The organism is Pseudomonas syringae, from assembly GCF_001698815.1.
GTDB classification, from domain to species: Bacteria; Pseudomonadota; Gammaproteobacteria; order Pseudomonadales; family Pseudomonadaceae; genus Aquipseudomonas; species Aquipseudomonas syringae_A.
In genome coordinates this window covers 1-50508 of sequence record NZ_LGSI01000007.1, presented here as the reverse complement: position 1 = coordinate 50508, position 50508 = coordinate 1, and the positions used below count along the sequence as shown (strand labels likewise).

Sequence of the window (50508 nt, the reverse complement as noted above, 5' to 3'; positions counted from 1 at the left end):
GTAGGACCGGACTTGTCCGGGAAGACGTCGGGTCTGTCGAGGAAGATCCTCGGCGTTCACACCGGCCTTTTCGGGGACAAGTCTTCTCCTACCGGGTTGAGTGTTGCTCGGTAGGAGCGAACTTGTTCGCGAGGCAATGTTCCTGATGACACAGGTCTATGGCTTCGCCAACAAGTTGGCTCCTACAAAGGCCAGTTCGGCTTGAGTTATCCTCCCGGCACCAACCGCAACGTCCCTTCGGTATGCCCCGCCACATCCCCTTCGCTCAAATACTGCTGCACATAGCCGCCGTTGATGTAGGTCTGTGCCTGATCCGAATAATGCTTGTCGAACGGCACGCCGCTCTGCCCGACCGGGTTGATACCCACGCTGTGCGCCGGGTCGGCGAAGTCGATGATGCGTCGGGTCGAAGGGCCATAAGTCACCGGCCATGGCGCCGGGCCGATGCGGGCTGACAAGTTATTGGGCACCTCATGAGTGCCGGGCGCAGCAAACGGGCCGACATTCAGCAGTTGCCCCAACAGCGGTTGCGAACCCAGCGGATGTGCATGCGTCAGGGTATGCGCCTTGCCCCACAGCCATTCATCCGGGTTCACGCCATAAGTGGATTTCAGGTGTGAAACGCTGGCGTGCCAGGCGACCTTCACGGTGTTGGCGCGGCTCTCCGGCGCTGGGGAATTGCGATTGTTCCACCATGGCGAGTGGGCGTCAGCGGCTACACGTGGCAAAGCGGCATCGATGACCCGCGTCGACAGCAAGGTTTCGAACAACCCATCGCCCAGTTCGTCATGAAAGATTTCTTCGGTGAGATCAAACAGGAACTGGTTGAACAACGTTGCGCCTACCGAATCCAGGGAATAGTCGCCTTTCCAGCTGGCCAGCCGTTCCACCAAGGCCTTTTCTTCCGGATCGCTGATGATGCTGCGCAATACCGGAATCAATGGCGTGAGAATGCGCGAGGCGTACTCGGTCTGCGTGCCCAATTGCAGCTTCTTGCTGCTGTCCACATCCCACTTCACCGCCGAATCGCTCAGCTGCCGATTGAGCTGCTGACCACGGTCGGCGAGATTGTAGTAGCCGGGGATCGACATACCCGTGGGTGAAGTCGGCTGGAAGTTGGCGGACACGATGTAGCCGCGAGCCGGGTTCTCTTCCTGCGGGTTGGCGCTGAACGGGTAAAAGCCCAGTTTGTCGGCCTGCTCAGTGCTGCCATCCAGAATGTAGTTGGGGTTGACGCCTTCCGGGCGAATCGGCAATTGCGCCGCCGCCCACCAGCCGATATCGCCCTTGGCGTTGGCCCAGACGATGTTCAGCCCCGGCGACTGGATCTTCTCGGCAGCGGCACGCATTTTTTCCAGGGTGTCGGCGCGATTGGCTTCATAAAAGCCTTCGAGGATCGGGTTCTCCGATTCAAGGAATGACCACCACATGGCAATCGGCGTCTTGCCCGCCGTCGCACCCAGCACGTCATTGACGATCGGGCCGTGGGGCGAGCTGCGCAGCGTGATCGTCACCGGCTGTTCGCCCTTGACCGCAATCTGCTGCTGGCTGCTGGTCATCTCGATCCATTGGCCGTGGTACCAGACTTGATTGGGGTTTTCGGGATTGGTCTTTTCGGCGATCAAATCCAGGTCGTCGTTCTGGAACATGGTCAGGCTCCAGCCGAAATCCATGTTGTTGCCCAGCGATGCGAACGGGTTGAGCGCCTGATGGTGGCCGTACAGCTCAAAACCCGGCGCGGAGAGCTGCGCTTCGTACCACACCGCCGGAGCGGAGAAACGAATATGCGGATCGCCAGCCAAGAGCGGCTTGCCGCTTTGGGTGCGACTGCCGGAAACCGCCCAGGCATTGCTGCCTTCGAATTGCGGCAGACCGGCTTGTTCCAGCGCCTGATTGCTGAGGAATGCCAATTGGTTGAGGGAATTCCAGTCACTGTCAGCCAGTACCGGTGCCTGACCGAGTGCGCCTTGCGGCTGCCAGTCGAGGTCGAAGGCTTTCAGGTATTCAGGGCCGAGCTGATCGCGCACGTAAGTCAGCAAGGGTTCGGTACGAAACGCCGCCGCGAAGCTGTAGGCCATATAACCGCCGACGCTCAGCGTGTCTTCAGCCGTGAACGGTCGCTTGGGAATACCGAGTAAATCGAATTCCAGCGGTTTGGCGTGGCCGTCCTGATATTGATTGATGCCGTCCAGATAGGCTTGCAGGGCTTTCCAGGCGGGCGTGTTCTGGTCGTGGCGCGCTACATATTCATCGGCATGCTCGCGGATGCGCAGGCTGCGGAACAGTTTGTCGGTGTCCACCAGTTTCGGCCCAAGCACCTCGGCCAGCTCGCCACGGGCCAGGCGGCGCATCATTTCCATCTGGAACAACCGGTCCTGGGCATGTACATAACCCAGGGCGCGATACAGGTCGGCCTCGTTTTCGGCGCGGATATGCGGCACACCGCGCTCGTCATATCGCACGCTGACCGGTGCTTGCAGATGGGCGAGCGCGATTTCGCCGTCGCGCACTGGCTGTTTGAGGTGGATGAACCAGGCACCGCCGCCTGCAACGATGGCAATGATGAAAACAAGAATAGTCAGACTGCGTTTCATCCAGCTTCTCTATGAATAATTGGGCGGGTGCGAGCTCGGTGGGAGCAAGCTTGCTTGCGAAGACCGTATGTCAGACAACAGAAATGTGCCTAATGTACTGACCTCTTCGCGAGCAAGCTCGCTCCCACAGGTTTTTTCATGGCAACCACGGGCAATAACACCCCACCGCCATGGTGTGTGTGGCATCCACCGGGCGACCGGCGCTCAGGGCTTGCAGGATCGGCTCGATAAAACTGTTGCTGGAATTGCAGGTCAGCCCTTCGCTGTACGGCCCGAAATAGGCGAGCTTGCCGTCCCGATCCCAGATGGCAACCGCCGGGCTGGCGGTGATTTGCTCGGCACCGGGCAAAGTGCTCAATGGCTTGATCGCGCTCAGGTTTTCCGGCAATTGGCCGTGGCTGCCGGGTCTTTGCACTGAATAGAAATCCACGCCGTGGTCGCCGCCGAAGCGCTCGATCAATTCCCCAAGATGTTGCTGATTGCCGACATTGCACGGGCATGCCGGGTCCCAGAAGTGCACCAGCCTGATTCGCCCCGTCCCGGCTAGCTCGGCGGGCAGGCGTAGCGCGTCGCCGGCGAACAGCGCGGTCTGATCGCTGAAGGGGCGCAAGTAACGTCCCTGAAACCAGTCGTACGCCGCCCACAGCCCGGCTACGCAAACCAGCGCGAGCAACCAGCTGAACAACGTGTTGCGGCGGATAAGTTTCATGTCAGACGCTTCTGTTTGAGGTGGCGTAGCTTGCCACGCCAAGGGATACAGATGAATATCGGTGCAGCGCATTTCGCCATGCTTTTTGTTCTGGGATTTTCATGACCGCCGCGTTCGACCCCAATTCCCTGCGTGCCAGCCTGCAACCGTTGAGCGCGATGCAGCCGCTGTCAGTCGAGGGCCTCGCCTACCAGCGCTTTTACAGCCTTGCCGAACTCGGCCCGAAAGGCCCGACGCGCAGTTGGTTGGGGCGGATGGACGTGGCAGGTTATGAAATCGTCGGTCAGGTCTGGCTTCCCGAGCAGCCGGTGGCGACGCTGTTCCTGCTGCACGGTTTTTATGACCACATGGGCCTGTTCTCGCATGTGATCGAGTGGGCGCTGAGCATGAACTTCGCAGTAATCGCCTGCGATCTGCCGGGCCATGGTTTGTCCGGCGGCCCGCGCGCCAGCATCAAGGATTTCGCGGAGTATCAGTTGGTGTTGCAACGCTTGTTCGCAGAAGCCTCCAGCTTGCAGTTGCCCCAGCCCTGGCATTTGTTCGGGCAAAGTACTGGCGGGGCGATTGTGATCGATCACTTGCTCAATCAGGGCGAGAAAAGCCCGGCCCAAGGCCAGGTGATCCTCCTCGCACCGCTGGTTCGCCCGCGCGCCTGGGGCTGGTCGAAACTCAGCTATTACCTGCTCAAACCCTTCGTCAAAGGCATCGCCCGACGCTTCAGCGAAAACTCCAATGCCCCGGCGTTCCTGCCATTTCTGCTGGCTGATCCGCTGCAACCTCAGCGCCTGCCCACCGCATGGGTCGGCGCCCTGGCGCGCTGGATCAAGCGCATCGAATCAGCACCGCGCAGCACCCGCAGCCCGATCATCATCCAGGGCGAAGCGGACATGACCGTTGACTGGAGTCACAACCTCGACGTGCTCAACAAAAAATTCAACCACCCGCAGATTCTGATGCTCAGCGAAGCCCGCCATCATCTGGCCAATGAGCTGCCGGAATTGCGTGCGCGGTATTTTGCTTCGATAGAGCAGAAGATGGGTCTGGCGGCTTCAAGCAGTCAGGTTTACTGACCCGGCGCCAGGCTCGAAGCGCTTTGCCCGACCGCCAGTCCCGCACGTATCGCGGCCAGTGCGGCCTGGTAATAGGCTTTGCCTTCGGGGGATTCGGCGAAGTTGGAGAATTCTTCCAGTTCCGGGTCGGACAGGTCGCGGTAGACGTACAGCAGGGTGTTGTTCATGTCTGCGGCGATTTGTGTCATCAGGCGTTCGCGCTGACCATCGAGCATGCTTTGGCCCTGGCCCTGCGCGCCGCCCATCAAGCCGGGAATCATCTGGCTCAGGCTGTCGGCCGCGACACCGGCAATCGCAAGACTGATTTCGGCGCCTGCTTCCTTGGCGGGCAAAGCCTGCGCAAGATGGCCGATCAACAGTTGGCGGGTAGCGTCGGCTTCGATATGCGGCAGGCCCTGGGCGTTTTTCGCCAGTTGATCGGCGCGGGTTGCGGTCAGCTCGGCGTTGACGATTTTCATGCCCAGTGGCGATTGAAAGAACTGCAGGGCAGGGTTGGGATCGCGCAGGGTTTCGCGCAAGCGCTTTTCGGCGCGCTGATCCATGGCCTGCGGGCCGAAGCGCTGATTGCTGTTATTGACCAGCGCCTGATAGACCGCTGGCGGCAGGCTATTGCGATATCGCTGTTGGGCTGCTTTGAGGGCATCGTTGAAATGTGCGCGTTGTTCTGGCCAACCGGCGACCTTGTATAACTGGTCATAGCTGTCTGCCCAAGCGGGCAATGTGCAGAACATCAACAGCAAAACAAACAAACGGCGCATAGGGACTCCTGTCGGCAGGTCGCTATTCTCCGGGTGCTGGCGGGGATTTGTCGAGTTATGACTTCCCTTGCCACGTGAAAATTAATTGAGTTGGCAATCCCTTCATCGCCGGTACTGTTGGATTTGCGGGCATATGGATACTATGCGCGATGCGAATTGCCCCTGATCACCCGTTGCTGCTGCGAATCGTTGACGACCTGGCTGCCCACGGCTGGTCGCAGCAGAATATTTTCCTGCCCGAAACATTGACCCGCGAGCTGGCCGGCGAGTGCCGCAAGCGCGCCGCCGAGGGCGAACTGGCTCCGGCTGGCGTGGGTCGCGGACCCTTCCAGGAGGTGCGCGAAGGTATTCGTGGTGATCATATCCAGTGGCTCGAAGCCGGGCAGGTCGACGTCTGCGACCGCTATCTGGAACTGATGGACAGCCTGCGTCTGGCGCTCAATCGCGGCCTGTTTCTCGGCCTCGAAGACTACGAAAGTCATTTCGCGCTGTACCCGCCCGGCGCTTTCTATCGCAAGCACGTCGACCGTTTTCGCGACGATGACCGGCGCATGGTTTCAGCTGTTCTTTATCTGAATCAGGCCTGGTTGCCCGAACATGGCGGCCAGCTGCGCATGTATCTCAAAAATGAGGTGCAAGATGAAATGCAATACGACGTGCAGCCAACCGGCGGATGTCTGGTGGTCTTCCTGTCCGGTGAAATCCCTCACGAAGTCATGCCTTCGACCCGCGAGCGGCTATCGTTGACCGGATGGTTCCGGCGCCGGGGCAACGAGCCGTTCTGACCGGCGCCGAGACGAATGGCGTGGCTTTGCCTTGGTCATACCGGCTGATCGGGCTAGAATGCTCGCCCCTAAAATGATGGCTGCACTCGCGCATGCACATTCAGTTGAACGGCGAACCCCTTGAACTGCCGGATGGCGAAACCGTCCTGGCACTGCTGACCCGCCTTGACCTTGCCGGGCGTCGCGTCGCAGTCGAGCTGAACCTGGATATCGTGCCGCGCAGCCAGCATGTGTCCACGGTCTTGAGCGACGGCGATCAGGTCGAAGTGGTCCACGCCATCGGCGGCGGCTAGCCCCCGGCACGCAGTGATTTCAATCTGCTAGAAACCTTCCAAGAGGATTTCCCATGAGCAACGTTCGCAGCGACAAGCCGTTCACCCTGGCCGGTCGGACTTTCGAGTCGCGCCTGCTGGTCGGTACCGGCAAGTACGTCGATATGGAACAAACCCGTCTGGCTATCGAAGCTTCGGGCGCCGAGATCGTCACGGTCGCGGTGCGCCGGACCAATCTGGGCCAGAATCCGGGCGAGCCGAACCTGCTGGATATCCTGCCGCCGGACCGCTACACCATCCTGCCGAACACCGCCGGCTGCTTCGACGCCATCGAGGCCGTGCGCACCTGCCGCCTGGCCCGTGAGCTGCTCGACGGCAAGAATCTGGTCAAGCTCGAAGTGCTGGCCGACCAGAAAACCCTGTTCCCTAACGTGATCGAAACCCTCAAGGCCGCCGAAGTGCTGGTCAAGGAAGGCTTCGACGTGATGGTCTACACCAGCGATGACCCGATCATTGCCCGGCAACTGGCGGAAATCGGCTGCATCGCGATCATGCCTCTGGCGGGTTTGATCGGCAGCGGCCTGGGGATCTGCAATCCGTACAACCTGCAGATCATCCTCGAAGAAACCAAAGTGCCGGTGCTGGTCGATGCTGGTGTCGGCACCGCATCCGATGCCACCATCGCCATGGAACTGGGCTGCGAAGCGGTGCTGATGAACTCGGCCATCGCTCACGCGCAGGACCCGATCCTGATGGGCGCCGCCATGAAACACGCCGTCATTGCTGGCCGTATGGCCTACCTTGCCGGGCGCATGCCGAAAAAACTCTATGCCAGCGCTTCCTCGCCGCTGGATGGTTTGATCCGGTAGGACTCCTACCGTAGGACCGGCTCTAGCCGGGAGGGCGTCATTCTGATCAAGGAATTTCGTCGGATGTATTGGCCCTCTCCCGGCTAAAGCCGGTCCTACGGTCAAATAGATAATGTGTCGTTTGATATAGAGCTCGTTGATGACTGATTCGCACGTTCCACCCGAGTCGCCTGTTGCAGAAGAGGGCGCAGAACGCCAACACCGGCGCATCAAGAGTTTCGTGATGCGCGCCGGACGCATGACTGAAGGCCAGCAACGTGGCCTGGATCAAGGTCGCCCGTTGTTCGTTCTGCCGCTGACCGATGCGCCGGTCGACTACAATCAGGTGTTTGGCCGCTCTGCGCCGCGCACCCTGGAAATCGGCTTCGGCATGGGCCATTCCCTGCTGGAGATGGCGGCGGCTGCGCCGGACCAGGATTTCATCGGCGTCGAAGTGCACAATCCGGGCGTCGGCGCGCTGCTCAATGGCGTGCTGACTCAAGGCCTGACCAACGTGCGGGTCTACGATTGCGACGCGATCGAAGTGCTCAACCGCTGCATCGCCGACAACAGCCTCGATCGGCTGATGCTGTTTTTCCCCGATCCATGGCACAAGAGCCGTCACCACAAGCGCCGCATCGTGCAGCCTGAATTTGCCGAACTGGTGCGCAGCAAGCTCAAGGTTGGCGGTGTGCTGCACATGGCCACCGATTGGGAACCCTATGCCGAGTTCATGCTGGAAGTGATGAACGTCGCACCGGGCTATCGCAACCTCGCCGAAGACGGCAAATGCGTCCCGCGCCCAACCGAACGCCCGATCACCAAGTTCGAACGCCGTGGCGAACGTCTGGGGCATGGGGTTTGGGATTTGAAGTTTGAGAAGCTGAATTAAGGCCCGTCGCCTGACCTGTAGGACCGGCTTCAGCCGGGAGGGCGTCATTTCGGATAATGAAATGCCGCGACTGTGCTGGCCTCCTCCCGGCTGAAGCCGGTCCTACGGGAGCGGTAACTCTTGCTTCACTTCCTGTCCGCAACAACCCCGATCAACACCAGCACCACCACCAACACCGGCGCCAGGCTGTAGTTGTTGAACTGGCTTAGCCCGCGAATCACCCACGGCGTGGCATAGATCAGCGCGGCGCCGCTACCGAGGGTGACCAGCAATGCCATGAGCGGGATGCGCAATGCGCCTGCGAAGCTGCTGATGCGTTGTTCGACCCAGCCCTTGAAGTCAGCGCCAAACAACACCAGCAAACAGCCCACCAGCGCCAGCGCGATTTCCGAAAGGTTGCTGCGGCTCCAGCGGGAGGCAGTGGCGAGCAGGTCGAAGATGAAATCCATGCAGGGTCCTTAGATTAAAAAGTATTGCAGCAAGTCATTGAGAAACAGCTGGCCTTGGGGCGTGGCGACCAGTCGTGTCGGATCAGCCAGCAGCAGGCCACGTTGTTCGGCTTGCTGACGGGCGCTGGCCAGTGAATCGAGGCTTAGACCGGTGCGCTGGCGAAATAACGCAGCGTCGACACCATTTGTCAGGCGCAGCGCATTCATCAGGAATTCGAACGGCAATTCTTCGACGCTGAGCAGCTTTTCTCCGGCCTTGAATGGCTTGGCCGGGTTGAGGTAATCCTTTGGCAGTCGGGTTTTCCAGGTACGCACGATGCGCCCGTCCGGATGGCTGAGCTTGCCGTGAGCGCCGGCGCCAATGCCGATGAAGTCGCCAAAACTCCAGTAATTGAGGTTATGCCGCGCCGGTCTGCCAGGTTGTGCGTAGGCCGAGACTTCGTATTGCGCGTAACCGTTTTCGGCGAGCAGCAGTTGCCCGGCTTCCTGGATGTCCCAAAGAATGTCGTCTTCGGGCAGCACGGGCGGCTGGTTCCAGAACACGGTGTTCGGCTCCAGCGTCAGTTGATACCAGGACAAATGCGTCGGGCCCAGATCAATGGCCTGTTGCAGATCGCCCAAGGCATCGCTTTGCGACTGATCCGGCAGGCCGTGCATCAAGTCCATGTTGAAGTTATCGAAACCAGCCTGACGCGCCATGTCGGCGGCGCGAATTGCTTCGTCGCCGTTGTGAATCCGCCCCAGCGCTTTTAGTTTGGCTTCCTGAAAGCTCTGGATGCCGATGGACAGCCGATTGATCCCCAGCCCGCGATAGGCGCTGAACTTGACCTGCTCGAACGTGCCTGGATTGGCTTCCAGAGTGATTTCGATGTCGCTGGCGAAGCGAATGCGCTGTTCGACGCCCTTGAGCAAGCGGCCCAGTGCCTCGGCGCTGAACAGGCTCGGCGTGCCGCCGCCGAAGAAAATCGAGCTCAATTCCCTGCCGTGCACATTGGGCAGGTCCAGATCCAGGTCGGCCAGCAGCGCGTCGATGTATTCGGCTTCCGGCAGCACCGGGCTGGCGGTGTGGGAATTGAAGTCGCAATACGGGCATTTGCGCACGCACCACGGAATATGGATATACAGCGACAACGGCGGCAGTTGCGGCAGCGCTGCTCGCGGGCCGGTCGAGGAAAAACCGGTTTCACCGAGAAACAGCGGTTGGGCGGGTGAGTCGTGGGTCATTTCAAACTCAAGCGCTGGCGCAGAATGGCCATGGCGCGGGCGCGATGGCTTAGCTGGTTTTTCTCGGCGGGACTCAGTTCGGCGCTGGAGCAATTGCGCTCCGGCACCCAGAACAGCGGATCGTAACCGAAACCATGCGCGCCACTCGCAGCAGTCAGAATGCGCCCATGCCACAGCCCTTCGCACAGAATCGGCAGCGGATCATCAGCGTGACGGACCAAGGCCAGCACACACACGAACTGCGCGCCGCGTTGCTCTTCGGGCACGTCATTGAGCACGTCCAGCAATTTGGCGTTGTTCGCCGCGTCGCCCTGGCCGTCGGCATAACGCGCCGAATAAATCCCCGGCGCGCCGCCCAGATAATCCACCGCCAGCCCCGAATCGTCCGCCAGGGCGGGCATTCCGGAAATACGCGCAGCGTTACGCGCCTTGAGGATCGCGTTCTCGACAAACGACAGGCCGGTTTCTTCCGGCTCGACCTGACTGAATTCGCCAATCGAGCGAAGTTGCACGCTGTCGCCGAGCATGGCCTGAAGTTCTTTGAGTTTGCCGGCGTTGTGGCTGGCCAATACGAGCTGCGGAAAAGTCATTTGTCGCCTGAGTAGATGTCTTGGTTGAAGCTGAACGAGTGTGCGTCGTCGTTACCGGCCTTCACGTTGACCGTGAAGGTGTAGGTTGCTGACGGACCCGGATCAAGAGCGAACTGCGCGATGTAGTAGACCGCGCCCTTGTCATTGATCTGCTTGAAGGTGAGGTTTTTTTCCCGACCGGTCAGGTCTTTCACGTTGCCGGTGACATTGGCGGGAATGGTCTTGCCGGCCTTGGCCGCAGCGATGTTCAGCACGCCCTGATCCTTGCTGCGAATCAGGCCGGTGGCTTCGGCGATGGCGGGTTGCAGGACGCTGGACCCGAACGCGTTGTAGTGCACGGTCAGCTCACCGAATTGTTCCTGGCGCTCGGGCTTGGCGTAGTCGGCGGCCATCAGCGGCAAGGCCAGGCACAAGGTGCATAAAAAGACAGCTAGGCGGCGCATGATCATTCTCCTGTCATGAAGTGACTCAAATCGCAATCTGGTGCTCTTGCAGGCCCGGACTGCTGACCCGATAGATGCCAATCTCACCTAACAGGTTAGGCCATAGCTTACTGGCCCAACCGTGTCGATGCAGTTGATCTACCGCAAGCCGATCAATGACGCGCGCGTGGCGGCCCCGGCACAGGTCTTCGAAGTCTTCGAAGGTGCAGAAGTGGATATTGGGTGTGTTGTACCAGGTGTAAGGCAGGAAGTCCGACACCGGCATGCGGCCCTTGGTCGCCAGATACCAGCGGCATCGCCAGTGACCGAAGTTGGGGAAAGTGATGATGCACTGGCGGCCGACGCGGAGCATTTCGTCGAGGATCTTGTCCGGGTAGCTCACCGCTTGCAGCGCCTGGGTCATGACCACGACGTCAAAACTGTTACTGGCGAAGTTGCCCAGGCCCTTGTCCAGATCCTGCTCGATGACATTGACGCCCTTGCCCACGCAGCGGGCGATGTTATCGGCGTCGTTTTCCAGGCCGTAGCCGGTGACTTGCTTGTTGTCTCGCAGCCAGGCCAGCAGTTCGCCGTCGCCGCAACCGAGGTCGAGCACCCGGCTGCCCGCAGGGATCCATTCTTGGATGATTTCCAGGTCAGCTCTCATGGCTTCCTCAAAGTGCAATGCGGTTCATGTAGCTGGAGAAAGCCTGCAAGTAGCGCGGGATCGGGATCAGGAAGGCGTCGTGGCCCTGGGGCGCGTCGATTTCCAGGTAGCAGACGTTCTTCTTCGCCGCCATCAGTGCGTCCACCAGTTCCCGGGAGCGGGCCGGGGAAAAGCGCCAGTCAGTGGTGAACGAAATCACGCAGAACTCGGCGGTAACGTTGGCCAGCGTCGCCGCCAGATTGTCGTTGAACGCGCCGGCCGGGTCGAAGTAGTCCAGCGCCTTGGTCATCAGCAGGTAAGTGTTGGCATCGAAACGCCCGGAGAACTCCTCACCCTGATAACGCAGATAGCTTTCGACCTTGAACTCGACGCTGTGAAAGTCGTAGTTGAGCTTCTCGCTCTTGAGACCACGGCCGAATTTCTCGCCCATGGAATCGTCGGACAGATACGTGATGTGGCCGACCATACGCGCCAGCATCAGGCCGCGCTTGGGGATCACGCCAAATTCCTGGAAGTCGCCGCCATGGAATTCCGGGTCGGAGAGGATTGCCTGCCGCGCCACTTCGTTGAAGGCGATGTTCTGCGCCGACAGCTTGGGTGCCGAAGCAATGGCCAGACAATGGCGCACGCGATTGGGGTAAGTCATGGTCCATTGCAGCGCCTGCATGCCGCCCAGGCTGCCGCCGACCACTGCCGCCCATTGCTCGACGCCGAGCAGATCAGCCAGACGCGCCTGGCTGTGAACCCAGTCCTCGACGGTCAACACCGGGAAATTCGCGCCGAACGGCTTGCCGGTTTCCGGATCGATGCTGCTCGGGCCGGTGGAGCCGTTGCAGCCGCCCAGGTTGTTCAGGCTGACCACGAAGAAGCGGTTGGTGTCGATGGGCTTGCCGGGACCGATGCAGCTGTCCCACCAGCCGGGCTTGCGCTCGTCGACGCTATTGAAACCCGCCGCGTGGTGATGACCGGACAAGGCGTGGCACACCAGCACGGCATTGCTGCGCGCGGCATTGAGTTCGCCATAGGTTTCGTAAATCAGGTCGTAGGCAGGCAAGGAACGACCACAGGCCAGGGCCAGAGGCTCGCTGAAATGCGCCAGTTGCGGCGTGACTAGACCGACAGAATCTTCGGGAAAGACCGTGGACATCGACCCTGCTCTCGCTTAAATGAGGCGTAAGTCTAAAGACCGACGGGGGGAGGGGCAACCAAGGAATAATTCGGGCATCGGCGGCTCACTCGCATTCTCCGTAGGACCGGCTTCAGCCGGGAGGGCATTATCTCAGACGATAGATGTACATCGTCTGCATTGACGCCCTCCCGGCTAAAGCCGGTCCTACGCAGTTGTGCAGGTCAGATCAACAAACGCAGCACATCCGGCATCATGCTCATGGCAGCCAGGTTGTTGATGACCAACATGTCCAGCAGCTTGAGGACCATGAACGCCAGGATCGGCGAAATATCCAGGCCGCCCAGGTTAGGCAGGATCTTGCGCAGCGGGGCCAGCATCGGTTCGCAGATCTGGTTGACCATTTCCGCGCCAGGGTTGTGGCTGGCCGGGGCGACCCAGGACAGAATCACGCTGATGATCAGGGCGAAGAAGAAAATCTTCAGGAACAACGCGGTCACGCCAATGATTGCCCAGATCAGCAAATGCACCGGATCACCGGTGGTGCCATAAGCCAGCAACAGCGTCAGGGCCATCAGGATCAGCTGCACGATGATCGCCAGCACCAGCGACGACATATCCAGGCCGAACAGGCTGGGAATGATCCGGCGCAGCGGCTTGAGCAGCGGTTGGGTGGCGCGCACCGCGAACTGGCTCAGCGGGTTGTAGAAGTCCGCCCGCACCAGTTGCAGCACGAAGCGCAGCAAAATGATCAGCAGGTACAAGCTGCCGATGGTTTGCAGGATGTAGATTGCAGCGGTGTTCAGTCCGATCATCGGTTCTGTTCCTCAAAGGCCTGGAAAATCACTTGCCCAACTGTTCGGCCATCTCTGCCGAGCGCTGTGCGGCGGCAGTGAGTGCGGTTTCGACCAGAGCTTCGAAGCCTCCGGCCTGGAATGATTTGATTGCAGCTTCTGTAGTGCCCGCAGGCGAGGTTACCCGACGACGCAGCTCGGCAGCGTCAACATCGCTGCCAGTGGCCATCAGCGCGGCGCCCAGCGCAGTTTGCAGTGTCAGTTGCGAGGCGACTTCCTGCGGCAGGCCCAGTTTCACGCCCGCCGCCGTCATGGCTTCGATCAGCAGAAAGAAGTACGCCGGGCCGCTGCCCGACACCGCCGTCACTGCATCCAGCTGCTGTTCTTCATCGAGCCACAGTGCAATGCCCACTGCCGACAGCAACTGCTCGGCCTGTTCACGTTGTGCCTGGCTCACCAAAGCCGTGGCGTACAAACCGCTGACGCCCTGACGCAACAGCGCCGGGGTGTTGGGCATGCAGCGCACGATAGGTTGCTCGCCCAGCCATTGGGCCATGCTCGCGCAGGTGATCCCGGCGGCGATGGACACCACTAGTTGATGGGGCTTGAGGCTTGGACGCAAGGCTTCGCAGACGGCTTTCATCATCTGCGGCTTGACCGCGATCAGCACCACATCCGCGCCTTCAATGGCTTCGGCGTTGTCGGCGACTACCACGATGCCATGTTCAGCTGCGATTTTGCCGCGCTGTTCGGCGCCGGGATCACTGGCGCGAATCGAGTCGGCTTCCACGCCCTGGGCGCGCAGTCCGCCGATCAGGCTGGCGGCCATGTTGCCGGCGCCGATAAAGGCAATACGAGTCTTGCTCATGTCGGATTCCTTGAGAGGGGAAGGTTATGGCTGGCCGTAATCACGGGCGCCAAAAAGGGCAGTACCGATCCGCACCCAGGTCGCGCCTTGTGCAATGGCGGCCTCCAGGTCGTGGCTCATGCCCATGGAAAGGGTGTCGAGTGGCAGATTCAACTGCTCCTGCAGCGAACGTACCGCGGCAAAGGCAGCGTTTTGTTCTGCACTGTCTTCGGTTGGTTCAGGAATGGCCATCAAACCGCGCAGCTTCAGGCGCGGCAAGGCGCTGATCGCGGCGGCCAGCGCCGGTAAATCAGCGGGCGAGCAGCCGGACTTGCTGGCTTCGCCACTGACATTGACCTGAATGCAGATATTGAGCTGCGGCAAGTCCACAGGACGTTGCTCAGACAGACGTTGTGCGATTTTCAAACGATCCACTGAATGCACCCAGGCGAAGTTCTCGGCAATAGCGCGAGTCTTGTTCGACTGAATGGGGCCGATGAAATGCCAACACAAGGGCAGGTCGGCCAATTCGAGCTGTTTGCTCAGGGCTTCCTGCAAATAGTTTTCGCCAAAGTCGCGCAACCCCGCCGCATAGGCTTCGCGCAAGGCGCTGGCCGGCTTGGTCTTGCTGACCGCGAGCAGGCCGATGGCAGCAGGATCGCGTTGGGCGGCAAGGGCGGCTGCGTTAATTCGTGCGCCGAGCGTTGAAATGTTCGCTGCTATCGTGGACATTGATTTGCGCCAGCAGGGCTAAAGTCTGCGGCATTCTATGTGATTGAGGAGCTGTATGGATATTACCGAGCTGCTGGCCTTCAGTGCCAAGCAAGGCGCATCGGACTTGCATCTCTCTGCTGGCCTGCCGCCGATGATCCGGGTCGATGGCGATGTGCGGCGGATCAACCTGCCCGCCCTGAGCGCCAAAGAGGTCCAGGAGCTGATCTACGACATCATGAACGACAAGCAACGGCAGAACTTCGAAGAGCTTCTGGAGACCGACTTTTCCTTCGAAGTGCCGGGCGTGGCGCGCTTTCGGGTCAACGCGTTCAACCATAATCGTGGCGCGGGCGCAGTGTTCCGGACCATTCCTTCGAAGATCCTGAGCATGGAAGATCTCGGGATGGGAGAAGTGTTTCGCAAGATTACCGACGTGCCGCGCGGCCTGGTTCTGGTCACCGGGCCGACCGGTTCCGGCAAGTCGACGACCCTCGCAGCGATGGTCGATTACCTGAACTGCAACAAGCATCACCACATCCTGACCATCGAAGACCCGATCGAATTCGTTCACGAGTCCAAGAAGTGTCTGGTCAACCAACGCGAAGTGCATCGCGATACGCTTGGCTTCTCGGAGGCCTTGCGCTCGGCGCTGCGTGAAGACCCGGACGTGATTCTGGTGGGCGAGCTGCGCGACCTGGAAACCATTCGCCTGGCGCTGACGGCGGCGGAAACCGGTCACCTGGTGTTCGGCACGCTGCACACCACGTCCGCTGCGAAGACCATCGACCGGATCGTCGACGTGTTTCCGGCGCAGGAAAAATCCATGATTCGTTCGATGTTGTCCGAATCGCTGCATGCCGTGGTGTCGCAAACCCTGCTGAAGAAGGTGGGCGGCGGGCGGATTGCCGCGCACGAAATCATGATGGGCACGCCGGCGATCAGGAACCTGATTCGCGAGGACAAGGTCGCGCAGATGTACTCAGCGATTCAGACTGGAGGTTCGCTGGGCATGCAGACGCTGGATATGTGCATGAAGGATCTGGTCACCCGCGGCCTGGTTACCCGCGACAGCGCGCGGGAAAAAGCCAAGGTGCCGGATAATTTCTGATCGAGCGATTGTGGCGATGGATCTGTAGGAGCGAATTCATTCGCGAGAAGGTCGACGCATCTCTGTTGTCAGACACGACGCCCTCCCGGATGAATCCGGTCCTACAAGGTCACGCTACGCCAATCAGCGCTGAACGATACGCAGCGGTTCTTTCTGCTTAGGCAGGACGCGCTTGGCGACCATGTAGTGGCTGTCCCAATACGGCTTTTTCAGCGTATCGACAGTCACGGCCTTGCCACGGCGCGGGGCGTGGACGAAGCGGTCGTTGCCCAGATAAATGGCGACGTGGTTGACCTTGCGGCTCTTGATGTTGAAGAACAGCAGGTCGCCGGGCTTCAAATCCTTGCGATCGACTTTCTGCCCGTGGCCTTCGGCCATGGCGTTGGACGTGCGCGGCAGATTGACTTCACTGACGCCGTTGAACGCGTATTTGACCAGGCCGCTGCAATCCAGACCTTTGCCGGCGGTGGTGCCGCCCCAACGGTAAGGTGTGCCGACAGCGCTGAGCGCGCGGCTGACCACCGAGTTGCTTTGTTTGGCGTTGGGCGCCATCACTGCAACACTGCTGATCTTCTTCGAATTCTTGAGGGCGGCTGAACGAATAGCTGCCTTGGTGCTGCGTTCTCTTGGAGAAATGACCGGCGCAGGCTCGGTGCGGTTGGTTGCGAGGGTTGGCGAAGAGTGACTTTTCGCCGTGTAGCCAGAGAAGCTCGCAGGTAAGGATTGCTCACGATTGGTGGCATGAGCGGCCAGGGGCAATAATAGGCAGATGGTTAGCCATGACTTGAAAAATGGACGCATTCGGCAGGGCTCTTGTGGGTAAGCGCGCAACTTTATAACAGCTTTTTGTGAATTTCTGACCCCATTTGTCGATTCAATTACGGCCCCACCGTTGCGATTTATGCGACAAACTGTCTCAAAAAGCGCTCCAATCCCTTTAGTTACAAGGGTTTGCCCGATCGACAGGAGGTTCCCGCCATACGTCGGATGGACACACAAAAGTCACAGACTTTACGAATATTTTTTTCTATCAATCCAAATGAGGGCACCAATGAACACCTATCGGCATGACCAACAACCTCAAGACACTCACAGCAAGGTAATGGGCTATTTGCTCTGGATCGTCGGCTTTACAGGCTCGCATCGCTTCTACTATGGCAAGCCGGTCACCGGTACGATCTGGTTCTTTACTCTCGGTCTGCTGGGCATCGGCTGGCTGATCGACGTGTTCCTGATTCCGGCAATGGATCGCGAAGCCGACCTGCGTTTCACTGCCGGCTCGACGGACTACAGCCTCTCCTGGATCTTGCTGACCTTCCTTGGCGTGTTCGGCGTGCATCGCATGTACATGGGCAAGTGGATAACCGGGCTTATCTACTTATGCACGGGCGGGCTGTTTCTGGTGGGCGTGCTGTATGACTTCTGGACGCTGAACGACCAGATCTCGATAAAAAACGCCCAGCGCGGGTGAGTGATTGCGGGGTCTTTGACATTCGCCGTCGTTCGGGGGGCGAACCAGGGACCGGTAGGAGGGGACTTGTCCCCGAAGACGGCAGCCCAGGCGGCGGCGTTATCTGGGATGTTTGGTTGCCTGGCAAATCGCTTTCGGGGACAAGTCCCCTCCTACATGTGAAACATGGATGGCGATATTAAACATCCAATTGGGTTTGCATCCGTATTTAAATCAGCGTAAACCGAAAATTGTGATTCCCCATGGATGAAATTGCTCTTTGGAAAAGAGCAGGGCATCACATCTCAAATTTTCGAACAAGGACGCTGTTATGGAAAACATTAATACGTATCCGCGTTATGCGGGACAACTGGACCCGGAATTTACCCAACAGCCGGAGATTCCTGGCTGGGTAGATATTTTGCGAGCGCTGGGTTGGCCGGTAGGTCGGGATCTGTTCTTTTCTTCAGTTGCCCCGACGCCTGATGGTCATCTATATGCGTGCGGCTATTTCGCCGAAACAGTCAGCCACCCGGTGGAATATTTTATCGTCCGGCTGCAAGGCGATGGCCAAAGAGATACCGCATTTGGCAGCGACGGAGTTATCAGGGGCACATTCCCGATCAACTTCAAGATGATCATCCCGACCAGACTCGTAGTGCAAGATGACGGCAAGATCCTCATGCAAGCGTTGGGTTATGCCGGCAATCCGGAGTTGCCTGATCCGGTTCTGCTGGTGGCGCGGTTCCTCGCGACCGGTGCGGCGGATGTCGAATTCGGTGAGCAAGGGTTGATGAGGAAGGACTTGCCGCCTGGCAAACCGGGTTTCCTCGCGTCCTTTGTCGGCGATCTGCAGCAGTTGCCGGATGGGCGGATTTTTGCCAGCGCAACCGGCGTGCGAGTGACTGCACAGGGCCCGATGGAAAGCGCAATTGTCTACCGGTTGACCGCTCAGGGCGAGCTGGACGGGTCGTTCAATGGTAATGGCATCAAGGATTTTGCCCCGCCAGGTGCATCGTTGCGGGTCAGCGGTTTCGTGGTCCAGCCTGATGGCAAAGTGGTGCTCGCCGGACAGGTGACCCATGAAGGCTGCAGCTCAGCCAGCGGCATGTTTGTTCGCCTGGATGAGGCGGGACAGCTGGACGAAACCTTCGGCCCGCTGGGTACGGGTTTTTTCGAGTTTTCCCTGGATGATTACCACCTGCACATCAACGCCATCGCGATGAGTCCAGATGGCTCGCTGGTGGGCGTTGGTGTCGCGTCGGCGGTTATTGCGGATCAAGGTTTGATTGATCAGGGATTTATCATCGGTATTACCGCTGAAGGTTTATCCGATGTTGGCTTTAATAATGGAACACTGTTGTTGACGCCGATCAATGAGCGTTATTCGGTAGAGTGGGTTTCGGCGGAATTTCAACGTGATGGGAAGTTGTTGGTGGCGGGACGTTCAAAATGTGTGGTTTCTATCTATGACACTTATATCTACGTGGCGCGATTTAACAGTGATGGTGCGCCGGATATAAATTTTGGTGACTCTGGAATTGGACGAGTTGAAACGCCGGTGGGTGGTTTCAATGATATTCCGCTCGAAATGCGCCAACAGGAAGATGGCAGGATACTCGTAGGCGTCAATGCCAACAGTTTTCGCAAGGGAACCTTGTTGCGTTATTTAAATGACTAAACAGTAATCCGTAACTCGTAGGAGATCGACCCTCGTTAAGGGTACTGCAATTACGTGTAGGACCGGCTTTAGCCGGGAGAGCGCGCTCCCGGCTAAAGCCGGTCCTACACGTTGTCGCATCAACCGGTATAACTAATCCGCCCATCCACCAGGGTGTACCGCACCGCGCCCGGCAGGCAATGGCCGAGGAACGGGCAGTTTTCGCCTTTGGACAACCACTTCTCGCCCGCGACTGTTGATGCCGCTGGATCGAACAGCACGATATCCGCTGCCGATCCCGCACTCAGTTGCCCAGCAGGCAGGCGCAATGCCGCCGCCGGGCCGGTGCTCAGGCGGGCTATCAGCGTTGGCAAATCCAGCAAGCCGTCTTCCACCAGCGTCAGCGCCAATGGCAGCAGCAATTCCACGCTACTGATCCCCGGTTCAGTTGCCGCGAATGGCGCCAGCTTGGCATCGCGTTCGTGGGGCTGGTGATGGCTGGAGATCGCCTGGATCACCCCGGATTTAACCGCCTCGCGCAGGCCATCGCGATCCGCGCGGCTGCGCAGCGGCGGTTGCACGTGATACAGGCTGGAGAAATCGATCAAGGCTTCGTCGGTCAGGATCAGTTGATACAACGCCACATCCGCCGTGACTTTCAGGCCGCGTGCCTGTGCCTGGGCGATCAACGCCGCACCACGGGCACTGGTCAGCTGGCTGAAATGCGCGCGTACGCCGCTTTGCTCGACCAGCAACAAGTCGCGAGCCAGGGCCACGGTTTCAGCGGTTTCCGGAATCCCGGCCAGACCGAGGAAGCTGGCCGTCGGGCCTTCGTGGGCCAGGCCGCCTTCGGCCAGGTCGCGGTCCTGGGAGTTGAAAATGACTGTCAGGTCGAACGTTGCTGCATATTCCAGCGCACGGCACAGCGTGCGCGTGTTGCGGAAGCTCTCCAGACCGTTGCCGAACGCCACGCAGCCCACGTCGCGCAAGGCGACCAGTTCCGCCAGTTGCTCGCCTTCCAGGCCTTTGCTCAGGGCGCCGATCGGGAACACCTTGGCGTGCCCGGCTTCGCGTGCGCGGTCGAGGATCAGCTCGGCTACCGCTGAAGTGTCCAGAATCGGTTTGGTGCGTGGCGGACAGCACAGGCTGGTCACGCCGCCCGCTGCTGCGGCGCGGGTTTCGCTGGCAATCGTGCCCTTGCGGCTGTAACCCGGCTCGCGCAGGGCAACGTTAAGGTCGACCAGGCCTGGCGCGGCGATCAAGCCGGTGGCGTCGATGGTGTGTACCGGTTCAAAACCGGCCGGAGCCGCGCCAATGGCGAGCACCTTGCACGCTTCGATGTGCAGGTCGGTGACTTGATCCAGGCCGCTGGTTGGGTCGATGACGCGAGCGCCGAGAATACTGAGCTTCACTGGGCGTTCTCCTGCTCGAATTGGCGTTGCGCGGTCTGGCCGCTCATGGCCATGGACAATACGGCCATGCGCACGGCAATGCCGTAGGTAACCTGGTTGAGAATGACCGAATGCGCACCGTCGGCGACGGCTGATTCGATTTCCACGCCGCGATTGATCGGGCCTGGGTGCATGACGATGGCGTCGGGTTTGGCGCCGGCCAACCGTGCAGTGGTCAGGCCGAACAGGCGATAGAACTCGCCTTCGCTGGGCAGCAAACCGCCCTGCATGCGTTCACGTTGCAGGCGCAGCATGATCACCACGTCGACATCCTTCAGGCCTTCATCCAGGTCGGTGTAAACCTTGACGCCATATTGCTCGATGCCAATCGGCAGCAGGGTTTTCGGGCCGATGACGCGGATGTCCGGGCAACCCAGCGCCTTGAGGGCGATCATGTTCGAGCGCGCCACGCGCGAGTGCAGGATGTCACCGACGATGGCCACCGAGAGGTTCTCGAAGCCGCCTTTGTGGCGGCGAATGGTCAGCATGTCGAGCATGCCCTGAGTCGGGTGCGCGTGACGGCCGTCGCCACCGTTGATGATCGCCACTTCCGGCGACACATGCTCGGCAATGAAATGCGCAGCGCCGGAGTCGCCGTGGCGCACGACAAACATGTCAGCCGCCATCGCTTCCAGGTTACGCAACGTGTCGAACAGCGTCTCGCCCTTGCTGGTGGACGAGGTTGAGACGTTCAGGGTGATAACGTCGGCAGACAAGCGCTGGGCGGCCAGTTCAAAGGTGGTGCGGGTGCGCGTGGAGTTCTCGAAGAACACGTTGCACACGGTCTTGCCGCGCAATAACGGGACTTTTTTCACCGCTCGCGCACCGACTTCCAGAAAGGAGTCCGCCGTGTCGAGGATTTCGGTGAGCAACTCGCGAGGCAAGCCGTCGAGGGAGAGGAAGTGGCGCAGCTGACCCTGATGGTTGAGCTGCAGCGGGCGCTTGGCGTGGAGAGGCGTCATCGCAAAGGACTCTTAAAAAAGGGCGGCTAAAGGGCAGCGGAGGCGGTGGAAAGGTTTTGCATTTCGAGGCCCAGCGGCTCGGGGCCGGTCAGCTTCACGCGTTCGTGATCGGCCAGCGACAGGGTTGCGCCGACTACATTCGGACGAATCGGCAACTCGCCAGCATCCAGATCCAGCAGGCAGACCAGCGTCACGCTGGCCGGGCGACCGTAATCGAACAGCTCGTTGAGTGCGGCGCGAATGGTGCGGCCACTCATCAACACGTCGTCGATCAGCACCAGATGCTGGCCTTCGATCTCAAATGGCAGCTCTGAAGGGCGCACTTGCGGGTGCAGGCCGTTCTGGCTGAAGTCGTCGCGGTAGAACGACACGTCCAGCGTGCCCAGCGCCGCTTCGCTGCCCAGCGCCTTGAGCAGCGCTTGCGCCACCCAGACGCCGCCAGTGCGGATACCGATGAAGCGCGGCTCGGCAATGCCGCGCTTGAGCAGATGAGCGTTCAGATCAGCGGCCATATGGCTGATCAGTTCGGCAGGGTTGGGCAGGTTCATGAAAGTGCTCCTTGAAGGGCCCGAGTTTCATGCGCGCGGCGCTGCTCAGGCTGAAACGGGAATTTCGGGTGTCGCGGTGCCGCACATGAAGACGTTGTACAGCCTGAACATGTCAGACATTGAACAGTTCGGAATTGGCATCGAGCCAGCCTTGCAGCAGCAGCGCAGCGGCGATGGCATCCACCGGATTGTCCTTGTAGCTGCCGCGTTGTCCGCCGCGACTCATGCGCTCGCCCTTGGCTTCAAAGGTGGTCAGGCGTTCGTCGTGGGTATACACGGGCAGGTTGAAGCGGCCGTTGAGGCGGCGGGAGAATTTTTCCGCCTTGGCGCTCATCTCGCTGGGCGTGCCGTCCATGTTCAGCGGCAAGCCGACGACGATTGCGTCCGGCTTCCATTCCTTGATCAACGCTTCGATCTGGCTCCAGTCCGGCACGCCTTGCTGTGCCTTGAGGGTGCAGAGTTCGCGGGCCTGGCCGGTAATCACCTGGCCCACGGCAACGCCGATCTGTTTGGTGCCGTAATCAAAACCCAGTAGAAGACGCAATGCGGCCATCAGGCGTGGCCCGCCTGGCTGGTCAGCAGGCTGAGGTTGACGCCCAGGCGTTTGGCAGCGGCATTGAGGCGCTGCTCGCTTTCCATTTCAAACAGGATGGCCGGGTCGAAAGGGCAGGTCAGCCAGGCATTGTCGGCGACTTCGGCTTCCAGTTGCCCGGCTTCCCAGCCGGCGTAGCCAAGGGTGATCACATTTTGATCAGGGCCGTAGCCGTCGGCGATGGAAAACAGCACGTCTTGCGAGGTGGACAGCGAAAGGCCGCCCAGCTCGACGGTGGCCTGGAAGATCGGCCCGCTGGGATGCAGGACGAAGCCCCGGTCAGTCTGCACCGGACCGCCGGTATGAATGGCGATGTCCGCGCAGCGCTTGGGTGCGGGAACGTCGGGACGCAATTGTTCAAGAATGTCTGCAAGCGTGAGGCTTTGCGGACGATTGATCACCAGACCCATGGCGCCATTGGCGTTGTGCTCGACGATGTAGGTCAGCGTCTGCGCAAAGTTCGGGTCCACCATATGGGGCATGGCGATCAGGAATTGATGCTTGAGATAACCGGCGGATACGTTTTTCATGAGCCCTAGTGTGGCGCTGCGCGGCAGGCATGACAACTGGCGTTTGCCCCAGTGCCGCGCGTGGATAAATACAGGTCAGTTACTGGAAAGCTTGTCACCCCTGGCGAATTTCCAGGTGCGGATGATCTCAAGTCGATCGATGTCGGCAAGATCGCCGGTGAACGGCGCAAATGGCGCCGCGAGCCGCACGATGCGTTGTGCGGCCTGATCCAGCAAAGGCTGCCCGGAAGACTCCAGCACCAGCACTTCGTACAGTGAACCATCACGATTGATCGAGACCATCAGGCGCAAATTGCCATAAATCTGCTGGCGTCGAGCTTCTTCGGGGTAATTCAGGTTGCCGACCCGCTCGACTTTCTTGCGCCAGTCGTCTTTGTACCAGGCGCCCTTGTCGCGCATGGTCGAGGCGGCACTCAGGCGGTGAATCTTCGGCCGTTTGGCGTACAGCTGTTGTTCGTTGGACAGTTCGGCTTCGAGGCTGGCGATTTCGCTGCTCAGCTCGGCGCTGTCGAATGTCGGGGCTTTCTTGGGTGCAGGGTCAGGCTTGACCTCTTCGCGCTTGGCGACGGTCTTCTGCGGCGTTGGCGCCTTGGTGGCAACCACGGTTTTCTGGGCTTCCTGCTTGACCACAGGCTTGCTGGCCGGTGGCGGCGTCACTTTGTTGATCTTGGTGTCCTGAAACGGCGCGATTTCCGTGGTCTTGGGGATTTCGGCCTTGTCCAGAGTGCCGCTGCCCTGCTGGTCGTCCTGAGCGAGAAAATCCGCCTGTTTCGGCTTGGTTTCGCTTTTGAAGGTCGCGAGGGTGATTTCCAGCGTCTGGCTGATCTGCTCGGGTTTGACGTAGGTGAAGCCCACGCCAAGGATCACCGCGAGGTGGATCAACGCCGCAATCATCAGGGTAAACCCCAGACGATCAGCGGGTCGCACGCCAGCTCGGGAGAGTTCGTAAGGGAGGTCGTTGTCGGCCAGGGATGTCATCAGCGGTTCAGCGTCTCTTCAGGTATCGCAAGGCGCGCATCATAACCCCGTTGGAGCGAGGCTTGCCCGCGAATCGGCCGTAGGAGCGACCGTAGGAGCGACTTTAGTCGCGAAGGCATCAATTGCCCTCCCGGCTAAAGCCGGTCCTACACCAAGCCTCGCTCCCACAAGAGTTACCGAGCCTTTAATTTCTTCTCGATCACATCCATCAACATCCCGCCAATGTCCGTGCCGAAGGCGTTGTCAATTTCCCGGATGCAGGTCGGGCTGGTGACGTTGATTTCGGTCAGATGCTCACCGATGACGTCCAGACCGACGAAGATCAAGCCTTTTTCACGCAAGGTCGGGCCGATCTGTTCAGCGATCCAGCGATCCTTGTCAGTCAACGGCCGCGCTTCGCCACGGCCGCCCGCAGCCAGGTTGCCACGGGTTTCGCCCGCTGCCGGGATGCGCGCCAGGCAATACGGCACCGGTTCGCCATCAATCATCAGGATGCGCTTGTCGCCGTCCTTGATTGCCGGCAAATAGCCTTGCGCCATGATTTGTTGGGTGCCATGGGCCGTCAGGGTTTCCAGGATCACCGACAGGTTCGGATCGCCCGCGCGATGGCGGAAGATCGAAGCGCCGCCCATGCCGTCCAGCGGCTTGAGGATCACATCGCCATGTTGCTCGGCAAAACCGCGCAGGATGTCCGCGCGACGGCTGACGAGAGTCGGCGGCGTCAGGGTCGGGAACAGCGTGGCGAAGAGTTTTTCGTTGCAGTCACGCAGGCTTTGCGGCTTGTTGACGATCAGCACGCCGGCGGTTTCCGCTTGTTCCAGCAGATACGTGGCGTAAACGAATTCCATGTCGAACGGCGGATCCTTGCGCATCAGGATCACATCCAACTCGTCCAGGCCGATATCTTCCTCGGCGTCCAGTTCGAACCACTTGGCCGGGTCGGCGAACACTTTCAGCGGCTTGACCCGTGCGCGGGCCTGACCGGCGTTCTGATACAGATCCTGCTGTTCCATATAGAACAGCGACCAACCCCGCGCCTGGGCGGCAAGCAGCATGGCCAGTGAGCTGTCCTTTTTATAGGAGATGCGCTCAATGGGGTCCATGACAATCCCTAGGCGAACGCTCATGGGCAAATATCCTCTGATCGATAACGGCCGCGACGGCCTTGAAATAGGCGTCAGGGTGGCGCTCTGCATGCTCCGGGTCAAGAGGCAGGCGCGTGGCGGCGGGCTTTATGGATTGAGGGTGAGGAGTGTGCTAAAAAGGCACGGCGCTCGGACCATCGGTCGTTTAGCAACCCCAGTGCCGGAAAGGACGCGAAAAATATTCGCCGCGGCGAGGGAAGAGCAGATATGGAACAGCATCCAGCAGCATTGAAAGTCATGGTCATTGACGATTCGAAGACCATTCGCCGCACCGCCGAGACGCTGTTGAAGAACGTCGGCTGTGAGGTCATTACCGCAATCGATGGCTTCGACGCGTTGGCCAAGATTGCTGATAACCATCCACGCATCATTTTCGTCGACATCATGATGCCGCGCCTGGATGGCTATCAGACCTGTGCCCTGATCAAGAATAACCGCGCGTTCAAGTCGACGCCGGTGATCATGCTTTCGTCCAAGGACGGTCTGTTTGACAAGGCGAAGGGTCGAATCGTGGGCTCGGACCAGTTTTTGACCAAGCCGTTTAGCAAGGAAGAACTGCTCAATGCGATCAAGGCGCATGTGCCGGGGTTCGTTGCGGTAGAACAACAGATATCGTGATGCCCGCCCCAATGGACGCGGGCATCCATCCTTATGGGGAACACCATGGCTCGAATCCTGATCGTCGATGACTCGCCGACCGAAATGTACAAACTGACCGGCATGCTGGAGAAGCATGGCCATGAAGTCCTCAAGGCTGAAAACGGCGCGGACGGCGTGGCGCTTGCCCGTCAGGAAAAACCGGATGCGGTGTTGATGGACATCGTCATGCCCGGCCTCAACGGCTTTCAGGCGACGCGCCAGCTGACCAAGGATGCCGACACCAGCATGATCCCGGTGATCATGATCACCACCAAGGATCAGGAAACCGACAAGGTCTGGGGCAAGCGCCAGGGCGCGCGGGATTACCTGACCAAGCCGGTGGATGAAGAAACCCTGATGAAAACCCTGAACGCGGTACTGGCCGGCTGATTGCCGGTTTGTCATGGCTGAGTCCCAAACTGCTTTCCAGTTGCTGTTCGATATCGACCAGCGCTGCCGTTCGCTCGCCGCCGATTTGCCTTCCCAGGAAGCCCGGCAGCAGGAATGGAGCGGCATCGGCTTTCGCATGGGCGGCCGCTGTTACGTGGCGCCCATGGGCGAAATCGGCGAAATCCTGCATGAGCCGCGCTACGCGGCATTGCCTGGTGTGAAGCCTTGGGTGCGCGGCATCGCCAATCTGCGCGGACGGCTGCTGCCCATCATGGACCTGTGTAGTTTTTTTGGTCACGAGTTGTCGCAAGTGCGCAGGCAGCGCCGGGTATTGGTGGTGGAACATCAGGACGTGTTCGCCGGTTTGATCGTCGACGAGGTGCTTGGCCTGCAGCATTTCAGCCAGCTGAGCCTGATGCCGCCGCAGCCGGGTGAGCTCGACAGCGTCATCGCGCCATACATTCGCGGCCAGTTTCTGCGCGAGCAAGCCTGGCTGGTTTTCAGCCCTTGGGCGCTGGCGCAGTCTCCAGGTTTCATGGACGTGGCTTCATAGGCATCCCGGCAGGCCGGTAATCCTGGCGTCTTGTTGTGCGGATGAACAATCGCAGTTGGTCCAGGCGGGGGCCTGATTAATGAGTAAGACAGGCAGATCATTACAAGGCGCGCGTAGCCGTTCGCAGATCATTGTGTTGTTCGTCGCGCTGATCATTTCCATCATGTTGCTGTTCGTCAATTTCGCCTATCTCAACACTCAGTCGAATTACGATAAGCAGTACATCGGGCATGCTGGCGAGCTGCGCGTGCTGTCCCAGCGGATTGCCAAGAACGCCACCGAAGCCGCCGCCGGTAAAGCTGCCGCGTTCAAATTGCTGGCCGACGCGCGCAACGATTTCGACATGCGCTGGGGTTTTCTCAGAAAGGGCGACAAAGCCACCGGCTTGCCGCCCGCGCCTCACGAAGTGCGCGACGAGCTGCAAGCAGTGCAGAACGACTGGGAAACCCTGCGCAAGAGCACGGATGTGATCCTCGCCAGCGAGCAGACCGTGCTCTCGTTGCACCAGGTCGCCGCGACCCTGGCCGAAACCATCCCGCAATTGCAGGTCGAGTACGACAAAGTCGTCGAAATCCTGCTGCAAAGCCACGCGCCGGCCAGCCAGATTGCGCTGGCCCAGCGTCAGTCGCTGCTGGCTGAACGGATTCTCGGTTCGGTCAACAAGGTCCTGTCTGGCGATGACACCGCCGTGCAGGCCGCCGACTCGTTTGGTCGCGATGCCAGCCAGTTTGGCCGGGTGCTGAGCGGCATGCTCGAAGGCAATGCGACCTTGAAGATCACCCAGGTCGAAGATCGTGACGCCCGGACAAGGCTGGCGGAGATTTCCGAGCTGTTCGAGTTCGTCTCCGGTTCCGTGGATGAGATTCTCGAAACATCGCCGGAGTTGTTCCAGGTTCGTGAGTCGTCCGGCAAGATCTTCAGCACCTCGCAGACCCTGCTGGATGAATCATCGGTGCTGGCCAACAGCCTTGAGCATCTGGCCAATATGCGTTCGGCCAACACCGTCGTCGGTTACCTGCTTGGCCTGCTGGCCTTGACCTCGATTATCCTGATCGGCCTGGTGATGGTCCGCGAAACCAACCGTCAGCTACGGGAAACCGCCGAGAAAAACGAGCGTAACCAGACCGCGATCATGCGCCTGCTCGATGAGATCGAGAATCTGGCCGATGGCGATCTGACCGTTGCCGCCACGGTGACCGAAGATTTCACCGGGGCCATTGCCGACTCCATCAATTATTCCGTCGACCAGCTGCGCGAACTGGTTGCAACCATCAACCTGACGGCCGAGCAGGTCTTCGGCGCGGTCAAGGACACGCAAACCACCGCGACCCAGCTGGCGGCCGCTTCCGAACATCAGGCGTTGCAGATCGCGGCAGCGTCCAACGCGATCAATGACATGGCGGTTTCCATCGATCAGGTTTCCGCCAACGCGCTGGAATCTTCATCGGTGGCCGAACGCTCGGTGACCATCGCCAACAAGGGCAACGAAGTGGTGCACAACACCATTTATGGCATGGACACCATTCGCGAGCAGATTCAGGACACTTCCAAGCGTATCAAGCGTCTCGGCGAGTCTTCCCAGGAGATCGGCGATATTGTCAGTCTGATCGATGATATTGCCGATCAGACCAATATCCTCGCCCTGAACGCCGCGATCCAGGCGTCCATGGCCGGTGATGCTGGCCGTGGTTTCGCGGTGGTTGCCGATGAAGTGCAGCGTCTGGCCGAGCGTTCGTCCTCGGCGACCAAACAGATCGAAACCCTGGTGCGGGCCATTCAGAACGACACCAACGAAGCAGTCATCTCCATGGAGCAGACCACCACTGAAGTGGTGCGTGGCGCGCGACTGGCGCAGGATGCCGGGGTTGCTCTGGAAGAAATCGAAGGCGTTTCGAAAATTCTCGCCGCGTTGATCGAAAGCATCACCAAGGCTGCGCAACAACAGGCCGTGCTGGGACAACAGCTGTCCCAGACCATGACAGTGATCCAGCAAACCACATCGCAAACCACTTCGGGTACGGCGGCCACGGCACGCAGCATGGGCAATCTGGCGAAAATGGCCAGCGAGATGCGTCGCTCGGTATCCGGGTTCACCTTGCCGTCCTCGAAAGACCGCGGCTAAATAAACGAACGACTTTGCTATGAGCAATGGTTGAGGGGATTGGAGTCGTCATGGCTGATCGGCACGACTATGTGGCGCTGGAGTGGGTAAAGGGCGAAATCGCCGAAACACTTAAGCAGGCCCGCCAGGCCCTGGAACTGTTTGTCGCCGACCCGGCGCAGACGGAGGCGATGGACGCTTGTCTGGATGGTGTGCATCAGGTCCACGGCAGCCTGCAGATGATCGAGTTCTACGGTGCGGCCCTGCTCGCCGAAGAAATCGAGCAGCTGGCGCTGGCTTTGCAGCAGGATCGCGTCGCCCAGCGGGCCGAAGCCGTGCAACTGCTGACGCAGGCGTTGACTCAACTGCCGGTGTATCTGGACCGCATTCATTCAGCGCGCCGCGATCTGCCGTTGGTGGTTTTGCCGCTGCTCAACGATCTGCGCAGCGCTCGTGGCGAAAGCCTGCTCTCGGAAACCAGCCTGTTCGCTCCGCAACTGGTCAGCGTGCCGCCGCTTGGCGCGCAGGCCTTGGCGCAGCGTGACAGCGCCGAGCTGCCGAGCCTGCTGCGCAAATTGCGCCAGACGTTGCAAACCGCGTTGGTCGGCCTGCTGCGTGAGCAGGATGTGCAGGTGCAGCTTGGCTACATGGGCAAGGTCTTCGCCCGCCTCGAACTGTTGTGCAACGACGCACCGCTGGGGCCGCTGTGGCAGATTGCTTCGGCGTTGGTGGAAACCATGGTCAACGGCAACTTCACCAACAGCCCGGCCTTGCGCAGCCTGCTCAAGGACGCCGACAAAGAACTCAAACGCCTGCTGGATCAAGGCATCGAAGCCATCAATCAGCCGGCGCCGGACGAACTGCTCAAAAGTTTGCTGTTTTATATCGCCAAATCCGACAGCCAGGCGCCGCGCATGCTCGATCTGAAAGACCAATACGGCCTGGATCAGGCCTTGCCCGACACGTCGCTGGCCGATCAGCAGAGCGCCAACGTTGGCGGACCGGATCGGGACGCGATGCGCTCGGTGATCATGGCGTTGTGCGAAGAACTGGTGCGGGTCAAGGAACGGCTGGATGTCTTCGTGCGCGGCGACCGCCTGCACGTCAGCGAACTCAATGCGCTGCTGCCGCCGTTGCGTCAGGTGGCCGATACCTTGGCGGTGTTGGGTTTCGGCCAACCGCGCAAGGTCATCATTGATCAGCTGAGCGTCGTGCAAGGCCTGGCTCAGGGCCAGCGCGAGCCCAGCGACGCGGCGCTGATGGATGTGGCAGGCGCACTGCTTTACGTCGAGGCAACGCTGGCGGGCATGATCGGCACCGTGGAACAAGCGCGTCGTGAAGACAGCCGCCTGCCCACCACCGACCTGACGCAGATTCATCAGCTGGTGATTCGCGAAGCCCGGGTCGGTTTGCAGCAGGCCAAGGACGTGATCATCGATTACATCGACGGCGAATGGGATCGACAGCGACTCGAACCCTTGTCCGCGCTGTTGGTGCAAGTGCGTGGCGCGCTGGCGATGATCCCGCTGGCGCGTGCCGCCAGCCTGTTGGCGGCGTGCAACGAATACATCCTGGAACACTTGCTGGTCGACGAGAATCGACCCGCCTGGACCCAGCTCGACAGCCTGGCCGATACCCTGACCGGCATCGAGTATTACCTGGAACGCATGGGCGAAGACCCCGAAGCGCCGGGCGAGCAGGTGCTCGATATGGCGCAGGAAAGCCTCGCGCTGCTGGGCTATTCACCCACGCCCGATGCCATGGAAGTACCGCTGCTGGATGAAGTCATCAGCCAGGACGAAATCCTTGAGCTGCAAGCGCGACAGGCGCTGGTCAGCCCGACGCAAACCATCGCCGACGTGCTGGCCAGCCCGGTTTCCGCAGTCAATCCGCCCGCGCGCAATATGCCCACCAGCTTGTTGCCGCCGCCCGCCGATGAAGAGGGCGTCGACGACGAGTTGCTGGAAGTCTTCCTCGAAGAAACCGAAGAAGTGCTGGCGGCCCTGCAGGAATACCTGCCGCGCTGGTTTGCCTCAATCGATAACGGCAACTCGAATGGCGATCCTGGCAATGCAAGCGCGCTGACCGAAATACGCCGCGCGTTCCACACCCTCAAGGGCAGCGGGCGCATGGTGCGGGCGTTGATTCTCGGCGAGCTGGCGTGGTCGGTGGAAAACCTGCTCAACCGGATTCTGGAAAGCAACGTCAAACCCGATCAACACGTGCAGCAACTGCTGACTGAAGTTCTGGCGCTACTGCCGCAGGTGATTCGCGACTTTGCTGACAATGCCCAACGCCAGCGTGACGATGTCGACCTGTTGGCCGCACGCGCCCACGCCTTGGCCAAGGGCAAAGGGCCGCTGAGCTTCGAAGCTGACGCCGCTGAAACGGACAATGAGGCGCTCGATCCGCAACTGCTGGAGATTTTCCGTCAGGAAGCCCGCAGCCATCTGGACAACCTGCAACGTTTTCTCGATAACGCCGCCGACGATCCATCGCCGCCCATCACCGATGAGTTGCTGCGCGCCTTGCACACGCTCAAAGGCAGCGCCTACATGGCCGGCGTGGTGCCGATTGCCGAGCTGGCCAGCCCGCTTGACCAGCTGGCCCGGGAATTCAAGGCCAACCTCATCGCGCTGGGCCAGGCTGAACTCGATCTGCTGCGCAGCGCTGAGCCGCTGTTTCACCACGGCCTGGAGCAACTGGGCAGCGAGCCGCTGAAACCGATTCCTGGCGCGGACAGCCTGATCGAAGCGGCCCTTGCGCTGCTCAATGAGCGTCTGGCCGAAGCACTCAGCGCGTCCAGCAACGGTTTGCGGATCAAACACAATCCGCAGTTGATCGCCACCTTCCTCGCCGAAGGCATGGACATCCTGCTCGACGCCGAAAGCCTGTTGCAGCGTTGGCGCCAGCACCCCGGCGAGCGGCAGGAACTCAGCGCCTTGCTCGACGAATTGACCACTCTCGGTCACGGCGCACACATGGCGGATCTGCCGCAAGTCGATGAACTGTGCGAAGCCTTGCTCGACCTCTACGGCGCTGTGGAAGAAAGCAGCCTGGCGGTCAGCGAGTTGTTTTTCGATGAGGCCGAACACGCGCACGAAGCGTTGATCAACATGCTTGATCAAGTCGCCGCCGGGCAGGAAGTCGAGGCGCGTCCCGAGCGCGTGCTGGCTTTGCGCGATCTGCTGGATCAGGCGCTGGACCCCGGTGCCATGGGTCTGATCAAAAGTCATGACGGCGGCACGTCGAGCATCACCGATCTGCACGCCGTCACTGAACAACTGAACACCGCGCTGTCGGTTGAAGAACGCAGCGATGCACGTTATGACTTCTCCGGCCTGGACGAGGAAATCGTCGAGATCTTCCTCGAAGAAGCTGTGGATATTCTCGACAGCGCCGGGCAAGCCCTGCAACGCTGGCTCGACGACCCGGAAAACGCCCTTCCGCTGTCTTCCCTGCAACGGGATCTGCACACCCTCAAGGGTGGTGCGCGGATGGCGGAAATCAGCACTGTCGGCGACCTCGCCCATGAGCTGGAAGCCTTGTACGAAGGCCTGATCGACCGCCGTTACAGTTATTCCCCGGAAATGGCCGAGCTGCTGGTCAGCAGCCACGACCAGCTGGCGCTGATGCTGGAACAACTGCAAAAGCAGCAACCCCTGGCTGATCCGGCCGCCTTGATCGAAGCAATCAGCGTCCTGCGCCTGGGCAATGTCCCGGCGCCGCTGCCAATCCATGAGGCCCCATCAGTCGCGGTCGCCGAAGAGCGCGATCCCGAGCTGCTGGAAATTTTCCTCGAAGAAGGTTTCGACATCAGCGAAAGCTCTGCCGCGTCGCTGGCGCGTTGGCAGGCTGATCCCACCAACATGCTGGAAGTGGAAAACCTGCTGCGCGATCTGCACACCCTCAAGGGCGGCGCGCGCATGGTGGAAATCGTCCCCATCGGCGATCTGGCCCATGAAATGGAATCGCTGTACGAAGGGCTGTCCGCCGGGCAACTGCGCTCTGACCCGTTGATCATGAGCCTGTTGCAAAGCGGTCACGATCTGCTGGCCGACATGCTCGATGCCGTGCGCGCCGACAAACCCTTGCCCAGTGCAGCGCTGCTGATCGACAGCATTCGCAAGCACGCCAACCCCGACACATCGCCTGAACCCTTACCCGATGCGGTGCAGGCACCGCCCGAACTGTTCGTGACCCCGCTGCCGACTTCCGGCGCGGAAACCGACACCGAGCGTTCAGCGCCGGAAATGGTCAAGGTCGCCGCCGAGGAGCTGGAAAACCTGGTGAATCTGGCGGGAGAAACCTCGATCTTTCGCGGGCGCATCGAACAGCAGGTCACAGACGCTCAAGCGGCACTGGCGGAAATGGCAACGACCATCGAACGGATGCGCGACCAGCTGCGCCGTCTGGATGTCGAAACCCAGGGCAGCCTGCTCAGCCGCGAACAAGTGCAAGCCGAGCGCCTGGGTTATGAAGATTTCGACCCGCTGGAAATGGACCGCCATTCGCAGCTGCAACAACTGTCGCGGGCGCTGTTCGAGTCCGCGTCGGACTTGATGGACCTCAAGGAAACCCTCGACGCTCGTGGCAACGACGCACAAACCTTGTTGCTGCAACAGGCGCGGGTCAATACCGATTTGCAGGAAGGGCTGATGCGCACGCGCATGGTGCCGTTCGAACGACTGATGCCACGGCTCAAACGCATCGTTCGCCAGGTCTCCGGCGAGCTGCACAAAAAAGTCCGCTTCGATGTGGGCGACGCAGAAGGTGAGATGGACCGCAGCGTGCTCGAACGCATGGTCGCGCCCCTGGAACACATGCTGCGCAATGCCATCGACCATGGCCTGGAAACGACCGAAAAGCGCCTGGCCGATGGCAAGCCGGAGTACGGCACCATTAGCCTGAGCCTTAACCATGAAGGCGGCGATATCGTCATCCAGATGCATGACGATGGCGCCGGCATTGACCTGGACGCCGTGCGGCGCAAGGCGCGCAAACGCGGCATGATCGCTGCTGACGCGCAGCCCGGCGACTACGAAACGTTGCAGTTCATCCTTCAACCGGGTTTTTCCACGGCCGAGACCATCACCCAGATTTCCGGACGCGGCGTCGGCATGGACGTGGTTCACGCCGAGGTCAGGCAACTGGGCGGCACCATGTCGATTCAGTCGACCTCCGGGCAAGGCACCCAGTTCAGCATCCGCCTGCCATTCTCGGTGTCGGTCAACCGCGCACTGATGGTGCAGTGTGGTGAAGAGCAATACGCGGTGCCGCTCAATACCGTCGAAGGCATCGTGCGGGTCCTGCCCGGCGAGCTGGAAGCGTGTTACCAGTCGATCCCGCCGCGTTACCAATACGGCGAGCGCGTCTACGAGCTGCGTTACCTGGGCGAACTGCTCAACTACGGCCAGCCGCCCAAACTCATTGGCCAGACCCAACCGCTGCCGGTGCTGCTGGTGCATGTGCATGACCAATGGGTTGCGGTGCAAGTCGATGCGCTGGCCGGCTCGCGGGAAATTGTTGTGAAAAGCCTCGGTCCGCAATTCGCAGGCGTGCAAGGGATTTCCGGCGCGACCATTCTTGGCGACGGCAGTGTGGTGCTGATTCTCGACCTGCTCGCGCATATCCGCGCCTTGCATGGCCGTTTGCAGTCCCGGCGCAATTCCGGCCTGAGCACCCCGGCCTATAGCGAAATCGAACCCGCTCGACGTTTGCTGGTGATGGTGGTGGATGACTCCGTCACTGTGCGCAAGGTCACCAGCCGGCTGCTGGAGCGCAATGGCATGACCGTGCTGACCGCCAAGGACGGGGTCGACGCCATGGCGCTGCTCAAGGACCACACGCCGGACATCATGCTGCTGGATATCGAAATGCCGCGTATGGACGGCTTCGAAGTGGCGATCAATATCCGCAACGACGAGCGACTCAAGGACCTGCCGATCATCATGATCACTTCGCGCTCCGGCCAGAAACACCGCGACCGCGCTATGGCCAGCGGCGTCAACGATTACCTGAGCAAGCCTTATCAGGAATCTGTTCTGCTCGACAGCATCGCCCACTGGAGCCAGATCAATGCCTAGCGCCGCCAATTCCAGCCAGCTGGCAACCCTGACCGGCTTGATCCTGCCCTTGAGCGACCGCAACCTGGTCCTGCCCAACGTCGCCGTGGCCGAGCTGATCGACTACCAGGACAGCTGCGCCGATCTCGATGCACCCGAATGGTATCTGGGGTCGATCAGTTGGCGTCAACGCACATTGCCGTTGCTCAGTTTCGAAGCTGCCTGCGGGGGCCGCACCCGCGTTGGCGGCCGCGCGCGCATCGTCGTACTCAACGCCCTGGGCGATCACGATGACCTCAAATTCATTGCCCTGCTGATCCAGGGCATTCCCCGCTCCTGCAAACTCGACAGCCAACTCAGCTACGTCGACGTGCCCCTGGCTGAACTGGAACTGGCCGCCGTGCAAGTTGGCGAAACCCTGGCGCGGATTCCCGATCTGGTCGGGCTGGAACAGTGGGTGGTGGAGGCGGGGTTGGTTTAGCCATCGCAGCCGTACCGACATCTTTGCGAGGTGCGGTTGGCGCTATTTCCCGTAGTGAAAGCGGCAAGCAATCACCGTGAGCGTGGCATTTTCGTAGGCGTAGACAAGGCGGTGCTCCTTGTCGACCCGGCGGGACCAGTAACCCGTGAGGTCACCCTTGAGCGGCTCTGGCCTGCCCAAGCCTTTGAACGGTTCACGCAAGCATGCCTCAATCAGTTCGTTAATGGCCGCATGCTTCTCGGAGTCGTGCTTGCTCCAGTGCTGATAATCCTCCCAACCATACGGAAGAAAGGAGACCGCCACATTATTCCGTGCCTTGAGCTTGTTCTTCTGTTTCTGTTTCGCTGACATTCAGGGAAATCTCTTTTGTGACAGCTTTCCCGGCTTTGTGCTGAGCGATAGACCGGCGCAGGCGCTTGGCGTTTGACTCGGTACCTAACAGGTACATGGTTTCGGCCATGGAGTTGTAATCTTCCAGCGAAAGAATGACGACATGGTCGCCACGTTGGCGCGTGATGACAGTGGGCTCATGGTCCCGACACACATCGTCCATCGTCTGTTTCAAGCCGGCACGAGCTTGGCTAAATGTAATCACGTGCATCGTCTGGTTTCCTTCCTGAGGGCTTCTCAGGTCCCATGCTGGGTTCAGAGTGTCCCCCGCAATGGCGCGCAGGGCCCTGTAATGCTCCGCCATATGGAATGTGGGGTTTGGCCCAAACGAATCCGGTATGACGGCATTGAATTGAAGGCTTGCATGGTACAGAACTTTGTACCTTGTTCAAAGAGAGGCCGGGCTTGCGGTACTGCATGGTCTAGCGGGAAGTTGAAGGCGGTCATCACGGAATCCAAAACACTGACTGGGGGGAAATTTAGCGGTTTTCGACCTGCCGATGCGGTGGATATGTACTACCTGCGATCAAGGCAATGGTTCAGGTGATCGAATAAGTGACTGCCTACAAGGTTTAAGGACAAAGCCCGCATTCGACCATTTAGATATTTAATACCCTGCAGTCTCCTCGCATTTAAGGATCAAATGCCCATGCCGAACTCTTCTCCCTCCATTGTTCTTGAGCGTTTCACCGAGAAGCACGCCGAGGCTGTGGCCGCGCTTTATAACGTTCCCGCCGTCGCCCGGCAGGTTCTGCAAATGCCTTTTCAATCCGTTGATCTATGGCGCAAGCGGGCGGAGCCCGATAACGAACGACGGGTGAGTCTGGTGGCCATACAAGCGGGCGCGGTCGTGGCGCAGGGTTCACTGGAGCAGTTTTCCCGCATCCGCCGAAGTCATTGCGGCGCAGTCGGCATGGCCGTCGCGCTGGAATGGCAAGGTCAAGGCATCGGACGGCAATTGCTTACCGGGTTGCTGGACGTGGCTGATAACTGGATGAAACTGCGCCGCGTGGAGCTCAGCGTATACGCCGACAATCAGGCGGCAATCGCGCTTTATCGCAAGCTCGGCTTCGAGGATGAAGGGCTGCTGCGCGATTATGCGATTCGCGACGGTCAATTCACCGACGCGCTGACCATGGCCCGATTGAGGTGAGAGCTGACTTCGAGGCCGCAAACCGGCTTTTGTTGGAGCGAGGCTTGCCCGCGAACCGATGTCTCAGTCGATAGATTTATTGCCTGAAACGATGCATTCGCGGGCAAGCCTCGCTCCAACGGGCCCGGTGTCAGGAGCGCAATGTGCATCCGTGAGCCGATTAATTTTCCTATTCGGCTCATGCACCCGCTATCAAATCTCGCTGTAATCGACGACCACGCTGCCGCGATTTTCAGACAGGCTCAACACACCTCGGTAACCTGATCTCCACCATAAATCCACCTTCGGCCATGTTGTGGGCGGCGATGTGGCCGTTGTGCATTTCAATCGCGCGCTGGGCGATGGCAAGGCCGAGGCCGAAGCCGTTGGTGGTGTCGTCGAGGCCGCGTTCGAAGGGGTGAAAGATGCTCCGCAGACGGCCGGTTTCGACACCTGGTCCCTGGTCGATGATTTTCACCGTCAGCGTATTTTCCTGCGGGTCGACCTCGGCGGATATCAGCACTTCGGTGCCATCACGGGCGTAACGCACCGCGTTGCGGATGACATTCTCGAACGCGCGATAAAGCAGCTCGCCATTGACGTGGCTGACGAAGGGCCGTTGCGCTTCAAGCGACACCCGGCAGCGCTTGGCGCTGGCTTCGAACTGGGCGTCTTCGGTGATGGCCGCCAGCAGCTCGACGACGTCCAGCTGTTCGCGCTCGACGCTGTCCGGTCTGGCCTGCACGCGGGCGAGGGTCAGCAACTCCTCGATAAGCGTGTCGATGCGTTCCGATTCGCGTTCGATGCGCCCCAGCATTTCGTGTCGCGCCGGGTCCTGATTGAGCAGGCCGATGGCTGCGTGCATGCGCGTCAGAGGCGAGCGCAGTTCGTGGGAGATGTCGTGCAACAGTTGTTGCTGGGATTCGACAAGCACTTTCAGCTGGTTGGCCATGGTGTCGCAATCACTGGCCAGATCGACGATTTCATCCCGGCGATTGCCCATCAACGGCTTGATCCTTGTCTCGAACTGACCTTTGGCCAGGCAACTCATGGCGCGGCGCAGATGCGCCAGCGGACGCAGCAGATACCAGGTCAGCAACCAACTGAACAGCGCACTCATGACGGTGCCGATCAGTAATGGCGTGAAACCGAATGGCCGTTGTTGAAGGTCATTACTCGCCGCTACCGACGATCTGAGCAGCACGGCGTTACCATTCTTGCTGATCAGGTGCTTTTCGAATTGCGCGTGGGAAACATCGGTACCGCCCAGCAGCGCGCCTCGGCTGTCATACAGCCCGACCTCCTGCCTGGGGTGCAATTGCCAGGTGCTGAGTAGCTGAGCACCAGCGGTTTCGCCGAATTGCTCGACCATGCGCGCCTCGCTGGCCAGCATCGCTCGCACCTCAGGATCGCCCGGTCCGAAGCTGCTGAGCATGAGGATGCCCAACCCCACCAGAAACGTCAGGCTGGTTGCCATCCAGAACGCCAGGAATAACTTCCAGAACAAACGGCCCGGCTTCATTCGGCGATCAACAGGTAACCGAGCCCGCGAACGCTTTGAATCCAGGCGAGGGAATCTTCCCGCGGTCCCAGTTTCTGGCGAATGCTGCTGATGTGCACGTCAATGCTGCGGTCATAGCGCTTCAACGGTCGACCCAGAGCACTGAGGGACAATTGCTGTTTGCTGACCACCTGCCCGGCGTGACGTGCCAGCTCTTCCAGCAGGCTGAATTCAGTGCCGGTCAGTTCCAGTTTTTCATCGTGCCAGTGCGCCTGTCGCTTGCCCGGCCACAGCGTCAGGGCGCCGGTGCTGAGCACTTCGCGCAGGTTAGTCGGGCCATTGTTTGGCTGGACCCGGCGCATGATGGCGCGCAGGCGGGCGACCAGTTCGCCGGGTGAACTGGGTTTGGGTACGTAATCGTCGGCGCCCAGTTCCAGGCCGGAAATCCGGTCAATATTGTCGCCGCGCGCGGTCAGCAGCATTACCGGCACCTGGCTTTTGGTCCGAATGCGCCTGAGCACCTCAATGCCGGAAATCCTCGGCAGCATGACGTCCAGCACCACGATGGCGTATTTGCCGGACAGCGCCTCGATTTCACCCTCTTCGCCGGTATGCACAGCAGTGGCGTAAAAGCCTTCGCAGGCCATGTACTGGCTGAGCATGCCGGTCAATTCCTGATCGTCGTCGACGAGAAGTACGCAGGTCATGGCGGGCTCTTGAATGGTTTCAAAATAGTATCGGCGCGTGCTGGCCCGGTGTCATCTCGACAGGCAAATCTTTACCTAACTTCACACTCCGTTAACCGCACCGAACTTGCGACACTTTTATGCTGCACGCCCTCCAGTCCGGGCCGCTCGACTGCACCCGTGCTGTTTGTCGTTGTATTCCTGGAAAGGGTTTGATGATTCGTTCGCGCCAGTTGTTCTCACTTTTGCTGCTGCTTAACGCTACGCTCGCGCATGCGGAGTTATTCAAGATCGCCGATATCCGCATCAACGGTCTGCAGCGCGTATCTGCCGGCAGCGTGTTCGGCGCGCTGCCGCTGAACGTTGGCGATGAGGTGGACGATCACAGCCTTGTCGAGCCAACGCGCGCGCTGTTCAAGACCGGATTCTTTCAGGACATCCAGCTGGGCCGCGACGGCAATGTGCTGGTGGTGACGGTGGTGGAGCGCCCGACACTGTCCTCCATCGAAATCACCGGCAACAAGGCCATTTCCACCGAAGACCTGATGAAAGGCCTGAAGCAGTCGGGCCTGGCCGAAGGCGAAATCTTCCAGCGTGCAACCCTTGAAGGCGTGCGCAACGAATTGCAGCGCCAGTACGTCGCACAAGGTCGGTATACCGCTTCCGTTGATGCGCAGGTGATCCCGCAGCCGCGCAATCGCGTCGGTCTGAAAATCGATATCGATGAAGGCAGCGTCGCAGCCATCAAGCACATCAACATCGTCGGCAACAGCGTCTTTGCCGATGAAGACTTGATCGGCCTGTTCGAACTCAAGACCACCAACTGGCTGTCGTTCTTCAAGAACGACGACAAGTACGCCCGGGAAAAACTCTCCGGTGACCTCGAACGCCTGCGCTCTTATTATCTGGATCGCGGCTACATCAACATGGATATCGCCTCGACTCAGGTTTCGATGTCGCCCGACAAAAAAAGCGTCTTCATCACCGTCAACATCAATGAAGGTGAGAAATACAGCGTCAAGTCGGTGAAGCTCAGCGGTGATTTGAAGGTGCCGGAAGACCAGGTCAAATCGCTGCTGCTGGTCAAGCCGGGGCAGGTGTTCTCGCGCAAGGTCATGACCAGTACGTCCGAGTTGATCACCCGCCGGCTGGGCAACGATGGCTACACCTTTGCCAACGTCAACGGCGTGCCGACCCCAAATGACAAGGACCGCACTGTCGATATCACGTTCGTCGTCGATCCCGGCAAACGCGCCTACGTGAACCGCATCAACTATCGCGGCAACACCAAGACCGCCGACAACGTGTTGCGCCGCGAGATGCGCCAGATCGAAGGCGGCTGGGCGTCGACTTACCTGATCGATCAGTCCAAGACGCGCCTGGACCGGCTGGGCTTCTTCAAGGAAGTAAACGTCGAAACCCCGGCCGTGCCAGGCACCGATGACCAGATCGACGTCAACTACAGCGTGGTGGAACAGGCTTCCGGCTCGATCACGGCCAGCGTCGGTTTTGCCCAGAGCTCCGGCTTGATTCTCGGCGGTTCCATCAGCCAGACGAACTTTCTCGGCACCGGCAACTACGCCAGCATCGGCCTGACGCGCTCGGAATATCAGAGCAAATACAACTTCGGTTTTACCAATCCCTACTTCACGCCCAATGGCGTCAGCCTGGGTTACAACGTTTTCTATAGCGACACCGACTACAGCAAGTATTACGACGATGGGGTTTCCTACTACGCCCTCAACAGCTTCGGCGCGGGCGTCAGCCTGGGTTATCCGATCAACGAAACGTCGCGCATTACCTACGGCCTGACCGTGCAGCACGACACCCTCGATCCGGGTACTTACAGCGCCGATGAAATCTACGACTTCATCGAGCGTGAGGGCGGCGAGTTCACCAACTTCAAAGCCAGCATGGGCTGGTCGGAGTCCACCTTGAACAAAGGCGTGCTGGCCACTCGTGGTCATTCGCAAAACCTGACGTTCATGGCCACCGTGCCTGGCAGCGACCTGATGTTCTACAAGATCGACTACACCGGCCAAACATTCCTGCCGGTCAGTAACGCCACTTCTGTGCGCCTGCACACCAAACTGGGTTATGGCGGCGGCTACGGTTCCACCGATGGCCTGCCGTTCTATGAAAACTACACGGCAGGTGGCCAGGACACGGTCCGTGGTTTTGAAAGCGGCACGCTGGGCCCGCGTAACACGGCGGCCACCGGCAACTACTCCAGCCAAGGCCAGGAATACTATTCGGACCGTGATACCGAAGCCCTCGGCGGCAACATTCTGATTACCGGCGGTGCGGAATACCTGTTCCCGATGCCCTTCGTCAAAGACCAGAAGGCACTGCGAACTTCGCTGTTCTGGGACTTCGGCACCGTCTATTCCAGCAAGTGTTATCTGGCGACCACGCAGAATTGCGACGGCGTAAGCCTCGATCAGATGGCTGCCTCCATCGGTATCGGCGCGACATGGTATTCGCCGTTGGGGCCTTTGAGTTTCAGCCTCGCCCTGCCTGTGAAAAAACCGGACGACTCCGAAGCCCAGGTCTTCCAGTTCTCCCTTGGCCAGACCTTTTAACTCCATGATCGCGTCTGCCCGGAGAATCGGATGAACAAACACCCGCACCAAAGCAGGCCGACGAACCTGGCCTTGATCGAGGAAATGCCCATCGAAGTGATGGACGCGTTGCAGGACAAACTGCGTGAATTCCTCGGCGAATACTTCACGGTCGTGCTTGCCGGCAGCGGCGGTCGACAGGAATCAACCCACTATCACCTGCAGATCTATTACAAGAACACCGAAATGTGCGTTGAAACCCAAGGCGCGGTGCAAGCCGATTACATCGAGCAAATCTTCAACGTCGCTCGCCAGATGAAAGCCATGATGAGCAACACCGCGACCCTCAACCGCATGAGCGGCAGCGGCGACGTGCGCTTGTTGTGCTGGATCAGCGATGCGGCCTGTACGCCAAAGGTCGACGGCAAGGCCAATAAACTGCGCCATCGCAAGAGGAGTTTTCAGGTGCGGGTGGGGTAGCCGGCCTGTCAATCATTTGAATTGGAATGAATTCCGTAGAGCCTCATGTTCGCGTGAAGGTTGATCGCCCACGGAAAATTATTCCCGTTCATTCGGTGTGCCCAGGTCCGTTGGAGCGAGGCTTTATCCGGGAAAGCTTCGCGGGCAAGCCTCGCTCCAACGAAATCAGGTCTTGAGCCGATTGCTATACATCCGCCACTCCGCGAGCGAGTTGTATTTCATCGTGCGGGCGATTGTGGGGTAGCGAAAACCCCGCAAAACCCGTTGGAGCGAGGCTTGCCCGCGAATGGGTCGGTTCAGCCACCCTATATGTATCGGTTGTCGCGACATCTTCGGGAATGAATTCCCTCCCACGATGAATTCTCGATCTCTTGTGAGACCGGATTTATCCGGGAAAGCTTCGCGGGCAAGCCTCGCTCCAACGAAATCAGGTCTTGAGCCGATTGCTATACATCCGACACTCCGCGAGCGAGTTGTATTTCATCTTGCGAGCGATTGTGGGGTAGCGAATACACCGCAAAACCCGTTGGAGCGAGGCTTGCCCGCGAATACGCCGGTTCAGCCACCCTATATGTATCGGTTGTCGCGACGTCCTCGGGAATGAACTCCCTCCCACGATGAATTCCCGATCTCTTGTGGGACCGGATTTATCCGGGAAAGCTTCGCGGGCAAGCCTCGCTCCGACGGGGTTGTTTATTACTCCAACCGTAACGATTCCACCGTTTGCTTGATTGATGCCCGACACCCTTCGCTCCTAAGGTGACCCACGACAGCGAATTCGTGGAGTGACCATGACAACAATAACGAACCCCGACGCGCGCTGGTCGCGTCGTCGCAGTGAAAAACAGCGGCGGCTCGAACAGGTGCGACATCTTGCCGATGGTGTGGTGTTGCCGACTGACCAGATCGTCGCGGCGCTGGAAGCCTTGATGATGCCGGGCGACCGCGTGGTGCTGGAAGGCAACAACCAGAAACAGGCGGACTTCCTTTCCCGCTCGCTGGCCAAGGTTGACCCGGCCAAGCTGCACGACCTGCACATGATCATGCCCAGCGTCGGCCGTTCCGAGCATCTGGATCTGTTCGAGCGCGGCATCGCCCGCAAGCTCGATTTCTCTTTCGCCGGTACGCAAAGCCTGCGCATCAGCCAGTTGCTGGAAGACGGCCTGCTGGAAATCGGCGCGATTCATACCTACATCGAGCTGTATTCTCGGCTGGTGGTCGACCTGATCCCCAATGTCGTGTTGTCGGCCGGTTTCATGGCCGACCGCGCGGGCAATATCTACACCGGGCCGAGCACCGAAGACACGCCCGCGCTGATCGAACCCGCCGCCTTCAGCGATGGCATCGTCATCGTCCAGGTCAATCAGCTGGTGGATGACGTCAGCGAGCTGCCTCGGGTCGATATTCCCGGCTCCTGGGTCGATTTCGTAGTGGTCGCCGACAAGCCGTTCTACATCGAGCCTTTATTCACCCGCGACCCGCGCCACATCAAGCCGGTGCATGTGCTGATGGCGATGATGGCGATACGCGGCATCTACGAAAAACACAACGTTCAGTCCCTGAACCACGGCATTGGTTTCAATACCGCCGCCATCGAGCTGATCCTGCCGACCTATGGTGAATCCCTCGGCTTGAAGGGCAAGATCTGCCGCAACTGGACCCTCAATCCGCATCCGACGCTGATCCCGGCCATCGAAAGTGGCTGGGTGGAAAGCGTGCATTGTTTCGGCACCGAATTGGGCATGGAAAATTACATCGCCGCGCGGCCGGATGTGTTCTTCACCGGCCGCGATGGCTCCCTGCGTTCCAACCGCATGATGTGCCAGCTGGCCGGGCAATACGCCGTGGACCTGTTCATCGGCGCGACGTTGCAGGTCGATGGCGACGGGCATTCCTCCACCGTGACGCGCGGACGTCTCGCCGGATTCGGTGGTGCGCCGAACATGGGCCACGATCCTCATGGCCGCCGCCATCCGACGCCCGCCTGGCTGGACATGCGCCAGCAAAGCGGCGATGGCCCGGAAGCTTATCTTGAACGCGGCAAAAAGCTCGTCGTACAGATGGTCGAAACCTTCCAGGAAGGCGGTAAACCCACGTTCGTCGAAACCCTCGATGCCGTGGAAGTGGCGAAGAAAAGCGGCATGCCGCTGGCGCCGATCATGATTTACGGCGATGACGTCACCCACCTGCTCACCGAGGAAGGCATCGCCTATCTATACAAGGCGCGCAGCCTGGAAGAACGCCAGGCGATGATCGCCGCCGTCGCTGGCGTCACCGTGATCGGCCTGCGCCACAACCCCAAAGACACCGCGCGCATGCGTCGCGAAGGCTTGATTGCCTTGCCCGAAGACCTGGGAATTCGCCGCACCGACGCCAGCCGCGAATTGCTCGCGGCCAAAAGCATCGGCGATCTGGTCCAGTGGTCCGGCGGGCTGTACAACCCGCCCGCCAAATTCAGGAGCTGGTAATGAGCGCACTCGCCCGCAAAACCGAATCTGAGCGGCTGTCGCTCGCCGATCACCTGGCGGATCTCGCCGTGGAAGCGTTGATCGACGAAGCCGACTTGTCACCCAAACCCGCGCTGGTGGACCGACGCGGCAGCGGCGCCCACAGCGATTTGCACTTGGGTTTGATGCACGCATCGGCGTTGTCGCTGTGGCCCGCGTTCAAGGAAATGGCCGAAGCCGCCATGGAGTTTGGCGTCATTGATCAACCCCTGCGCGAAGCCTTGGGGCGCATTGGCCGTGAAGGCGAAGCCGCCATGCTGCACACCACCGAAGGCGTGAACACACATCGCGGCGCAATCTGGGCCTTGGGTTTGCTGGTGACCGCTGCGGCACTGGAACCGGAAAACTGCAGCGCCGCGAGCCTGAGCTTGCGCGCTGCCAAATTGGCGCTGATCGACGATCGCCATGTCATTGCCCAAGCCAGCCACGGCCAACAGGTTGCCCGTCGTTACGGCGCCATGGGCGCGAAAGAACAGGCGCAACTGGGCTTTCCGGCGGTCATGCAATTCGGTCTGCCACAACTGCAACGCAGCCGCATCACAGGCCATGGCGAGCAAAACGCGCGACTCGATGCCTTGCTGGCGATCATGACCACCTTGAGCGACACCTGCGTGCTGTATCGCGCAGGCACCGCAGGGCTGAACGCCATGCAACACGGCGCACAGCGGGTGCTGGACGCCGGTGGCAGCGCGAGCCTCGCTGGTCGGCGCTGCCTGCACGAACTGGATCAGCAATTGTTGCAGCTCAACGCATCGCCCGGTGGCGCGGCTGATTTGCTCGCCGCCTGCCTGTTCATAGATAGCCTGGAGCCAGCGCTCGGCCATCCATCGAGGAGTGTTTGATCATGGAAACCCTGTCTTTTGAATTCCCCGCCGGTCAGCCGCCCATGAGTCGCGCGCTGGTGGGTTGTGTCGGTTCGGGTGATCTGGAAGTGCTGCTGGAACCCGGTGTGCCGGGCAAGTTGTCGATCAATGTGGTGACCTCGGTGAACGGCGCTTCGGCCCGTTGGCAGCATTTGTTTCAGCGCATGTTCGACGGCCAGACGCCGCCCGCGATGACCATCGATATTCACGACTTCGGCGCCACACCGGGTGTGGTGCGCCTGCGTCTGGAACAAGGTTTCGAGGAGGTCGGCCATGACTGATGTCGCGCGTTTGTTGAGTCAACACAGCTTCATCGAACTGGGCGCTCGGCAGCGGGCGCAGGCTCTGCTCGATCCGGGCAGCTTCCGCGAGTTGGTCGGCCCGTTCGAGCGCCTGATGTCGCCCTGGCTGATCAAGCAAGGCATCGTCGCCCAGGCCGATGATGGCGTGATCGTCGCCAAAGGCACCGTTGCCGGTTTGCCAGTGGTGATTGCCGCCATCGAAGGTGCGTTTCAGGGCGGCAGCATGGGCGAAGTCGGCGGCGCGAAGATGGCTGGCGCTTTGGAACTGGCCGCTGAAGACAACCGCAACGGCATCCCCACCGCAGCGATCCTGCTGCTGGAAACCGGCGGCGTGCGCTTGCAGGAAGCCAATCTCGGATTGGCCGCAATTGCCGAGATTCACGCGGCGATTGTCGACCTGCGTCAGTACCAGCCGGTGGTTGGCGTGGTGGCGGGCAGCGTGGGTTGTTTTGGCGGCATGTCCATCGCAGCGGGTTTGTGCAGTTATCTGCTGGTGACGCAGGAAGCACGACTGGGCCTGAACGGCCCGCAGGTCATCGAACAGGAAGCCGGGATCGAAGAATACGATTCTCGCGACCGGCCCTTCATCTGGAGCCTGACCGGAGGCGAGCAGCGCTTTGCCAGTCACCTGGTGGACGGTTTCGCTGCCGACGACGTGCAGGACATTCGCGCCCAAGTGACCGACTGGATCAAGCAAGGCGTGCCGACTGAAAATCGCAGCGGCCAGCACGAGCTGTTTTTGCAGCGACTGGCGCGGCTGGACACTCAAGCGCAGATCGACCCGTTGACCGTGCGCGATCTGTATCAAGGAGCCCAATCATGAGCGCTTCCTCACGTGGCTTGAACTGGTTCAAGGCGCTCAGCGCCAACGCCGCCGAAGTGGTGGGCTTGCCGCATTCGATCAAGGCCGCCGATGGTGTGCTGGGTGATCAGCCTGTGCGTTTTCTGGCCGTGGTGGCCGACGCCGAGAATCGCTTCCCTCGGGCGCGCAGCGGCGAAGTCGGCCTGCTGGAAGGCTGGGGCCTGGCCAAGGCCGTGGATTTTGCCATCGAACTGGATCGCGACAACGAACACAAACGCGCGCTGATCGCCATCGTCGATGTGCCGAGTCAGGCTTACGGTCGACGCGAAGAAGCGCTGGGCATTCATCAAGCGCTGGCGGGCGCAGTGGACAGTTATGCCCGCGCGCGTCTGGCCGGGCATCCGGTGATTGGCCTACTGGTGGGCAAAGCCATGTCGGGTGCGTTTCTGGCCCACGGTTATCAGGCCAACCGGCTGATTGCCCTGCGCGATCCGGGCGTCATGGTGCATGCCATGGGCAAGGAGTCCGCCGCACGCGTCACCTTGCGCAGCGTCGAGGAGCTGGAAAAACTCGCCGCGAGCATTCCGCCCATGGCCTACGACATCGAGAACTTCGCCAGTCTCGGCCTGCTCTGGGAAACCTTGTCGGTGAGCCAGATCGAACAGCCCACCGCGCAGGATTTGACTCAGGTTCAGGACGTGCTGAGCAGCGCCATCAAAGACGTGCAAGCCACCGGCAGCGACTTGCGCAGCCGCCTCGGCGCGAGCAATCGCCAGGCGTCGAGCAAGGTCCGCGAACTGCTGCGGGCGCAGTGGTAAATGAACGCTGAACGGACGGTGCTGGCCCATGATTTGTTGTGGGGCATGCCCGTGTCCGCGCTGCCGGACGACGCGCCGGATTGGGTGATCGAAGCTGTGCGCTTCGGGCATCCGGTTGTGGTGCGCCGGGCATCGGCTGAGGTTGGGCAAGTTGCCGTAGGCGTGCGCGGGCCACGTCGCGAGCAGCGTTATGCGACGTTCATGGCGCTGGCTGATGTGCAGCGTTGCGTGCGGCCTGAGCAACTGACAGATGCGCTCGGCGAAAACGATTGGCCCGCGTTGCAGGCCTTGGCGCAGATCCGCCCGGTGATGAACGCCTTGGGCCTGATCTGGGGCGTCAGCGGCAGTGCCGGATTCGAACTGGCCAGCGGCGTTGCTGCATTGCACGAGCACAGCGATCTGGACTTGATTCTGCGCACGCCGGACTTCGTCAGTCGTCGTTGGGCTGCGGAGTTGGTGCAACGGCTGGATGTCGCGCTGTGCCGCATCGACGTGCAATTGCAAACGCCGCTCGGTGCCATAGCGCTGCGAGAATGGGCGGGCGCATCGCGTCAGGTGTTGCTCAAATCTGCCAGTGGTGCCGAGTTGGTGGCTCAGCCTTGGCCACTGGAAGAGGTGTGCTCATGAGCAGCCTTTGGGTGTTTCCTGGCCAGGGCGCGCAACAGACCGGCATGTTGCAGCAGTTGCCCGACCTGCCAGCCGTGCGCCACTGTTTGAGCCAGGCCAGCGCCGCACTGGATGAAGACATTTTACTGCTCGACTCAGAGCTGGCGCTGCAATCGACCCGCGCCGTTCAGCTGTGCCTGTTGATCGCTGGCGTGGCATACGCCCGGTTGTTACAGGCGCAAGGCTGCACGCCGGATTATCTGGCCGGATTGTCCATAGGCGCTTATCCGGCAGCGGTGATTGCAGGCTCGTTGGCGTTCGAGGATGCCGTACGGCTCGTCGCGTTAAGGGGCCAGTTGATGCAGGACGCCTATCCCGAAGGCTACGGCATGACTGCGATCATCGGCCTGGATCAAAACACTGTCGAATCATTGATCGCCGAGGTTCACAGCGCCGCGACGCCGGTTTATCTGGCCAACCTCAATGCCGACAATCAATTCGTGATTGCCGGCAGCGTCGAGGCCATGGCGTCGGTGGCGCAGCGGGCCAAAGCCAGCGGCGCGGCAGCGGCCAAGCGTCTGGCGGTGAGCGTGCCGTCCCATTGCACGCTGCTCGAACAACCGGCACAAACCCTGGCGGCGGCGTTGGCTGACATCACGGTCAACGCGCCCCAAATTCGTTATCTCAGCGGCACTACTGCGCGGCCGATTCTGAGCGCCGACAAGCTGCGTGATGATCTGGCCTTCAACATGTGCCGGATCATCGACTGGCGCAGCACCGTGCAGACCGCGTACGAGCGCGGCGTGCGCCTGCACATCGAATTACCGCCGGGCACCGTGTTGACGGGGCTGGCGCGCAAAGTGTTCGAACAAGGCACGGCAATCGCCTTTCAAGGCGCGCGTCTGGACAGTCTGGTCGCGCTGTCGCGTGAGGAGGGCCGCCGCAACCCATAGAGCCCAGCGCTGTTTCGAAGGACAAAAACAACAACTTCGTCAGGCAAACTTAGAGGAATAACAATAATGATTATCTACGGTGTGGCATTGCTGGCTATTTGCACCCTCGCGGGGGTGATTCTCGGTGACCTGCTCGGCGTGCTGCTGGGCGTCAAATCCAATGTGGGCGGCGTCGGGATCGCCATGATCCTGTTGATCTTCGCGCGTCTGTATATGCAAAAACGTGGCGGCATGACCAAGGAATGCGAACTCGGCGTCGGCTTCTGGGGCGCGATGTACATTCCGGTGGTGGTGGCGATGGCCGCGCAACAGAACGTCGTCACGGCGTTGAAAGGTGGCCCGGTTGCCGTACTGGCGGCGGTGGCTTCAGTGGTGATCTGCGGTTGCACGATTGCCGTGATCAGCCGCACCAACAAAGGCGAACCGCTGCCTGACGAAGAACCGCTGATTATTCCTGGCGTTACTCCAACCCCAGCGGCGACTCCAACTCCAGTCGGGGGGCGTTGATATGTGGGAAATCATTGATAAAGGCTTGATCAATAACGGGCTGGTCACGGCGTTCGCTTTCGTCGGCGCGGTGATGTGGATATCGGTCGTGATCTCCAAACGCCTGACCTTCGGCCGTATTCACGGCTCGGCCATCGCGATCGTCATCGGGCTGATTCTCGCCTGGGTTGGCGGCACCATGACCGGCGGCCAGAAAGGCTTGGCGGACATCACGCTGTTCTCCGGTATCGGCCTGATGGGCGGCGCGATGCTGCGGGACTTTGCCATCGTCGCCACGGCGTTCGAAGTGCAGGCCACCGAAGCGCGCAAGGCCGGAATGATCGGCGTGATTGCCTTGCTGTTGGGCACGATTCTGCCGTTCATTGTCGGCGCGAGCATCGCTTGGGCGTTCGGCTATCGCGACGCGATCAGCATGACCACGATTGGTGCGGGCGCAGTGACTTATATCGTCGGCCCGGTCACCGGTGCGGCGCTGGGCGCAACCTCGGATGTTGTCGCGTTGTCGATTGCCACCGGCTTGATCAAGGCGATTCTGGTGATGGTCGGCACGCCAATGGCCGCGCGCTGGATGGGCCTGGACAATCCGCGTTCGGCAATGGTCTTCGGCGGCCTGGCCGGCACCGTCAGCGGCGTGACCGCAGGCCTGGCGGCAACCGACCGACGCCTGGTGCCATACGGCGCACTGACCGCGACCTTCCACACCGGATTGGGTTGCCTGCTCGGGCCTTCGTTGTTGTATTTCATCGTCAGGGCGATTGTGGGGTAGCGAAAACCCCGGAGCCCCCGTTGGAGCGAGGCTTGCCCGCGAATGATTGTGCACGGTATGACTGATGCTCCGCGTCGACCGGTTCGCGGGCAAGCCTCGCTCCAACGAAATTAGCGGGCGAGTCGATTGCTGTTCCGCGAGCGGGCTGTGATTCATCGTGCGGGCGATTGTGGGGTAGCGAAAACCCCGTAGCCCCCGTTGGAGCGAGGCTTGCCCGCGA

Annotated in this window: 50 protein-coding genes; 26 read left to right on the top strand and 24 right to left on the bottom strand. The window is 60.2% G+C overall.

What is annotated here, in order from left to right; all coding sequences use genetic code 11:
* Positions 1-206: 206 nt before the first annotated feature.
* Positions 207-2594, bottom strand: coding sequence for a penicillin acylase family protein (locus AFK24_RS02505; RefSeq protein ID WP_065831741.1), 2388 nt, complete (start codon positions 2592-2594; stop codon positions 207-209).
* Positions 2595-2730: 136 nt separating this feature from the next.
* The gene (locus AFK24_RS02500; protein ID WP_065831742.1) at positions 2731-3303 is read right to left on the bottom strand and encodes a DUF6436 domain-containing protein; all 573 of its coding nucleotides are present in this window, start codon (positions 3301-3303) and stop codon (positions 2731-2733) included.
* A 101-nt stretch (positions 3304-3404) separates the two neighbouring features.
* On the opposite strand from AFK24_RS02500, the gene AFK24_RS02495 reads away from it, so the two are divergent.
* Entirely contained in the window at positions 3405-4373 is a 969-nt protein-coding gene (locus AFK24_RS02495) for an alpha/beta hydrolase (protein WP_065831740.1), read from the top strand.
* Here the strand turns inward: AFK24_RS02495 and AFK24_RS02490 are convergent.
* Entirely contained in the window at positions 4367-5131 is a 765-nt protein-coding gene (locus AFK24_RS02490; protein ID WP_065831739.1) for a DUF2059 domain-containing protein, read from the bottom strand. The genes AFK24_RS02495 and AFK24_RS02490 overlap by 7 nt on opposite strands.
* A gap of 149 nt (positions 5132-5280) precedes the next feature.
* Here AFK24_RS02490 and AFK24_RS02485 point away from each other — a divergent pair, with 149 nt between their 5' ends.
* The 4 genes from AFK24_RS02485 to trmB all read left to right on the top strand — a co-directional run bounded on the left by AFK24_RS02485 (position 5281) and on the right by trmB (position 7928).
* Positions 5281-5916, top strand: coding sequence for a 2OG-Fe(II) oxygenase (locus AFK24_RS02485; RefSeq protein WP_065831738.1), 636 nt, complete (start codon positions 5281-5283; stop codon positions 5914-5916).
* Positions 5917-6008: 92 nt separating this feature from the next.
* A complete protein-coding gene (gene thiS / locus AFK24_RS02480; protein WP_020291783.1) occupies positions 6009-6209 on the top strand; it encodes a sulfur carrier protein ThiS in 201 nt (66 codons plus the stop codon).
* A 53-nt stretch (positions 6210-6262) separates the two neighbouring features.
* Positions 6263-7057, top strand: a complete 795-nt coding sequence (locus tag AFK24_RS02475) for a thiazole synthase (protein ID WP_020291784.1) — start codon at positions 6263-6265, stop codon at positions 7055-7057.
* 223 nt (positions 7058-7280) lie between these two features.
* Positions 7281-7928: a tRNA (guanosine(46)-N7)-methyltransferase TrmB gene (trmB, locus tag AFK24_RS02470; RefSeq protein WP_240500324.1), complete on the top strand. Its 648-nt coding sequence runs from the start codon at positions 7281-7283 to the stop codon at positions 7926-7928.
* 125 nt (positions 7929-8053) lie between these two features.
* Here the strand turns inward: trmB and AFK24_RS02465 are convergent, their stop codons facing one another.
* The 9 genes from AFK24_RS02465 to AFK24_RS02425 all read right to left on the bottom strand — a co-directional run bounded on the left by AFK24_RS02465 (position 8054) and on the right by AFK24_RS02425 (position 14779).
* Positions 8054-8377: a DUF3392 family protein gene (locus AFK24_RS02465; protein WP_020291786.1), complete on the bottom strand. Its 324-nt coding sequence runs from the start codon at positions 8375-8377 to the stop codon at positions 8054-8056.
* Positions 8378-8386: 9 nt separating this feature from the next.
* On the bottom strand, positions 8387-9601 hold the full coding sequence (gene hemW / locus AFK24_RS02460; protein ID WP_065831736.1) for a radical SAM family heme chaperone HemW: 1215 nt from the start codon (positions 9599-9601) through the stop codon (positions 8387-8389).
* Entirely contained in the window at positions 9598-10191 is a 594-nt protein-coding gene (gene rdgB / locus AFK24_RS02455) for an RdgB/HAM1 family non-canonical purine NTP pyrophosphatase (RefSeq protein WP_065831735.1), read from the bottom strand. Before rdgB ends, hemW begins: the two co-directional genes overlap by 4 nt.
* Entirely contained in the window at positions 10188-10634 is a 447-nt protein-coding gene (locus tag AFK24_RS02450; RefSeq protein WP_065831734.1) for a DUF4426 domain-containing protein, read from the bottom strand. The genes rdgB and AFK24_RS02450 overlap by 4 nt, the downstream gene beginning before the upstream one ends.
* 25 nt (positions 10635-10659) lie before the next feature.
* Complete coding sequence (gene metW, locus AFK24_RS02445) at positions 10660-11280, bottom strand: methionine biosynthesis protein MetW (protein ID WP_065831733.1); 621 nt, start codon at positions 11278-11280, stop codon at positions 10660-10662.
* A 7-nt stretch (positions 11281-11287) separates the two neighbouring features.
* Positions 11288-12427: a homoserine O-succinyltransferase MetX gene (metX, locus tag AFK24_RS02440; RefSeq protein ID WP_065831732.1), complete on the bottom strand. Its 1140-nt coding sequence runs from the start codon at positions 12425-12427 to the stop codon at positions 11288-11290.
* Between the two features lie 203 nt (positions 12428-12630).
* The gene (locus tag AFK24_RS02435; RefSeq protein WP_065831731.1) at positions 12631-13221 is read right to left on the bottom strand and encodes a YggT family protein; all 591 of its coding nucleotides are present in this window, start codon (positions 13219-13221) and stop codon (positions 12631-12633) included.
* A 28-nt stretch (positions 13222-13249) separates the two neighbouring features.
* Complete coding sequence (gene proC, locus AFK24_RS02430) at positions 13250-14068, bottom strand: pyrroline-5-carboxylate reductase (protein ID WP_065831730.1); 819 nt, start codon at positions 14066-14068, stop codon at positions 13250-13252.
* A 24-nt stretch (positions 14069-14092) separates the two neighbouring features.
* Positions 14093-14779, bottom strand: coding sequence for a YggS family pyridoxal phosphate-dependent enzyme (locus tag AFK24_RS02425; protein ID WP_065831729.1), 687 nt, complete (start codon positions 14777-14779; stop codon positions 14093-14095).
* A 55-nt stretch (positions 14780-14834) separates the two neighbouring features.
* Between AFK24_RS02425 and AFK24_RS02420 the strand changes: the two genes are divergently transcribed.
* A complete protein-coding gene (locus tag AFK24_RS02420) occupies positions 14835-15869 on the top strand; it encodes a type IV pilus twitching motility protein PilT (RefSeq protein WP_065831728.1) in 1035 nt (344 codons plus the stop codon).
* A gap of 123 nt (positions 15870-15992) precedes the next feature.
* On the opposite strand, the gene AFK24_RS02415 is transcribed toward AFK24_RS02420, so the two are convergent.
* Positions 15993-16670 carry a C40 family peptidase gene (locus AFK24_RS02415; RefSeq protein ID WP_065831727.1) on the bottom strand — a complete coding sequence of 226 codons (678 nt, stop codon included), beginning with the start codon at positions 16668-16670 and terminating at the stop codon, positions 15993-15995.
* 250 nt (positions 16671-16920) lie between these two features.
* Here AFK24_RS02415 and AFK24_RS02410 point away from each other — a divergent pair, with 250 nt between their 5' ends.
* Complete coding sequence (locus AFK24_RS02410) at positions 16921-17340, top strand: NINE protein (RefSeq protein WP_065831726.1); 420 nt, start codon at positions 16921-16923, stop codon at positions 17338-17340.
* A 310-nt stretch (positions 17341-17650) separates the two neighbouring features.
* The gene (locus AFK24_RS02405) at positions 17651-19000 is read left to right on the top strand and encodes a hypothetical protein (RefSeq protein WP_065831725.1); all 1350 of its coding nucleotides are present in this window, start codon (positions 17651-17653) and stop codon (positions 18998-19000) included.
* 119 nt (positions 19001-19119) lie between these two features.
* Here the strand turns inward: AFK24_RS02405 and AFK24_RS02400 are convergent, their stop codons facing one another.
* The 7 genes from AFK24_RS02400 to gshB form a co-directional block, all read right to left on the bottom strand.
* Entirely contained in the window at positions 19120-20391 is a 1272-nt protein-coding gene (locus AFK24_RS02400; RefSeq protein ID WP_065831724.1) for a dihydroorotase, read from the bottom strand.
* Positions 20388-21392, bottom strand: coding sequence for an aspartate carbamoyltransferase catalytic subunit (locus tag AFK24_RS02395; protein ID WP_065831723.1), 1005 nt, complete (start codon positions 21390-21392; stop codon positions 20388-20390). The genes AFK24_RS02400 and AFK24_RS02395 overlap by 4 nt, the downstream gene beginning before the upstream one ends.
* A gap of 26 nt (positions 21393-21418) precedes the next feature.
* Positions 21419-21940, bottom strand: coding sequence for a bifunctional pyr operon transcriptional regulator/uracil phosphoribosyltransferase PyrR (gene pyrR, locus AFK24_RS02390; protein ID WP_065831722.1), 522 nt, complete (start codon positions 21938-21940; stop codon positions 21419-21421).
* Between the two features lie 112 nt (positions 21941-22052).
* Positions 22053-22493: a Holliday junction resolvase RuvX gene (gene ruvX / locus AFK24_RS02385; RefSeq protein WP_065831721.1), complete on the bottom strand. Its 441-nt coding sequence runs from the start codon at positions 22491-22493 to the stop codon at positions 22053-22055.
* Positions 22493-23062 carry a YqgE/AlgH family protein gene (locus tag AFK24_RS02380; protein WP_065831720.1) on the bottom strand — a complete coding sequence of 190 codons (570 nt, stop codon included), beginning with the start codon at positions 23060-23062 and terminating at the stop codon, positions 22493-22495. Before AFK24_RS02380 ends, ruvX begins: the two co-directional genes overlap by 1 nt.
* A gap of 75 nt (positions 23063-23137) precedes the next feature.
* Positions 23138-24040 carry an energy transducer TonB gene (locus tag AFK24_RS02375; protein WP_065831719.1) on the bottom strand — a complete coding sequence of 301 codons (903 nt, stop codon included), beginning with the start codon at positions 24038-24040 and terminating at the stop codon, positions 23138-23140.
* A 173-nt stretch (positions 24041-24213) separates the two neighbouring features.
* Positions 24214-25167 carry a glutathione synthase gene (gshB, locus tag AFK24_RS02370; protein ID WP_065831718.1) on the bottom strand — a complete coding sequence of 318 codons (954 nt, stop codon included), beginning with the start codon at positions 25165-25167 and terminating at the stop codon, positions 24214-24216.
* A 225-nt stretch (positions 25168-25392) separates the two neighbouring features.
* On the opposite strand from gshB, the gene pilG reads away from it, so the two are divergent.
* From pilG to AFK24_RS02335, 6 genes are all read left to right on the top strand, one after another.
* Positions 25393-25803: a twitching motility response regulator PilG gene (gene pilG, locus AFK24_RS02360; RefSeq protein ID WP_065831716.1), complete on the top strand. Its 411-nt coding sequence runs from the start codon at positions 25393-25395 to the stop codon at positions 25801-25803.
* A gap of 45 nt (positions 25804-25848) precedes the next feature.
* Entirely contained in the window at positions 25849-26214 is a 366-nt protein-coding gene (gene pilH, locus AFK24_RS02355; protein WP_003316741.1) for a twitching motility response regulator PilH, read from the top strand.
* A 13-nt stretch (positions 26215-26227) separates the two neighbouring features.
* Entirely contained in the window at positions 26228-26767 is a 540-nt protein-coding gene (locus AFK24_RS02350; RefSeq protein WP_065831715.1) for a chemotaxis protein CheW, read from the top strand.
* A gap of 79 nt (positions 26768-26846) precedes the next feature.
* Positions 26847-28889 (top strand): methyl-accepting chemotaxis protein, encoded by a 2043-nt coding sequence (locus AFK24_RS02345; RefSeq protein WP_065831714.1) that lies wholly within the window; start codon positions 26847-26849, stop codon positions 28887-28889.
* Positions 28890-28939: 50 nt separating this feature from the next.
* Positions 28940-34954, top strand: coding sequence for an Hpt domain-containing protein (locus tag AFK24_RS02340; protein WP_065831713.1), 6015 nt, complete (start codon positions 28940-28942; stop codon positions 34952-34954).
* Positions 34947-35414, top strand: a complete 468-nt coding sequence (locus AFK24_RS02335) for a chemotaxis protein CheW (protein ID WP_065831712.1) — start codon at positions 34947-34949, stop codon at positions 35412-35414. Before AFK24_RS02340 ends, AFK24_RS02335 begins: the two co-directional genes overlap by 8 nt.
* A 42-nt stretch (positions 35415-35456) precedes the next feature.
* Here the strand turns inward: AFK24_RS02335 and AFK24_RS02330 are convergent, their stop codons facing one another.
* Positions 35457-35765, bottom strand: a complete 309-nt coding sequence (locus AFK24_RS02330; RefSeq protein ID WP_080482017.1) for a Txe/YoeB family addiction module toxin — start codon at positions 35763-35765, stop codon at positions 35457-35459.
* Complete coding sequence (locus tag AFK24_RS02325) at positions 35719-36015, bottom strand: type II toxin-antitoxin system Phd/YefM family antitoxin (protein ID WP_065831710.1); 297 nt, start codon at positions 36013-36015, stop codon at positions 35719-35721. Before AFK24_RS02325 ends, AFK24_RS02330 begins: the two co-directional genes overlap by 47 nt.
* Positions 36016-36453: 438 nt before the next feature.
* On the opposite strand from AFK24_RS02325, the gene AFK24_RS02320 reads away from it, so the two are divergent.
* On the top strand, positions 36454-36957 hold the full coding sequence (locus AFK24_RS02320) for a GNAT family N-acetyltransferase (protein WP_065831709.1): 504 nt from the start codon (positions 36454-36456) through the stop codon (positions 36955-36957).
* 232 nt (positions 36958-37189) lie between these two features.
* Here the strand turns inward: AFK24_RS02320 and AFK24_RS02315 are convergent, their stop codons facing one another.
* Both AFK24_RS02315 and AFK24_RS02310 read right to left on the bottom strand, forming a co-directional pair.
* Positions 37190-38458 (bottom strand): HAMP domain-containing sensor histidine kinase, encoded by a 1269-nt coding sequence (locus tag AFK24_RS02315; protein WP_065831708.1) that lies wholly within the window; start codon positions 38456-38458, stop codon positions 37190-37192.
* Positions 38455-39144 (bottom strand): response regulator transcription factor, encoded by a 690-nt coding sequence (locus AFK24_RS02310; RefSeq protein WP_065831707.1) that lies wholly within the window; start codon positions 39142-39144, stop codon positions 38455-38457. The genes AFK24_RS02315 and AFK24_RS02310 overlap by 4 nt, the downstream gene beginning before the upstream one ends.
* Before the next feature lie 194 nt (positions 39145-39338).
* Here AFK24_RS02310 and bamA point away from each other — a divergent pair, with 194 nt between their 5' ends.
* From bamA to madM, 11 genes are all read left to right on the top strand, one after another.
* Positions 39339-41705: an outer membrane protein assembly factor BamA gene (gene bamA, locus AFK24_RS02305; RefSeq protein ID WP_065831706.1), complete on the top strand. Its 2367-nt coding sequence runs from the start codon at positions 39339-39341 to the stop codon at positions 41703-41705.
* Between the two features lie 30 nt (positions 41706-41735).
* On the top strand, positions 41736-42164 hold the full coding sequence (locus tag AFK24_RS02300; protein ID WP_065831705.1) for a hypothetical protein: 429 nt from the start codon (positions 41736-41738) through the stop codon (positions 42162-42164).
* Positions 42165-42955: 791 nt separating this feature from the next.
* Positions 42956-44632, top strand: a complete 1677-nt coding sequence (gene mdcA / locus AFK24_RS02295) for a malonate decarboxylase subunit alpha (RefSeq protein WP_065831704.1) — start codon at positions 42956-42958, stop codon at positions 44630-44632.
* On the top strand, positions 44632-45513 hold the full coding sequence (locus AFK24_RS02290) for a triphosphoribosyl-dephospho-CoA synthase (protein ID WP_065831703.1): 882 nt from the start codon (positions 44632-44634) through the stop codon (positions 45511-45513). The genes mdcA and AFK24_RS02290 overlap by 1 nt, the downstream gene beginning before the upstream one ends.
* 2 nt (positions 45514-45515) lie before the next feature.
* The gene (locus tag AFK24_RS02285; RefSeq protein WP_020291820.1) at positions 45516-45815 is read left to right on the top strand and encodes a malonate decarboxylase subunit delta; all 300 of its coding nucleotides are present in this window, start codon (positions 45516-45518) and stop codon (positions 45813-45815) included.
* Positions 45808-46659, top strand: a complete 852-nt coding sequence (locus AFK24_RS02280) for a biotin-independent malonate decarboxylase subunit beta (protein ID WP_065831702.1) — start codon at positions 45808-45810, stop codon at positions 46657-46659. The genes AFK24_RS02285 and AFK24_RS02280 overlap by 8 nt, the downstream gene beginning before the upstream one ends.
* Positions 46656-47456: a biotin-independent malonate decarboxylase subunit gamma gene (mdcE, locus tag AFK24_RS02275; RefSeq protein ID WP_065831701.1), complete on the top strand. Its 801-nt coding sequence runs from the start codon at positions 46656-46658 to the stop codon at positions 47454-47456. The genes AFK24_RS02280 and mdcE overlap by 4 nt, the downstream gene beginning before the upstream one ends.
* A complete protein-coding gene (locus tag AFK24_RS02270; RefSeq protein WP_065831700.1) occupies positions 47457-48083 on the top strand; it encodes a malonate decarboxylase holo-ACP synthase in 627 nt (208 codons plus the stop codon).
* Positions 48080-49015: a malonate decarboxylase subunit epsilon gene (mdcH, locus tag AFK24_RS02265; protein ID WP_065831699.1), complete on the top strand. Its 936-nt coding sequence runs from the start codon at positions 48080-48082 to the stop codon at positions 49013-49015. The genes AFK24_RS02270 and mdcH overlap by 4 nt, the downstream gene beginning before the upstream one ends.
* 66 nt (positions 49016-49081) lie before the next feature.
* Positions 49082-49522, top strand: coding sequence for a malonate transporter subunit MadL (gene madL / locus AFK24_RS02260; RefSeq protein ID WP_065831698.1), 441 nt, complete (start codon positions 49082-49084; stop codon positions 49520-49522).
* 1 nt (position 49523) lies between these two features.
* A complete protein-coding gene (gene madM, locus AFK24_RS02255) occupies positions 49524-50288 on the top strand; it encodes a malonate transporter subunit MadM (RefSeq protein WP_020291826.1) in 765 nt (254 codons plus the stop codon).
* Positions 50289-50508 lie beyond the last annotated feature (220 nt).

Excerpts from the sequence above, each read along its gene's own strand:
- AFK24_RS02505 (WP_065831741.1), bottom strand. The coding sequence starts at position 2,594 with ATGAAACGCAGTCTGACTATTCTTGTTTTCATCATTGCCATCGTTGCA.
- AFK24_RS02500 (WP_065831742.1), bottom strand. The coding sequence starts at position 3,303 with ATGAAACTTATCCGCCGCAACACGTTGTTCAGCTGGTTGCTCGCGCTG.
- AFK24_RS02495 (WP_065831740.1), top strand. The coding sequence starts at position 3,405 with ATGACCGCCGCGTTCGACCCCAATTCCCTGCGTGCCAGCCTGCAACCG.
- AFK24_RS02490 (WP_065831739.1), bottom strand. The coding sequence starts at position 5,131 with ATGCGCCGTTTGTTTGTTTTGCTGTTGATGTTCTGCACATTGCCCGCT.
- AFK24_RS02485 (WP_065831738.1), top strand. The coding sequence starts at position 5,281 with ATGCGAATTGCCCCTGATCACCCGTTGCTGCTGCGAATCGTTGACGAC.
- thiS (WP_020291783.1), top strand. The coding sequence starts at position 6,009 with ATGCACATTCAGTTGAACGGCGAACCCCTTGAACTGCCGGATGGCGAA.
- AFK24_RS02475 (WP_020291784.1), top strand. The coding sequence starts at position 6,263 with ATGAGCAACGTTCGCAGCGACAAGCCGTTCACCCTGGCCGGTCGGACT.
- trmB (WP_240500324.1), top strand. The coding sequence starts at position 7,281 with ATGCGCGCCGGACGCATGACTGAAGGCCAGCAACGTGGCCTGGATCAA.
- AFK24_RS02465 (WP_020291786.1), bottom strand. The coding sequence starts at position 8,377 with ATGGATTTCATCTTCGACCTGCTCGCCACTGCCTCCCGCTGGAGCCGC.
- hemW (WP_065831736.1), bottom strand. The coding sequence starts at position 9,601 with ATGACCCACGACTCACCCGCCCAACCGCTGTTTCTCGGTGAAACCGGT.
- rdgB (WP_065831735.1), bottom strand. The coding sequence starts at position 10,191 with ATGACTTTTCCGCAGCTCGTATTGGCCAGCCACAACGCCGGCAAACTC.
- AFK24_RS02450 (WP_065831734.1), bottom strand. The coding sequence starts at position 10,634 with ATGCGCCGCCTAGCTGTCTTTTTATGCACCTTGTGCCTGGCCTTGCCG.
- metW (WP_065831733.1), bottom strand. The coding sequence starts at position 11,280 with ATGAGAGCTGACCTGGAAATCATCCAAGAATGGATCCCTGCGGGCAGC.
- metX (WP_065831732.1), bottom strand. The coding sequence starts at position 12,427 with ATGTCCACGGTCTTTCCCGAAGATTCTGTCGGTCTAGTCACGCCGCAA.
- AFK24_RS02435 (WP_065831731.1), bottom strand. The coding sequence starts at position 13,221 with ATGATCGGACTGAACACCGCTGCAATCTACATCCTGCAAACCATCGGC.
- proC (WP_065831730.1), bottom strand. The coding sequence starts at position 14,068 with ATGAGCAAGACTCGTATTGCCTTTATCGGCGCCGGCAACATGGCCGCC.
- AFK24_RS02425 (WP_065831729.1), bottom strand. The coding sequence starts at position 14,779 with ATGTCCACGATAGCAGCGAACATTTCAACGCTCGGCGCACGAATTAAC.
- AFK24_RS02420 (WP_065831728.1), top strand. The coding sequence starts at position 14,835 with ATGGATATTACCGAGCTGCTGGCCTTCAGTGCCAAGCAAGGCGCATCG.
- AFK24_RS02415 (WP_065831727.1), bottom strand. The coding sequence starts at position 16,670 with ATGCGTCCATTTTTCAAGTCATGGCTAACCATCTGCCTATTATTGCCC.
- AFK24_RS02410 (WP_065831726.1), top strand. The coding sequence starts at position 16,921 with ATGAACACCTATCGGCATGACCAACAACCTCAAGACACTCACAGCAAG.
- AFK24_RS02405 (WP_065831725.1), top strand. The coding sequence starts at position 17,651 with ATGGAAAACATTAATACGTATCCGCGTTATGCGGGACAACTGGACCCG.
- AFK24_RS02395 (WP_065831723.1), bottom strand. The coding sequence starts at position 21,392 with ATGACGCCTCTCCACGCCAAGCGCCCGCTGCAGCTCAACCATCAGGGT.
- pyrR (WP_065831722.1), bottom strand. The coding sequence starts at position 21,940 with ATGAACCTGCCCAACCCTGCCGAACTGATCAGCCATATGGCCGCTGAT.
- ruvX (WP_065831721.1), bottom strand. The coding sequence starts at position 22,493 with ATGGCCGCATTGCGTCTTCTACTGGGTTTTGATTACGGCACCAAACAG.
- AFK24_RS02380 (WP_065831720.1), bottom strand. The coding sequence starts at position 23,062 with ATGAAAAACGTATCCGCCGGTTATCTCAAGCATCAATTCCTGATCGCC.
- AFK24_RS02375 (WP_065831719.1), bottom strand. The coding sequence starts at position 24,040 with ATGACATCCCTGGCCGACAACGACCTCCCTTACGAACTCTCCCGAGCT.
- gshB (WP_065831718.1), bottom strand. The coding sequence starts at position 25,167 with ATGAGCGTTCGCCTAGGGATTGTCATGGACCCCATTGAGCGCATCTCC.
- pilG (WP_065831716.1), top strand. The coding sequence starts at position 25,393 with ATGGAACAGCATCCAGCAGCATTGAAAGTCATGGTCATTGACGATTCG.
- pilH (WP_003316741.1), top strand. The coding sequence starts at position 25,849 with ATGGCTCGAATCCTGATCGTCGATGACTCGCCGACCGAAATGTACAAA.
- AFK24_RS02350 (WP_065831715.1), top strand. The coding sequence starts at position 26,228 with ATGGCTGAGTCCCAAACTGCTTTCCAGTTGCTGTTCGATATCGACCAG.
- AFK24_RS02345 (WP_065831714.1), top strand. The coding sequence starts at position 26,847 with ATGAGTAAGACAGGCAGATCATTACAAGGCGCGCGTAGCCGTTCGCAG.
- AFK24_RS02340 (WP_065831713.1), top strand. The coding sequence starts at position 28,940 with ATGGCTGATCGGCACGACTATGTGGCGCTGGAGTGGGTAAAGGGCGAA.
- AFK24_RS02335 (WP_065831712.1), top strand. The coding sequence starts at position 34,947 with ATGCCTAGCGCCGCCAATTCCAGCCAGCTGGCAACCCTGACCGGCTTG.
- AFK24_RS02330 (WP_080482017.1), bottom strand. The coding sequence starts at position 35,765 with ATGTCAGCGAAACAGAAACAGAAGAACAAGCTCAAGGCACGGAATAAT.
- AFK24_RS02325 (WP_065831710.1), bottom strand. The coding sequence starts at position 36,015 with ATGCACGTGATTACATTTAGCCAAGCTCGTGCCGGCTTGAAACAGACG.
- AFK24_RS02320 (WP_065831709.1), top strand. The coding sequence starts at position 36,454 with ATGCCGAACTCTTCTCCCTCCATTGTTCTTGAGCGTTTCACCGAGAAG.
- AFK24_RS02315 (WP_065831708.1), bottom strand. The coding sequence starts at position 38,458 with ATGAAGCCGGGCCGTTTGTTCTGGAAGTTATTCCTGGCGTTCTGGATG.
- AFK24_RS02310 (WP_065831707.1), bottom strand. The coding sequence starts at position 39,144 with ATGACCTGCGTACTTCTCGTCGACGACGATCAGGAATTGACCGGCATG.
- bamA (WP_065831706.1), top strand. The coding sequence starts at position 39,339 with ATGATTCGTTCGCGCCAGTTGTTCTCACTTTTGCTGCTGCTTAACGCT.
- AFK24_RS02300 (WP_065831705.1), top strand. The coding sequence starts at position 41,736 with ATGAACAAACACCCGCACCAAAGCAGGCCGACGAACCTGGCCTTGATC.
- mdcA (WP_065831704.1), top strand. The coding sequence starts at position 42,956 with ATGACAACAATAACGAACCCCGACGCGCGCTGGTCGCGTCGTCGCAGT.
- AFK24_RS02290 (WP_065831703.1), top strand. The coding sequence starts at position 44,632 with ATGAGCGCACTCGCCCGCAAAACCGAATCTGAGCGGCTGTCGCTCGCC.
- AFK24_RS02285 (WP_020291820.1), top strand. The coding sequence starts at position 45,516 with ATGGAAACCCTGTCTTTTGAATTCCCCGCCGGTCAGCCGCCCATGAGT.
- AFK24_RS02280 (WP_065831702.1), top strand. The coding sequence starts at position 45,808 with ATGACTGATGTCGCGCGTTTGTTGAGTCAACACAGCTTCATCGAACTG.
- mdcE (WP_065831701.1), top strand. The coding sequence starts at position 46,656 with ATGAGCGCTTCCTCACGTGGCTTGAACTGGTTCAAGGCGCTCAGCGCC.
- AFK24_RS02270 (WP_065831700.1), top strand. The coding sequence starts at position 47,457 with ATGAACGCTGAACGGACGGTGCTGGCCCATGATTTGTTGTGGGGCATG.
- mdcH (WP_065831699.1), top strand. The coding sequence starts at position 48,080 with ATGAGCAGCCTTTGGGTGTTTCCTGGCCAGGGCGCGCAACAGACCGGC.
- madL (WP_065831698.1), top strand. The coding sequence starts at position 49,082 with ATGATTATCTACGGTGTGGCATTGCTGGCTATTTGCACCCTCGCGGGG.
- madM (WP_020291826.1), top strand. The coding sequence starts at position 49,524 with ATGTGGGAAATCATTGATAAAGGCTTGATCAATAACGGGCTGGTCACG.